Consider the following 43,060-nt stretch of genomic DNA (forward strand, 5'->3'; position numbering starts at 1 on the left):
CGCCCCCAGCGGCGCGCGGTGCTGGCCTATCTGCTCCTGAACGCGGGGCAGCCGGTCACCCTCGAACGGCTCATAGACGCCGTCTGGGCCGACGAGGCGCCGAGCAGCGCGCGGACCCAGGTCCACAGCGCGGTCTCCTCGCTGCGCCAGACCCTGCGCGGAACCGACCTGGCGGACCGGATCCAGACCACGGCCGACGGCTACATCTGCGCCGTCGACGACACGGAACTCGATCTGCTGGACTTTCGCGCCCGGGTCCGGCGGGCGGCCGAGGAGATGACGGGCCGGGAGGAGGAGCAGGCGTCGGAGACCCTGCGCGAGGCGCTCGCGATGTGGCGCGGTGCCCCGTTGGCCGGGGTCAGCGCCGCGTTCGTGGAGCCGGCGCGGGCGCGGCTGAACGAGGAGCGGCTGGACGCCTGCCAGCAGCTGGCGGCCTGTGAACTGGGCCTCGGGCGGGAAGCCGAGCTGGTGCCGACGCTGACGGAACTCGTCGAGGCCAACCCGCAGCGCGAGCAGCTCGTCGGGCAGCTGCTGATCGCCCTGTACCGCACCGGGAGGCAGGCCGAGGCGACACAGCGCTTCGCCGACACCCGGCGCTTCCTCGCCGAGGAACTCGGCCTCGACCCCGGGCCCGAGCTCTCCGCCATCCACGCGGCGATCCTGCGCGCGGACCCCGGACTGGCGACGGCCGCGCTGTCCTCGAGGACTCCCCGGACCAGCCCGGCCGTTGAAGCCGCCCCCGCATCGGAGGAGACGCCCGCACGTCTGCGGCGCGGCGAGCACCCCGCAGATGACGACCTTCCCGTGGTGTCCTCGGAGGGACCCGCTGCCGCGACGGGCGTGCGCGGGCCGTGGGGCCGCCGGATCCGGCTGGGGCTGGGGGCGGCAGCCGTCGTCGCCGGCGTGGCCGCCGCCATCGGGTTCGTGCTCCACGACAGCGGTGCCCCCCGTACCGGGGCGGCCGCCCCCGGCGCCACCGGTCGGGGCCCGTCCGCCTCGCTGTCCGGCCCGCCGTCCGGCCAGGCGCGGCCCGCGCCGACGGGCCCGGCCGGGAAGCTGGAGCCCATCCGGGTGTTCAACATCGACGGCGACTGCAAGACCCAGACCGAGCGCCTTCCCGCATGCCGACTCAGCCTGGCCCGGAACCCGTACGTCACCTACGACCTGAACAATGTCGTCTCGCACCGGGTCTGGCACGGCGACGTCCTGATGGCCGACTGCATGGTGGTCAACGGCATCCGCATCGAGGACGAGCACGGCGTGGGAACCCCCAACTGGTTCCGTGTGCACCTGACGGACATCCCCGAGGCCACCGCCTGGCTGCCGGCGGTACGCACCCACGACGACCCCGGACTGCCCGTCTGCGCCGCCGCCTGATGCGTGGACGGGCCCGACCAGGAAGCGGAACCGCTTCGTCAGGGCTGAACGCCACCGCCCACACCCGACCGGTGTGCCCGCGCAGGATGGTCCGCGTCACGCCGGTGGCCGTGTCCCACAGGCGCGACGTTCACCGCGTCGCAGGCGGCGACCCGGCTGACCGGATCGGTCATGGCCCCGGCCCCCGGGGTCGGCGTCACGAGAGGTGCCTCCCTGCCATCCACGAACGTAGCCACGTCCTCCGGGGCGACGAGAAGCTTCGGGTGAAACCGCAGGGCAAGCCGCCGTCCCTGGGTCGTCCGCGCCGGCAGGGGAACCATGGTGTCTCCCTGGGCGTTGCCACGACGCTGGGAGTGGGCCGGAGGCAGCGCGGCCGGCCCGGCGGATCCGAGATTTCGAAGTTTTTGAGGGGAGCGCCCATGAGTACGGCCAAGGACTTGTGCATCATCGCCATGGACGAACGGCCGGGGGCCGGTGTCGGGCAGGGCGACTTGTCGCTCGCGCTCGCGGGTGCCGAACTGATCGATCTCCTCGCCGTGGAGGCCGCTTCGCTGGACGGCGACTCCATCGTGCCGGGCGGCCCGTACGAGCCGCATGACGAACTCGTCGCGGAGGCCTTGGCGGCGCTCATCCGGGAGATCCCGTACGAGAGCGTCGAAGACTGGCTGTGGCGCCGCGGCCGGGACCTCTCCGATACCTACCAGGCAGCCCTGGAAGCCGCCGGTCAGTTGACGCGGGGACGGCGCGCCCTGCTGCCCTTCGGAAACGATCGCCTCGAAGTGGCCGAGACGCCCGTCCGGCGCCGGGCCCAAAGCCGCTGGGAGGCCGGCGAGCCCACGCTCCTCGCCCTCGCCAAAGCCGTGGGCATCGCGGACACCCGCTGCGAGGACTCGAGCGAGCACGCGAGCGAGCCGGTCCACGAGCACGAGGCGGTGACCACCGTGCTGGCGATCGTCAACGACGCGGTGATGGAGCTGGAAGCCGTAAGACAGCGGCGTTCCATCGAGAACGCGGCCTTCGCCAACGTCTGGCGCGTCCCTTAGGGCCAGTCGGTGGCCCGGTGCGCACCAGCCGACAGCCGGCCGAGGCGGTTGACCAGGGGCCCCATCGTCTGCGATCTCGGCCGCGATCGCGCGTGTGCCGGTCCGCTGGGGCAGGCCGGTCGCGCGCGGTATGGCCGGGGCCCGAGCCGTGCGGGCGGCGGTATCGGCACTCCTCCGGAACTCCTACTGGCGGGGTACGTGGTTCAGTCGCGGGGCGCGGGTGGGTTTATGTGCCGCCTGGCCCCGGCGTCGGCGGCCGGGGAAGGGGTTGCGTCGTGCGGGCACGCTTGGCGCCAGGACCAAGAGGGCGATGACCGCGAGGGTCGAGGCGATGATGATGACGGTACCGAGGACCATGGTCCTGCCTTCCGGTGCTTTCTGATGGCCTATAGCTACTTGGTGTTACCGAATCTCGGGCAATCAAACACGCTGGGTGACTTTTGTGTGGCGGCGGCCGAGCATCCGCCAGGAGGTATCCGGGGGAGCGGAGTGGCAGGCCTGTGCGTGACCGGGATCGCGTGGTGCGAGTTCGGCATGAAGAATTGGGGGTAGTCGGGTGGCACTGGAGATCCGTCCTATGTGAGGAGTTGCCGTGACCAGCTTTGTCATCACGGTCCCCGGCACGTTCGTGTCGGACGTTGCTGATTCCGTGCGCTTTGTCGTCGAACGGAAGTTGGCGTCCCGGCATACGGAGGTCAGCGAGAACGAAGGGCTGCGCCTTCTCAGCGTGAACGACGACGGCACCTTTTCCATCCGGCTCGAGGTTGAGGCCCCGGACAAGTACGAGGCGGAGCTCGACGCCATGCGGATCGTCACGGCGGCGCTGAAGGAGGCAGGCCTCTCACAGTCTGAAGCCCCGCTCGGCCCGCCGGCCGTGACCGGTATCGACAGCGGCTTGTGATTCCCTTGGGGCCGAGGGACGCGAACGCCTGGTCTCCGCCGAGAAGCCACGGACCGCCGGAGTGACGGCCTGGGACCGGCCGGAGCCGGCATGGCTGATACGGCGGTTGATGCAGCCGCCAGGGTCAGGAGCCCGCGGACGAACGCCCGTCGGTGGCGGGGCGCCCTCGTAGGATCGGTTCTCGCGTCCGGGTAGTCGGACGGCCGTGAACGTTCCCTGCGACCCGTCCTGACCCGGCCGTCGGGCACGACCCGCAGGGCTGAGCGGCGCGGAGGCTCTTGTCATGTGCCCGTGGACACAAATGCAGGACTTCAGGGGCCCGGACACGTGACACCGAGCACAGGATCGAAGGCCGCTTACGAAGCTGCCTGGCAGAGGGGTGAGCGAGCTCACCGGTGAGGCGCACCATCGGCTGCCGGCTGCGCCGTCATGTGCTGACCCGGCCGGACGGCGGATCGAGCACGCCGGCAGGAAGGAGGGCCGCAAGGTATTCGCCCTGCCGGGCCTGCCGGCCGCCTGAGCGCCCGCAAAGGGCGCAGTGTCCGGTTCCGGGCGGGTGACCTCGGGCCAAAGCCCGCCCGGCCCCCGGATCCCGCCGCGATACTGGCGGCCATGACGAACACCCCTGCCACACCCGCCCCGTTCTCAAAGATCAAGATCCGGACCGCGGCGCTGGTGTTCTGCGGAGACGATGTCGCCCTCATCCGCCGCGACCGCGCCGACTCCACCCACTACACCCCGCCCGGCGGCAACGTTGAACACGGCGAAGACCTCACCCGCGCACTTGCCCGTGAGCTCGCCGAGGAACTCGGCCTGGATACGTCGGCAGCCGTGGGCGGGGACCTGATGTGGGTCGTCGACCAGCGCGTGACCCGCCCGGGCCCGACCCGGCCGCCCCGCAAGCTCCACCTGATCTACCGCTTCCACATCACCCCCGACACCCGCGCGACCCTCGCCGAACAGGAGCTGGACGAGCTCCCCGACGGCAGCCACGAGGTCGGCGTCATCGAGTGGATCGACTACCGCAAGACCGCCGAGCTGCCCATCTTCCCGCCCATCGGCCCCGCCCTCGCCGCCCTGACCGATCCGCACGCTGCCGTCACCAACGCGGCACTGGACGCCGTCACCGACGCGAACTACACCTGGGTGTAACCCTCAGACGCCCCGGCTCGGCACGAGGTTCTCCCCGCAGCGATACGCAGGACGCCCAGGCCGACCGGGTCAGCGCCGGATCCGGTCGGTCTGGGCTTGTTGTACGGGACCGCGCCAGGACGGACATGTGGCGGTGTGGACCGCGGCGGCCCGGATATCTCCTCGCAGGTCTCGGCCGGCTGCGTGCTACCGGAGATGTTCCAACTCCGGGCAGACCTGCGCGAGCACCACCCGGCCCAGTGGCTGCCGCCGTCGCCCGACGCGTGGTGCCGGTACGGCGCGGAGCGAGCCGCAACCAAGCTCCGCTGGGGCCTGGCGGTGGACGAGGCGGAGCGGGACAGGCCGCAGGACGTCGCGGCCGGTTGCGGCGGTACCGAGGTGGAATTCACCCCGGCTGCGTAGCAGGACGGGCGTTGCTGCCCGACCTGCGGTGAGCGCATCGGCGGTGACCGGCGAGGGAGGTTCCCTCGCCGGTCCGTCGGAGTGTGCGGGCGCCAGTGTCGGTGACAGCGGCCCCCTTCTCCCGATGCTCAGCGACGTCGGCTACGGGTCGCCCAAGTGCCGCCGATGCCGGCCACGTGGAGAGCGAGCAGCATGAGGCCGAGGATCATGAAATTGCCGGACGAGAATACGTGGTTCGTCGAGATCTCCGCCACGTTGATCAAGAAACTGATGAAGAACAGCACGGCGGCCGCAATGCCAAGCATCATGACTCCTTCCAGAAGGTGTCATCCGTATGCCCGTCAGCTCCGACTGCATGCGGGCTCGTTGCGCTCTCGTCGCCCCACTGGTCCCTGCGCTCGCCAGACTGTGCCCGCTCCATGGGGACCGCGGTGTGCCGCGTGCCGGGCAGTCCGGCGATCCGTTGTCTGAATCCCTCGCTGAGGCCCCGCAGTCGGCCGCGGCCGCGACCGCGGCCGCGGTGCGCCTGTGCCTCACCGTCGCCGACCCGGTCCGCCGCGCTGCCCAGAAGGCCCGCCGGGGCGGGGAGGGGGCACTCGTTTGGTGTCCAAGGCGGGGTCAGGCTCGTGCATGCGTGCGTGCGCGAGTGGGTGGTGGTGAGGCCTCAGGTGAGCGGTTAGGCGGTGGTGTGGCGGGTTTGCTGGATGAGCACGGTGGTGGCCCTCTCCAGGAGTTCGCGCAGTGCGGCGTGTTCGGTGGGTGTGAAGGCATCGGTGAGTGCGCGTTCAAGGATGATCACCTCCTGGTAGGCGCGGTCCAGGAGGGCCCGGCCCTCGTCCGTGAGGGTGGCGATCTGCACCTTGGCGTGGACCGGTGAGGTCTCGCGGCGGATGAGTCCCTTGGTCTCCATGTTGGTGAGCACGCTGCTCATGCTCTGCTGGGTCACCCCGCAGGCGCGGGCCAGTTGGGCGCCGGACATGCCGCCCTCGCGCGCGAGGGTCAGCAGCACGGTGTACTGCGTCATCGTCAGCCCGTAGGTACGCAGTACCGCCTCGTGGTGCGCCATCAGGGCCTGCTCGGACCGCCTGATCCGGGTGCAGAGATCATCCTCGACCGGGTCTTCCATCATGACTCCCACTCCAACAACAGGTACATGCCTTGACTCAGGAACCTTATACACCTAGGGTCCTCGACTATAAGGATACTGAGTCAACACAGGGGGCTGTAAGAGTGAAGGCTGTGCTTTTCGACACCGAGGACCGCTACCGCATCGCCGAAACCGATGAGCCCGTCCCGGGTCCCGGGCAGGTGGCGATCCGCGTCGCCTACGCCGGGATCCAGTGGGGCGACACCATGGTCCGGGACGGCCACTTTCCCGTGCCGCGTCCCTTCGTGCCCGGCTTCGAGGCATCCGGGCACATCATCGCGGTCGGCGATGGCGTCGACCCGGGCCGCATCGGTGAGCCCGTGGCCGCGCTGACCACCGCGGGCGCCTACGCCGAGGTGGCCGTGGCACCCGCCGTGCTCACCTTGGAAATCGGCGCCATGCCGCTGCGGACCGCCGCAGGCCTTGGCTGGGGTGCGCCGACCGCATACGACCTGATCAACGCGGCCTCACGGGTACGCCCCGGCGAGAGCGTGCTGGTCCACGCTGCCGCCGGCTCGGTCGGCACCCTGGCCGCCCAGTTCGCCCGACTCGCCGGCGCCGGCCGCGTCGTGGGAGTGGCGGGCAGCACCGCCAGGGCCGCATACGCCGCCCAGTTCGGCTACGACCAGGTCCTGCTGCGCGAGGACCTCCCGGCCGAGCTCGGAGAGGAGAAGTTCGATGTGATCCTCGACCCGGTCGGGGGCTCGACCCGGCAAGCCGGCCTCGAGCGGCTCGCAGCGCACGGCCGACTGGTGGCCTACGGAAATCTCAGCACCTACGAACCCGTCCTGGCCAACACCAACGACCTCCTCATGCAGGGGAAATCCCTCCTGACCTACAACAGCAACCTCCTCGGCCAGACCCACCCGGAGCGACTCGCCGACAGCGCCCGCCGCGCGCTCGGCCTCGTCGCCGACGGGCACGTACGCGTGGACGTCACCGCCGAGTACGCCCTGACCGACGTGGCCCGTGCCGTACAGCGGCTCGCCGACGGCTCCACCCACGGCAAGAGCGTCCTCCGAGTCTCCTGACAAGCGGCGGCCGGTGCGTCGTCGCGGTGAACCCGGTGGAGATTTCGTGAAACGTCGGACGTGCGGTCCGCAGGGAGCGGAGCGTACCGGGCATGGCCTGGGCAAACCGGGTCAACGGCATCTGATCATCAGGAGATGCGAATGAAGTTGCCGAAGAAGCGATTACGCAAACCGCAGGTGCTGGGCGTCGGCGTCATGGCGCTGCTGCTCGGTCTCGTTGCCTCCCCCACCGCACAGGCGGCCCCCGCCGCCGAGCAGTGCAGCGGAAGCTGGGACGGCAAGACGTACTGGGCCAAGAATCCGGCGGGGCGCGACGGGGGTGGCTACGCGCGCACCTACTGGAACGGTTCGACCAAGAAGAACTGTGTGAAGTTCTGGTCCAGTCCCTACGACGGCCTCGCCTCGCACGTCACCGTGGCGATCTTCGACGAGGGCGGCGACTACTCCATCGATCCGCCCAAGGAGCATCCGGCCAACCTGCACTACTACGCCGGACCGTTGTACACCTGGTTCAACTCGACGGGGCAGTGCATCCGGGTGAGCGGCTCGCTGGTACGGGGCGGAGTGAAATACAACCTCAACACCGGACCGATCCGCTGCGGATGATCCGCCGCCGCCGGCCGTAGCGGTACCGGCGCCGCAGGGGGAGCGGTGACGGGGCGGGCCGCCGCCCGGTCACCCGGCATCGCCGGCCGCGGTCCGCTCCGCGGTCCTGCGCCGCAGTGCGTCTTCCACGCGGGCCCGCCACAGCCTCAGCGGCTCCGGCATGCCGATGCCCACGAGGGGTGTGCCGGCCGGGGCTCCCTCGTGCCCGCGGCCCGCCTTCTGGTTCCTCTCGTACAGGGTCACCAGGTGCGCCAGCTGCGGCGTGTCCCGGCGCAGCCGGTCGGCCCGTCCGGGCGTCAGGAAACCGTGGTTGACGACGAACCGGCCGTCGTCACGGGCCGTCGTCACGTACATGAGGTGGCCGTCCGGGGACCAGAAGTACCGGATGTGGGGGTCCCGGCTCCAGCCCGGCGACGGGTGCCGGGACAGGGCCTCGTGACGGGCCGCCGCCTGCTCGTGGGTCATCCACGACCGCACCCGCCCCGCGTCCTGGTACTCCTCCTCGGTGAGCGGGACTCCGAACTCCCAAAGTCTGGGCAGCAGCTCCAGCTGGGCGACCTCTTGGAGGTACTGGGCCTTGGCCCGGGCGTCGCCCCGGCGGCCGGCGGCCTCCGCGTCGTGCCGGCGGCCCTCCAGCCCCCGCTCCTGGTCGAACTGCAAGAGGGCTGCCCAGTTGAGCTCTTCCGCGGCGGTCATGCGAGCCTCCCCCGGCCCCCTCGTAGCGGGCCCTCGGCCGGGCCGCCGCCGGTCGGCGGCCCGTGCCCACAGGATGATCCTCCGCCTGGAGAGCCGGCGCCAGACGCCCCGGGGTGGGCCCCGCCAACCGCCCGGCCGGTTGACCGGGCCGTGCCGCGCTCTCCCGGTTCCGTGCCGGTGGGGTGAGCGCCGGTGGTGAGCCGGGGCAGCTCCCTCTGGTGTCAGGGCCTTGCCGTGGGGACCTCCGGTGCGAGCGAGTTGCCCGCGGGGATCCGGCCGCAGTCGGACGGGGGCGTCTTGCCCGCGAACCTGTCGTTCAGCCAGCCGAGGGCGGCGGGTGCCCACGGAACGGCGGCGCCGACATGGCTGAGCAGCTCGTACTGGCGGTACTTGATGGCGGTGTTGCCCTTGTCGCAGTACTGCCGGACCAGCGCGCGCACGTCGCCGGCGACCATGACCCCGTCACCCGTTCCGATGCCCGGGAGGTTGCTGAAGGTGCCCTCCAGGACGCCTCCGTTGCCCTGGACGATGAACCCGGGAGCGCTGGGTGTGGCGGCCGAGCCGAGGTTGAGCTTGTTGACCGCCTCGACGAAGGGGGGAACCGAATTCGGATTCGCGTACTCCGGCTTGACCATCTTCTTCCAGGTCAGTCCCGGGTACTGGCCCAGCGCGTTGACGATCGACCCGCGTTCGAGCTCCTTGAACACCTGTCGACCGTAGGCGTTGAGGTAGGGCTCGAAGTCGATGTCGTAGGAACGCGCGGCCCCGATGACGGCCATGGGCGCGACGCCGGCCCAGATGGAACTACCGCTGACGTACTTGAGGTTGTGTGCCGGATCGACGAGCAGACCCCCTTCCGCGTATCCGACCAGCCTCCTGTCGACGTCCGGCGCGTAGCCCGGCGCGAGCGCGGCCGCCCAGTGGGTGGCGATGGCTCCGCCCGAGTAACCGGCCAGGCCGATCCGGGTGTTGGAGTTCAGGCCGGTCTGCGGGGACTGGCTCGCGGCCCGGATCGAGTCCAGCGTGTTCGTTCCGTACTCCGGGCCGGCCGCGAAGTCGGCGTTCTGACCCTCGCTGTCCGGGATGATCACGTTGTAGCCCGAGAGCAGGAGCGGCACCAGGAGGAGGGACTCGCCGTTCGCGATCAGGCCGCCGAGCGAGACGTCGCCCGCGATGGCCCGGGAAGGGGAGTCCGCGGGGTTGAGGGAGTCGTAGAACGACTGGTACGAAACGGCCTTGCTGCCGTCTCCGTTGGGGCTGCGCACGATCGACGTGACCCCGGCGGACGGGCGGCCCTGCGCGTCGACGGTGCGGAACAGCAGCTGGATCGCGGTGACCGGTGTCGGTATGCCGAGGACGTGGTACTTCAGCGTCCGGGTCTTGAGGACGGCGCCCGGTGCGTACGAGGACAGGGGCGTGCTGCCGTCGTACACGTAGAACGAGTCGCCCGCCGTGACCGTCGACGAGGCGGACGGAGCGGCCGCGGCCGCCGGAGCGGCGGTGACGGCCAGAGCGGTGGCAACTGCGGCTGCCAGCTTCCCCATGGCGATGCGGTGCATGGTTCCCTCGGATTCGTCTCGTGGATCACCGGGACAGTCGTCGTGCGTTACCGGTGGTAACGGCGTCGTAAGTTACCAGCAGGTAAACGGCTTGAACAGGCCTGCGGCACGGCTCTGTGCCACCCGAGCCCGACAAGGCCGCGAGGTCTCCGTCCAGGCGATGCCGGTCACGTGAATCCGGGACCGTAAAGAGGCGACTTCACCCCAATCCGCACCGTTCCTAGGCTGAAAGGGCAATCAAGCGGAGCATGCGCCGCGTACCGGGCACCGGTGCGGCGTCGAGGGAGTTGTCTTGGCCAGTCACGTTCCGATCGAACGCCCTGTGGAGCCGTCGTTCAGCGCGTTCCGCGCATCGGCAGCCCAGCAGCGCATGTACTTCCTCCAGCAGATGGAGGAGGGCCGGCCGACCTACCACATGCCGGTCTTCTACGGCCTGGAAGGGCTCGTGGACGAGACCGCGGTCCGCGACTGCGCGCAGGAACTGATCGGCCGGCACGAGGCGCTGCGCACCCGCTTCGTCCTGCGGGACGGCGAGTTGTGGCAGCACATCGACACCGGGGCCGTGCTCGCCTGGTCCTCGGCCACCGCGGCCGGCGACCGGGACGTCGAGGAATGGATGGCCGCCGAACACCGGCGGCCCTTCGACTTGGAGGCCGGACCGCTCTTCCGCGCGGCCCTGCTGCACACTCCCGACGGCGCCGTCCTCGCCCTCGCCATGCACCACATCGTCGCCGACGGCTGGTCCGTCGGGATCCTCGCCCGTGAACTCCTCGCCGCGTACGCCCGGCGCGCCGACGGTCCGCTGTCGGAGCCGGCCGAGGAGGGCCCGGAGTACCAGTACGCCGATTTCTCCGAATGGCAGGAGGAATGGCTCGGCGGCGAGACCGCCCGGCGCCAGCTCGCCCACTGGGAGGCGCAGTTGGGTGGCGAGCTGCCCGACGCACCCCTGCCCCGGGACGGCCGACCCGGGGCAGGAGCGGCGCCCGGCGCGGCGGCGCTGCACTCCTTCGACGTGCCGGACCCGGTGCTCGCCCGAATGGAGCGCCTGTGCCGCGACACGCACAGCACTCCCTACATGCTGATGCTGGCGGCCTTCCAGATCGTGCTGGGCCGGTACACGGGCACCGACGACGTGCTCGTGGGGACGCCGGTGGCGGGCCGCAACCGCAAGGAGTTCCAGGACACGGTCGGCCTGTTCGTCAACACGCTGGTGATCCGCGCGGACCTGTCCGGCAACCCGGCGTTCCGGATCCACCTCGAACGCGTACGGGACACCGTGCTCGACGCCCAGGACCACCAGGACCTGCCCTTCGAGCGGGTCGTCGACCGGATCGCGCCGGGGCGTACGGGTGAGGACGCGCCGCTGTTCCACGTCATGTTCGGCTTGCACGACGAGGACGGCATGACCGACGGTCTGCCCGGACCGAAGGTCCGGATGCTCGAAGGGCCCGCCGGGACGGCCAAGTTCGACCTCACCTTCGACGTCGTCCGCAGCGGCGGGGCGACGAGCTGCCGGCTGGAGTACCGCGCCGACCTGTTCGAGGCGGATACGATCGAGCGGTTCGGCCGGCACTTCGCCCGCCTGCTCGACGCCGCCACTGCACACCCCGAACTGCCGATCGAATCCCTGTCGATGCTGTCGGGTGAGGAGCGCGCCGGCATCGGATCCCCGCTCACCGGCGATGCTCCGCGCCCGCCCCGCGGAATCCTCCCGCAGGCTCCGGGTGAACTCCGCTGTGTCCACGAGCTCTTCGCGGACCACGCCGCCCGCACCCCCGACGCCGTCGCCCTCGTCCACGAGGGCGCGTCCCTCACCTACCGTGAGCTCGACACCCGGGCCAACCGGCTCGCCCACCGGCTGCGCGCCCTCGGAGTGGGCCCCGACACCCTCGTCGGACTGTGCCTGCCCCGCTCCGCCGACCTCGTCGTCGGCCTGCTCGGCATCCTCAAGGCCGGCGGCGCCTACCTCCCGCTGGACCCCGACAACCCGCCCGAGCGGCTGCGCCACATCATCGGCGACGCCCGCCTCGCGCATGTCGTCGGAACCACCGCCACCCGGGATCTGTGGGACACCCCCGGCGCCGTCCCCGATCCCGCCGACCCGCACTCCGCCGCCGTGCCCGCCGCCCTGCACACCGTCGACCTGCTCGCCGACGCCCCGCTCCTGGCCGCCCAACCGGACACCGCCCCGCAGACCGGTGTGACCCCGGACCATCTGGCCTACGTCATCTACACCTCCGGCTCCACCGGCCTGCCCAAGGGCACCCTCGTGCCCCACTCCAACGTCACCCGGCTGTTCTCCGCCACCGACCACTGGTTCGGCTTCGGTCCCGAGGACGTGTGGACCCTCTTCCACTCCATCGCCTTCGACTTCTCCGTGTGGGAGCTCTGGGGAGCCCTCGCCCATGGCGGCCGCCTCGTCGTGGTCCCGTACGGGACGAGCCGCTCGCCCGAGGAGTTCCACCGGCTGCTGCGCGCGGAACGCGTCACCGTGCTCAACCAGACCCCCTCCGCCTTCTACCAGTTGGCCCGTGCCGACGAGGAACGCCACCGCACGGCCGGTGCGACCGGGTCCGGACTGAGCCTGCGGCACGTCGTCTTCGGCGGGGAGGCCCTCGACGTCGCGGCCCTCGCCGGCTGGTTCGCCCGGCACGGCGACAGCGCACCCCGCCTGGTCAACATGTACGGCATCACCGAGACCACGGTGCACGTCACCTACCGTCCGCTGACCGCCCGCGACGCCGAGGAGGGCCGCGGCAGCGTCATCGGCGTGCCCATCCCCGACCTGCGCCTGCACCTGCTCGACGCACGCGGCCGGACCGTCCCGCGCGGAGCCGTCGGGGAGCTGTACGTCGCCGGCGCGGGCCTGGCCCGCGGCTACCTGCGGCGGCCCGAACTCACCGCCGAGCGCTTCCCCACCGTGCCCGCCGACGGTACGGCCGGCCGCGTGGCCGACGCCCCCGCCGGGCTCTCGGCCGGCGAGCGGCTGTACCGCACCGGCGACCTGGCGCGCGCCCTGCCCGACGGGGACCTCGAGTACCTGGGCCGCATCGACCACCAGGTCAAACTGCGCGGCTTCCGGATAGAACTCGGCGAGGTGGAGGCGGCCCTGGCCGCCCACCCCCGCGTCGACGCCGCGGTCGCGCTCGTCGCACCGGATCCCGCGGGGACCGACGTCCTCGTCGGCTACCTCGCCGTGACCGGGGCCGAGGACGGCGCCGGTCCCACCGTGGAGGAGCTGCGCGCCCACCTCGAGCGGCGACTGCCCGGCTACATGATCCCCGGCGCGTTCGTCACCCTGCCCGCCTTCCCGCTGACCGCCAACGGCAAGACCGACCGCCGCCGCCTGCCCGCCCCCGGGACGGTCGCACGGACCCCCACGGCAGCCTACGAAGCACCCCGCGGGCCGGTCGAGACCGCGCTCACCGAGGTCTTCGCGCAGGTCCTCGGGCACGAACGGGTGGGCGCCCTCGACAACTGGTTCGCCCTCGGCGGGGACTCCATCCGCTCCCTCCAGGCGCTCGCCAGGATCCGGGAACGCGGCTTCGACCTCACCGTCGCCGACCTCATGCGCCGCCAGTCGGCCCGCGCGCTCGCCCCCGTGGTGACCCGGCCGGCGCCGGCGCCCGACGGCGCGGCCCCGTACGAGCCGTTCGCGCTGCTCACCCCCGAGGACCGCACCGCCCTGCCCGGGGGGCTGGAGGACGCCTACCCGATGACCCGGCTCCAGGCCGGCATGCTCTACCACAGCGACCTGCCGTCGGCCGGCGGGCGCGTCTACCACAACGTGGCCTCCTACCTGGTCGAGGCGGCCTTCTCCGAAGCCGCCTGGCGGACCACCATCGACGTCCTCGCCGCCCGGCACGAGATGCTGCGCACCTCCTTCGACCCGCACGGATTCACCGAACCCCTCCAGCTCGTGCACCGCGGCGCCCGTCCGGAGATCACCTTCGAAGACCTGTACGGCCTCGACCCCGAGGCGCAGGACACCGCCGTCGCCGCCCGCTACGCCGCGGAGCGCGACCGGCCCTTCGCCTGGGAGCGCCCCCCGCTCATCCGCTTCCACGTGCAGCGGCTCTCGGACACCCGGCTCCGCCTGTTCGTCGCCGAGCACCACGCCGTCCTGGACGGCTGGAGCGAACGCTCGCTCCTGACCGAACTGGCCTCCTGCTACACCGAGGCGCTCGCCGCCCGCACCCCCGGGCAGGGCCCTTCCCCGGATGCGGGCCCCCGCTCCCGGTTCGCCACCTTCGTCGCCCTCGAACGAGCGGCCCTGGCCGACCCCGGGCAGCGCGCGTTCTGGACCGGCAAGGCCGCCGACGCCCCCGAGACCCGGCTGGCGCGCCCGGCGGCCAACGGCGGACCCGCCCGCATGTCCTGGTACCTCGCGCCGCTCCCGCAGGGGCTGCACGCCCGGCTGACCACCCTGGCCGCCGAGTGCGGCGTACCGCTGCGCACGGTCCTGCTCGCCGCCCACCTGCGGGTCATGGCCCTGCTGGGCGGTGGCGACGCGGTCACCACCGGAGTGGTCCACAACGGGCGGGCCGAGGAGACCGACGGGGACAAGGTCGTCGGTGCCTTCCTGAACACCCTGCCGCTGAGCGTCGAGGTCACCGGGACGCACTGGCGCGGCCTCGTCGCGCACGTCGCCGAGCTGGAGGCCGAACTGCACGCGTACCGGCGCTTCCCGCTCGCCGAGATCCAGCGCCTGTCCGGGGGAGGCCCGCTCTTCGAGACCTTCTTCAACTACACCCACTTCCACGTGGAGCAGGACGGGCCCACCGGTGGGACCTTCACCGTGCTGGAGGAGACCGGGGAGGCCGGCACCGACTTCGCCTTCGGCGCCGAGTTCTCCCGCAGCCCCGACGGCTCCCTGCTCGAACTCGGCCTGCGCTTCGACGCCGCCCAGTTCTCCGAGGAACAGATGGAGAGCGCGCACGCCGCCTACCGGGCTGCCCTGTGCGACCTGTCCGAGGCCCCGGACCGCGACTGCACTGCCGCCGACCTGCTCCCGGAGGCCGAGCACCGCCGCTACGCCGAGTGGAACCGGACCGCCGTCCCCTACGCGCGGCCGCACGTCCTGACCCGGCTGATCGATGAGCAGCTGGACCGGACCCCCGACGCCCCCGCCGTCCGCTTCGAGGGCGCGGAACTGACCTACCGCGCCCTCGGCACCGAGGCCGACCGGCTGTGCGCGGTCCTGCGCGAACGGGGCGCCGGCCCCGGTACCTTCGTCGGCCTGCTGATGGAACGCTCCCTCGCCCTGCCCGTCGTCCTGCTCGCCGTCCTGAGGTCCGGCGCCGCCTACGTCCCGCTCGACCCGGAGCACCCGGCGCCGCGCGTGCGGTCCCTGCTCGCCGAAGCGGGCATCGGCCTGGTCGTCACCGACGGAGGGTGGGCGGACCGGCTGGAGGGCTCCGGGGTCACCGTCGTACGGCCTCAGGACGGCCCTCAGGACGGCCCTCAGGACGGCCCTCAGGGCGGCCCTCGGGACGCCCCTCAGGACGCCCCGGCCGCCCCGACGGCCACCCCGAGCGGCGCCGTGGACGCCTCCGGTCCCGGCACGGGCCCCGGCCCAGGCCCCGCCGACCCGGCGTACATGATCTTCACCTCGGGATCCACCGGCAAGCCCAAGGGCGTCGTGGTCTCCCACCGCGCCATCGCCAACCGGCTGCTGTGGATGCAGGACGAGTACGGCCTGACACCGGGGGAGCGGGTGCTCCACAAGACGCCGTACACCTTCGACGTCTCCGTGTGGGAGCTCTTCTGGCCGCTGCTCACCGGCGCCACCCTGGTCCTCGCCCGACCGGGCGGCCAGCGCGACCCCGCCTACCTCGCCGCTCTGATCCACGACGAGGGCGTCAGCACGGTGCACTTCGTCCCGTCGATGCTCAGCGTCTTCCTCGACGACCCCGCCGCCGTGACCGGTGCGGCGGGCCTCACCCGGGTGGTGTGCAGCGGCGAGGCCCTCCCGTACGAGGTGCAGCGCAGGTTCTTCGAGCGGCTGCCCGGAGTGGAACTGCACAACCTCTACGGGCCCACCGAGGCGGCCGTCGACGTCACGTACTGGCAGTGCCGGCCCGACGGCGGCGACACCGTGCCCATCGGCCGGCCCATCGCCAACATGCGCACCCACGTCCTGGACCGGCGCCTCGCCGAGGTCCCCCTCGGCGTCACCGGAGAACTCTTCCTCGAAGGCGTCGGCCTCGCCGACGGCTACCACGGCCGACCGGAACTGACGGCCGAGCGCTTCATCGAGCACACCGGCCCCGACGGCGTCACCCGCCGCCTCTACCGGACCGGCGACCTGGCCCGGCACCGCCCCGACGGCGCCCTGGAGTACGCGGGCCGCACCGACCACCAGCTCAAGATCCGCGGCTTCCGCGTCGAGCCGGGGGAGATCGAAGCGGTCCTCGCCGAACACCCCGGCGTCCGCGACTGCGCCGTCCTGCCCCGCGGCGAACGCCTCGTCGGCTACTTCGTCCCCGAGTCGGCCGGACCGGGCACCATCGCCGCACCCGACCCCGGTGACCTGGCCGCCCACGCCCGCGAACGGCTCCCCGCGTACATGGTCCCGTCCGCCTGGGTGTCCCTGGAGACCCTCCCGCTGACCGCCAACGGCAAACTGGACCGCGCCGCCCTGCCCGACCCGGACCCCGCCGACCTGCGCGGCGGCGTGGACCCGACCCCGCCCCGCGACGCACTCGAATCCCGCCTCGCCGAGATCTGGGAGCGGCTCCTGGCCGCCGGCCCGGTCGGCGTCCACGACGACTTCTTCGAGTCCGGCGGGCACTCCATCGACGCCCTGCGCCTGATCGGCCGGATCAACCAGGCCTTCGGCGAACGGCTCGGCGTCTCGGCCGTCATGGAACACCCGACCGTCGCCCGGCAGGCCGGCCTGCTGCGCGGCCGCCACGCCGGGGCGGCACCCGACCCGGTGGTCCGCATCCGGCCCGAGGGCACGCTCGACCCCCTCTTCCTCGTGCACCCGATCGGCGGAAACGTCTTCTGCTACCGGGCCCTGGCCGCCGAACTGGACCCCGGCCGACCGGTGTTCGGCCTGACGGCGCCCGGGCTCACCGCCCCCGACCCGGTGTCCGAGGCCACCGTCGAGGAGCTGGCCGCGGTCCACGTGGAAGCCCTGCGCCGGATCCGGCCCGAAGGCCCCTACCACCTGGCCGGCTGGTCCTTCGGCGGGCTCCTCGCCTACGAAATGGCCGTCCGGCTGAGCGCCGCCGGGCAGGAGGTGGCGACCCTCGCCCTGCTGGACACCGGCCACCCGGAGCCCGCCCACGTCCCCGCGGACGAGTGCGACCTGCTGGAGTGGTTCCACGAGGACCTGGCCCGCTCCGCCGGCTTCGACCCGTCCGACGAGGGCGTGTCGGCCCTGCGCGGCGAGCTGCGGGGCGTCACCGGCACCACGGCCCGCCTCGCCGTCCTCACCGAACAGGTGGAACGCGAGGGCTTCGCGCCCGGACTGGACCCGCGGGACCTCGCCCGGCACTACGCGGTGTTCCGTACGGGGATCCGCGCCGCCGCCGCGTACGAACCGCCGGCCGCCCCCTGCCCGGTCCTGTTCCTCCAGACCCGCACCGGGGGCCGCGAAAACGCCGCCGACCGGTGGGCCGGACGGGCCGCGGCCGGCTTCACCCGCCACGACATCGCCACCGACCACTACGGGCTGATGCGGCCGCCGCACAGCAGCCGGGCCGCCGCTCTGCTGAGCACCGCCCTCGCCACGGCCGACCACCGCTGAGCCGGGCCCGTAGGCCCACCCACTTCGCCCTCGCCCCGCCCCGCCCCGCCCCGTGCCACGCCCTCGTGCGCGGCGCGCCGACGAGGCATGCGCCGACGCACCTCGCGCCCCGCACCAGAACAAGAACGGAAACACCACGTGACGAGCGATACTCCGGGGCCCACCACCCCCGAACTGAGCGGCCGCATCCGCGGCGGCCCCGCGGAACTCCTCCACGACGAAGTGCTCGCACCGCAGTTCGCCTTCGAGTCCCGCCACCTGCTGCGCCACTACGTCGCCATCGAGAAGACCCTGGCCGCCGAGTACGTCCGCATGGACCTGATCACCGTCGAGGAGGCCCGCCGGATCGCGGCCCTGCTGGACTCCGTCGGCCCCGACACCCTCAGTGCGCAGCCCGGCGCCAACATGTCGGACATCGCCTTCGCCCTCGAACGGCACGTCGAGGCGGGCCTGCCCCACCCGGTCGTCGCCTGGCACGCCGACCGCAGCCGCAACGACCTCCAGGCCTGCGCCCAGGTGATGTACGGACGCGACCAGCTCACCCGGTTCGCCGCGTCCCTCCACGAACTCGGCTCCGTCGTAATCCGGTTGGCCGAGAAGACCTGTGACCTGCCCATGCCGGGCTACACCCACTTCCAGGCCGCCCAGATCATCACCCCCGGCTTCCACCTCGCCGCGCTCTCCGAGCACCTGCTGCACACCCACGCCCGGCTGCTGAACGCCTACGACGGCATCGACGCCTCTCCGCTGGGCGCCGGTGCCATGGCCGGCCAGGAACTGCCCTGGGACCGTGACCGGATGGCCCGGCTGCTCGGGTTCTCCCGGCCGCAGCCCCACGCCCTGACCGCCGTGGCCTCGCGCCGTTGGAGCGCCGAACTGACGGCGGAGCTCAGCCTCCTGGGCAGCGCCCTGAGCCGCTTCACCACCGACCTGCTCACCTGGGGCGGCAGCGAGTACGGCTTCATCGAACTGCCCGACGAACTGTCCGGCATCTCGTCCGCCATGCCGCAGAAGAAGAACTACCCCGTCCTGGAGCGGATCCGTGGACGCACGGCCCACCTGACCGCCTTCCACTTCGACGTGCTCCTGGGCCAGCGCAACACCCCCTTCTGCAACCTCGTCGAGGTCTCCAAGGAGGCCGGCACCCACGTGCTGAACGCCTTCGACTCGGCCCACGGCACCGTCCGCCTCCTCACCGAGGTGCTGCGCCGGCTCACCTTCCGCGCCGACCGCATGCGCCAGGTGTGCGCAGCCGAGTTCCTCGGCGGCTTCAGCCTCGCCAATGCCCTGTGCCTCACAGAAGGGGTGCCCTGGCGCACCGCGCAGGTCGTCGCCGGCAAGTACGTCGTGCTCGCCGCGACGGCCGGCGCCGCTCCCGCTCCGGGCGAGCCCGCCCTGCTGGCCGAGGCGGCCGCCGGACACGGCATCACCCTCACCGACCCCGCCCGGCTCCTCGCCGAGGCCTTCGACGTCGACCGGGGCCTGCAACGCATGGTGTCCGCCGGTTCGGCCCGCCCCGAGGCCGTACGCGCCGTCCTGCGCACCCAGCAGGAGACGTACGAAGGGCTCGCCGCCGAGTGGGAACGGCGCGCGGCCGCGATCCGCGCGGGCGCCGAGGAGGGCGACCTCGCCCTGTACGGCGCGGCCGGCACGGCCACTGACACCGGCACGGCCACTGACACCGGCACGGCCACCGACACCGGCAAGGTCACCGCCACCGAGACCGAGACCGATGAGCAGGAGGACGGCGATGACACCCGCGCCCGCGTACGGCACGCGCACTGACACCGCCGGGGCGCTCTCCACCGCCCCCGCCGGAACCGGCAGCGCCTTCGGCACCTTCGGCGAACTGCTCCAGGGCGCCCTGCCCCACCCGCAGGGCGACTTCCTGGTCACCTTCCCGCTGGCACGCTGGGCCACCGCCGTCTTCCGCCCCGTGCCAGGCCGGCGCGACGTCCAGGTGCGGCCCGCGCACAAGGCCAAGTCCCGCCGGGTCGCCGAAGCCGTCCTCGCCGCCCTCGGCAGCACGGACGGCGGCCTGCTGGAGGTGGCCGGCGACCTGCCCGAGGGCAAGGGCCTCGCCAGCTCCTCCGCCGACCTCGTCGCCACCGTACGGGCCGTCGGCGCGGCCCACGGCCGCGCCTTCACCCCGGCCGAGACGGAGGACTTCCTGCGCGGCATCGAACCGGCCGACGGGGTCATGTACGACGAGATCGTCGCCTTCCACCACCGCGAGGTGCGCCTCGGCCGCCGCCTCGGCGTGCTCCCCCCGCTCACCGTCGTCGCCCACGACGAGGGCGGGCAGGTGGACACCGTCGCGCACAACCGGGCCGCCCGGGCCATCGACTCCGCGGACCGCGCGGAGTACGCGTTCCTGCTGGACCGGCTCACATCGGCCGTGGCCCGCGCCGACCTCCAGGAGGTCGGCGCCGTCGCCACCCGCAGCGCGGAGATGAACGCCCACCGGCGCCGGCGCGCCGGGTTCGCGCACCTGCACGCCCTGTGCCGAGAGGTCGACGGCCTGGGCCTGGTGCTCGCCCACAGCGGCACCATGCTCGGCGTCCTCCTGGAGGCGGGCGACCCCGCCCTCGCCGGCAAGACCGAGCACATACGGGCCGGCTGCGCTGCCCTCGGAGGAGAGATGTCCGTCCACCGCTCCCTCGGCGGCGGCGACAGCTGGAGCCCGACGGCCGCGCCCGCCCACCCCACCGAGCTGGAGATCTGAGCATGCTGTTCGACACCGTGACGGACGCGATCGGGGCCACCCCTCTGGTCCGGCTCCGCCTGGGCGAGGCCCGCGGCGTGGAGGTCTACGCCAAGCTGGAACTGCAGAACCTCTTCGCGATGAAGGACCGCGTCGCCCGCAACATCCTGCTGGAGGCCCGGCGGCTGGGCACCCTGAAGCCGGGCGACCCCGTCATCGAGAGCTCCTCGGGCACCATGGCCCTCGGCGTCGCCCTCGTCGGCCGCTCCCTGGGCCACGAGGTCCACATCGTCACCGACCCGCGCATCGACCCCGTCACCCTCGCCAAACTCCGCGCCCTGGGCTGCCGGGTGCACATCGTCGGGGCCATGACCAGCCACGGCTGGCAGAGCGCCCGTCTGGAGCGGCTCGCGGAGCTGCTCGACGAACTGCCGGGCGCCTTCTGGCCGCAGCAGTACACCAACCCCGACAACCCCGGCGCCTACCGCACCCTCGCCGGTGAACTCCTCGAAGACCTCGGCCGGTTCGACACCCTCGTCGGCGCCGTCGGCAGCGGCGGCTCCCTCTGCGGAACCGCCCGCGCCCTGCGCGCCACGCTGCCCGGCCTGCACGTCGTCGGCGTCGACTGCGTGGGCAGCGCCCTCTTCGGCCAGCCCGACGTACCGCAGCGCCTACAGAGCGGCCTGGGCAACAGCCTGCTGCCCAAGAACCTGGACCGCACCCTCGTCGACGAGGTGCACTGGCTCAACGACCACGAGGCCTTCGCCGCCACCTGGGACCTCGCCCGTGAACAGCAGATCTTCGGCGGCAACACCTCGGGCTCCGTCTACCGGGTCCTCACCGGCCTCGCCGAGCGCGCCGAACCCGGCACCCGGATCGTCGGCATCCTGCCCGACCGCGGCGACCGCTACGCCGACACGGTCTACAGCGACGAGCACTGGGACGCGAACCGGCTGCGCGAGGTGCCCACCGCCACCGCACCGGCCGCCCTCGGCCCCGACGCGACCGCCCGCACCTGGTCCACGCTCGCCTACGCCCCGCCCGCCGGGATCCGCCGGCACCTGCTGTTCGTGGAGTCCAACACCACCGGCACCGGCATGCTGGCGCTGGAGCGGGCTCGCGAACTGGGCACCGTACCCGTCCTGCTGACCGGCGACCCCGACCGCTACCGGGGACTCGCGGACACCGGCGCCGAGGTGGTGCGCTGCGACACCAACTCCGACGCAGCCCTGCGCGCCGCCGTACAGGAACGCTTCCGCCGCGAGGAGATCGCCGGCGTCACCACCACCAGCGACTTCTACGTACCGGCCGCCGCCCGGATCGCACAGTGGCTCGGCCTGCCCGGCAACCCGCCCGAGGCGGTGGCCCTCTGCCGCGACAAGTCGGCCCTGCGCGAGAGGCTGCGGGCCGCGGGCGTCCGCCAGCCCCGCTACGCCCTGGTCCGCGAGCCGGAGGGGGCCGCGGCCGCCGTCGCGCTCACCGGACTGCCCTGCGTGGTCAAGCCGGCCGACGACTCGGGCTCCACGAACGTCCTGCTCTGCGCCGACGAGGACCAGGCCCGCGCCCAGATCGAGCGGATCCTCGCCATCGACACCAACGTACGGGGCATGCCCACCGCACGCACCGTCCTCGTCGAGGAGTACCTGGAGGCGCCCGAGTACAGCGTCGAGATGTTCAGCCGGGACGGGCGGGCCGAGTGCGTCGGCATCACCGCCAAGTCGGTGACAGCGACCCCGTACTTCGTCGAACACCGCCACCTCTTCCCCGCCCCGCTGCCCGCCACCACCGCGCAGCGGATCACCGAGACGGTGACGGCGGCCCTGGACGCGGCCGGGATCCGGCTGGGAGCCACCCACACCGAGGTCAAACTGACCGCCGACGGACCCGCCCTCATCGAGATCAACCCCCGCCCGGCCGGCGGCATGATCCCCGAACTGATCCGGCTCGCCACCGGGGTCGACCTCCTCGGCGAGCAGCTCCGCGCCGCACTCGGACTGCCCCCGCACCTGAAGGCCGAGGACGCCGGCCACGCCGGCATCCAGTTCCTCCTCGCCGACACCGACGGCACGCTCACCGCCGCCCACGGCACCCCGGCCGCCGAAGCCGTCGACGGGGTCGAGTCGGTGCTGGTCACCGCCGCCCCCGGCACGCCCGTGCGCAGCCCCCGCAGCGCCTCCGACCGGCTCGGCCACGTGATCGCCCGCCACGCGGAGCCCGAAGGCGTGCACGCGGCCCTCGACGCGGCACGCGCCCTGATCCGCCTCGACATCGAGGCCGCACCCCGCGCCTGATCCTCCACCCCCGCCCCTCCTACAAGGCGCCGGGCGCCCCGTACGCGCACACCCGAACCGAAAGGCGAACCGCCGTGAGCAACCCCTTCGAGAACGACAACGCCTGCTACCTCGTCGTCCGCAACGACGAGCTCCAGCACTCCCTGTGGCCCGCCGCCAACCCCGTCCCGGCCGGCTGGAACGTGGTGCACGGCCCCGACGGCCGTCAGGCCTGCCTGGACCACGTCGAGCGCGTCTGGACCGACATGCGCCCCGCCTCCCTGGTGGCCGCCCTCGCCGGAAACACGCCCCGTGGCTGAGCCCGCCCACCGCAACGGGCCGCCCGCCGGGACCGACCCCGTACGGACCCTGCGCACCCTCTTCGCCGACGTGCTCGGCCACGGCGAGGTCGACGCGGGCCACAGCTTCACCGGGCTGGGAGGGGACAGCATCCAGGCGATCCAGGTCGTCAGCCGCGCCCGCGCGGCCGGCCTCGTCCTCACCACCCGCGACGTGCTCCGCGCCGAGAGCGTGACCGCGCTCGCCGCCACCGCCCGCGTCCACGGCCGGGTACGGGCCGGCGCGGGCCCGGCCGTGCCCCTGCGCAGGCTGGGCCCGCTGACCCCCACCCCCATCATGGGCTGGCTCGCCGAACTCGGCGGTCCCGTCGACACGTACAACCAGTCGCTCGTGGTGCGCACCCCGCCGGGCTTCGGGGCGGCCGACGCCGAACGCACCGTACAGGCCCTCCTCGACACCCACGAGATGCTCCGGCTGAGGCTGCCCGACGGGATCGCCGCGACCGGCGCGACCGGCGGGACCGGCGCCGAGCCGGTCGTACCCCCCGCGGGCTCCGTCACCGCGGCGGACCTGCTCGACCACGTGGACGCCCGCGGCAGGGGCGACGCGGAACTGCCCGCCCTGACCCGGGAGCGGATGCGGGCGGCGCGGCGGCGGCTCTCGCCCCGCGACGGCCGGATGCTGCGCGCCGTCCTGATGGACCGGGGAGCCGGACAGCAAGGGCGCCTCGCGCTCGTCGTCCACCACCTGGTCGTCGACGGAGTCTCCTGGCGCATCCTCCAGGACGACCTGCGGACCTGCGCGGCGGCCCTCGCCGAGGGCCTCGAGCCGATCCTGGAACCGGCGCACACCCCCTTCGTGCACTGGGCCGACCTGCTGCGGGCGGAGGCCACCTCCGGCCGCCGGACCGCCGAGGCCGACCGCTGGGCAGCGGCCCTGCGCGAGGCCCCGCACGCCCTCGCCGGGGTCCGCGCGCCCGGCGGCCTCGACCCCGAGAGCCCCGAGCACACCCTCACCCTCACCCTCGGCCCGGACGTGACGGGTCCCCTGCTCACCACCGCGCCCGGCCTCGTCAACGGCACCGTCAACGATGTCCTGCTGACCGCCCTGGCCCTGGCCGTCCTCGGCCGGCGCGGCGCGGACGGACCGGACGGGCCGGACGGACCGGACGAGGAAGGAGCCGTCCTCGTCGACGTCGAGGGGCACGGCCGGGAGGACGTCGCCGACGGAACGGACCTGTCCCGCACCGTCGGCTGGTTCACCACCGTCTTCCCCGTCCGCCTCGCCCTCGGCAGCCCCGACCTCGAAGAGGCCCGGGCCGGCGGACCGGCGATCGGAGCCGCCCTGCGCCTCGTCAAGGAGGAGCTGCGCGCCGTACCGGACAAGGGCATCGGCTTCGGCCTGCTGCGCCACCTCAACTCCCGCACCGGAGCGGACCTCGCCGCGCGGGGCATTCCCCAGATCGGCTTCAACTACCTCGGCCGGTTCCCGATGGGCGGCGACGCGCCGTGGGACGCCGCCCCCGGGCACGCCTTCGCCCTGGACGACGCCGACGAGGGACTTCCGATGGCGCACGCCGTCGAGGTGAACGCGGCCGCCCACGAGGGCCCCGACGGCCTCACTCTCAGCGCCACCTGGACCTGGGCGGGCAACGCCCTCCCGGGCCCGTGGGTCCACGGCCTCGCCCAGGAGTGGTTCACCATGCTGCGCGCCGTCGTCACCCACGCCGCCCGCCCGGACTCCGGCGGACTGACCCCCTCCGACGTGTCCCTCACCCGGGTCAGCCAGGCCGACCTCGACACCTTCGAATCCCAGCTCGGAGCCCTGCTGTGATCCCTCTGTCCCACGCCCAGCATCGCTTGTGGTTCCACGCCCGCGACGGGGCCGACGGCGCGCTCTACCACATCCCCGTCGGGCTCCGGCTCAGCGGCGCCCTCGACCGCGCCGCCCTGCACGCCGCCCTCGCGGACGTCAGCGCCCGCCACGAAGCGCTGCGCACCGTCTTCCCGGACGAGGCGGGCCGACCGTACCAGCGAGTCCTGGCCCCGGCGGACGCCGCTCCGGCGCTCACCGTCACCGACTGCCCGGCCGCCGACCGCCCCGGGTGGGCCGCGCAGGCGTCGTCCCGCCCCTTCGACCTGCACACCGAACCACCGCTGCGCGCCGACCTCTTCACGGACGGGGACGAGGACCACTACCTGCTCCTGGTCCTGCACCACATCGCGGGCGACGGTCACTCCGTCAACATCCTCGTCCGCGACCTCGCCGCCGCCTACACCGCCCGGACCGCCGGCCGGCCGCCCGAGTGGCCCGAACTGCCCGTCCAGTACCCGGACTACGCACTGTGGCAGCGTGAACTCCTCGGCCCGGCCCAGGACCCCGACTCCCTGCACGCCCGGCTGCTCACCCACTGGGCGACGGCCCTCGAAGGCCTCCCCGACGAACTGGCGCTGCCCGCCGACCGCCCGCGCCCGGCCGTCGCGGGCCACCGGGGCGCGGTGGTGGAGGCACGCACCGACGCCGCCGCCCACGCGGGTCTGGCCGCACTCGCCCGCAGCGGCCGCGCCACGCCGTTCATGGCCGTCCAGGCTGCCTTCGCCGTCCTGCTCACCCGCCTCGGTGCCGGCACCGACCTGCCGCTCGGCTGCCCCGTCGACGGCCGGGACGACGAAGCCCTCACCGACCTCGTGGGGCTCTTCGTCAACACCCTGATCGTGCGCGCCGACACCTCCGGCGACCCCACCTTCGGGGAGGTGCTCGACCGGGTGCGCACCGCCGCCCTGGCGACGTACGCCCACCAGGAACTGCCCTTCGAATCGCTGGTCGAACGACTCAACCCGGCCCGTTCGGCGGCCCGGCACCCACTCTTCCAGGTCGCCGTCGCCGCCCAGCGCACCGAGCCGCAGATCCCCGCCTTCGCGGGCCTGACCGTGCGGGCGGAGGCGCTGCGCACCGACACGGCCAAGTTCGACCTCACCCTGGAGGTCGAGGAACTCCACGACCCGGCCACCGGAGCACCCGGGGGCCTGGCCCTCGGACTGGAGTACGCGAGCGACCTGTTCGACGAGGGAACGGCCCGGCGCCTGCTGGACCGGCTCGTCCAGCTGATCGGCGCCGTCGTCCGCGAGCCCGGGACCCCGGTCTCCGCACTCGACGTACTGCTGCCGGGGGAGCGGGCCGACCTCCTCGAGCACTGGCAGGGCGCGCCCGTCGCCGCCGACGCCCGCACCGTCCACGAGGTCTTCGCGGAGCGGGCCGCCGCCCACCCGGACCGGCCCGCCGTGCTCTGCGCGGGCCGTGGGACCACGTACGCCGAACTCGACGCGGCGGCCGAGCTGTTCGCCGGCCGGCTGCGCACCCTCGGCGTCCGCCCCGGCGAGGCCGTCGCCGTCCTGATGGACCGATCGGCCGACCTGGTGGCCGCCTGCCTGGGCATCCTCAAGGCCGGAGCCGCCTACCTGCCGCTGGACGCCCGGGCCCCCGTCGCCCGTACCGAGGCCGTGATCGCCGCGTCCGGGGCCGCGGTCCTCGTCACCGACGTCCCGGAGGGCGAGCCCGTTCCGGCGGGGGTGCGCCACGTACTGCGCCCGGGGCGGCCCCCTGCCGAAGGCGACGCCGAAAGTGCCGCGACGGCCGGCCATCCCGACGCGCTCGCCTACCTGATGTACACCTCCGGCTCCACCGGCGCCCCCAAGGGCGTGGCCGTCTCCCACCGCGAGGTCGTCGCCCTGGCCACCGACCGGCGCTGGCGCGGTGGCGCGCACGAGCGGGTCCTCTTCCGCTCCCCGCACGCCTTCGACGCCTCCACCTACGAGCTGTGGGTGCCGCTGCTGAACGGCGGGCTCGTCGTCGTGGCGCCCCCCGGCGACCTCGACGTCGACGCGCTGGCCCGGCTGATGACCGAGGAGCAGGTCACCGGGACCTTCCTCACCGCCACCCTCTTCAACGTCCTCGCCGACCGCTGCCTGCCCGCGCTCGGTTCCCTGCACGAGGTGATGACCGGCGGCGAGGCCGCCTCCCCGTCCATGGTCCGCCGGGTCCGCGAGGCCTGTCCCCGCACCACCGTCACCAACGCCTACGGCCCCACCGAGACCACCACCTTCGCCGCGACCTTCGCCGTGGGACCCGGCCAGGACGCCCCCGACGGGTCGGTGCCCATCGGCCGCCCGCTCGACGGCACGCGGCTCCACGTCCTCGACGAACGGCTCGGCCTCGCCGCGCCCGGCGTCACCGGCGAGCTCTACATCGCCGGCGCCGGACTCGCGCAGGGCTACCTCGGCCGGGCCGCGCTCACCGCCGAACGCTTCGTCGCCTGCCCGTACGGCCCCCCGGGCGCCCGCATGTACCGCACCGGCGACCTCGCCCGCTGGAACGCCGACGGCCAGGTCGAGTACCTGGGCCGCGCCGACCGGCAGGTCAAGATCCGGGGGCTGCGCATCGAACCGGGGGAGATCGAGCACGCCCTGGCCGGCCACCCGGCGGTGGGCCAGGCCGCCGTCACCGTCGTGGACACGCCCGCCGGCGCCGCGCTCGCGGGCTACGCGGTCCCGGCCGGGGGAGCCACCGCACCCACCCCGGCGGAACTGCGCGAACACCTGCGTGCCCGGCTGCCCGACTACATGGTGCCCACCACCCTGACCCTGCTCGACGCCTTCCCGGTGACGGCCAACGGCAAGACCGACCTGGCCGCCCTGCCCGCGCCGGACCCGACGGCCGGCGCCGCCAGGGTCCACCAGGAGCCGCGCACCGATGAGGAGCGCGCCCTGTGCGCGATCTGGGAGCAGGTCCTCGGCCTGCCGCGGATCGGCGTCCACGACAGCTTCTTCGACCTGGGCGGGCACTCCCTGCTCGCCACCCAGCTGCTCGCCGAGGTCCGGACGCGATGCGGAGCCGCCATCGGCATCCGCCAGTTCTTCAGCGGCCCCACCGTCGCCGAACTCGCCGCCGCCCTGCCCGCGGCGGCCGCGGGCGCCGCGCAGGACCCGCCGATCGTCCGCCGGGCCCGCCGCACCCAGACCGCCTGACCCCAGAAGGAACACCACGATGAACCACCCGCCGTCCACCCCCGCTCCCACCGCCGCGCCCGCCTCGGCTCCCACCCCGCCTCCCGCCGCCCGCTCGCTGGTCGAGGACGTCCTGCCGCTGTCCCCGCTCCAGGACGGCATCCTCTTCCACGCCCTCTTCGACGAGGACGAACGCGACGTCTACGTCGCCCAGTTGCTCCTCGACCTCGACGGCCCCCTCGACCCGGACCGGCTGCGCGCCGCCGCCGACACCGTCCTGGAACGGCACGCCAACCTGCGCGCCGGCTTCCTGCGCCGCGCCACCGGCGAACCCGCCCAGGTCGTCCGGCGCGGCGTACGGACCCCCTGGCAGGAGGTGGACCTGACCGGGCTCGACGAGACCGGGCGCGCAGCCGCCGTCGACACCCTCCTCGCCGAGGACCGGGCCACCCGCTTCGACCTCGCCCGGCCGCCGCTGCTCCGCTTCACCCTCATCCGCACCGGCCCGCTCTCCCACCGGCTGCTGCTGACCTACCACCACATCCTGATGGACGGCTGGTCCTGGCCGGTCCTCGTGCGCGAACTCCTCGCCCTGCACCACGCCGACGACGCGCCCCTGGGCCCGGTCACCCCGTACTCCGCGTTCCTCGGCCGTCTCCACGGCCGCGACACCCTCGCCGCCCAGGACGCCTGGACCCGCGCGCTCGACGGCCTCGCGGGCGGCACCCGCACCGCGCCCGTGTCCCCGCCGCCCGGCACGGTCCTGCCCGACCGCGTCGAGACGTACCTCCCCGCATCCCTGACCGAACGGCTGGGCACCCTCGCGCGCGGCCACCGGATCACCTCCGGAACCCTCCTCCAGGGCGCCTGGGCGCTGCTGCTCGGCCGCCAGATCCGCTCGGAGGACGTGGTGTTCGGCGCCATCGTCAGTGGCCGCGACCCCGAACTGCCCGGCGTCGCCGACATCGTGGGCCTGTGCATCAACACCGTGCCGGTCCGGGTCCGCATCGACCCCGCGGAGCCGCTCGTCGCGCTGTTCGAGCGGCTCCAGGACGAGCAGGCACGGCTGATCGACCACCACCACCTGGGTCTGGTCGAGATCCAGCGGCTCGCCGGAGCCGGAGAGCTCTTCGACTCCTGCGTCGCCTTCCAGAACTACCCGGTCGACGCGGCCGGCCTCGCCGCCCTCGGCGCGGGCGGGCTGGAGGTCACCGGAGTCGACCCCCACGACGCCGCCCATTACCCGCTCTCGCTGACCGCCATCCCCGGCGACCGGCTCCGTCTGCAGATCGACTACCGGCCCGACGTCTTCGAACGGGACACCGCCCAGGCCCTGCTGGAACGCCTCGCCCGACTCCTGCAGGCCGTCGCGGACGACCCGTCGTGCCCGGTGGGCACCGTGGACCTGCTCTCCCCGGCCGAACGCCACCGCGTCCTGGTCGAATGGAACGACACCGCGCGCGACGAGCGGTACGCAGAGGTCGTCGAGCGGGTACGTCAGCAGGCGCGGCGCCGCCCCGAGGCCGTCGCCACCACCGACGACACCGGCCGCGAGCTGAGCTACGCGGCCCTGGTCGCCCGCGCCGACGCCCTCACCCTCGCCCTGCTCGCCGACGGGGTGCGCCCCGGCGACCTGGTCGCCGTACTCAGCGAGCCCACCACCCGCGTCCCCGTCGCGATGCTCGCGATCCTCGGCGCCGGAGCGGCGTACGTCCCCCTGGACCCCGAGGGCCCCGTCACCCGTACCGCCGACCTCCTCGCGAGCGGCGGGATCAGCCGGCTGCTGGCCGCACCCGAACAGCGGGCCCGCGCCGAGGAGATCGCCGCGGCCGTCCCGGGCGGCCTTCCCGTCCTCGTGATCGACTCCATCGACCACACCGACGGCACAGCCGGGTCCGGCGAACGCCCGGCGCCGGCCGGCGGCCCCGACGCCCTCGCCTACGTCTGCTTCACCTCCGGCTCCACCGGCAAGCCCAAGGGCGCCATGGTCCACCGCCGGGGCATGAACAACCACCTCTTGGCCAAGGTCGAGGACCTCGCCCTCGGCGAGGGCGACCGCGTGGTGATGAACGCACCGCTGACCTTCGACATCTCCGTGTGGCAGATGCTCGCGCCGCTGATCACCGGCGGACAGGTCCACCTCGTCTCCCGGGACACCGCCCGCGACCCCGCCGCCCTCTTCGGCGACGCCGCCCGCCGGGGGATCACCGTCATGGAGACCGTGCCGTCCTTCGTCCGCGCCGCCGTCGACCTGTGGGACACCGGGGTGCAGCCGCCGGCCCTGCCCGCGCTGCGCTGGTTCGTCGTCAACGGCGAAGTGCTGCCTCCCGAACTGTGCACCCGCTGGTACGCGCGCCACCCGCGCGCCGCGATCGTCAACGCCTACGGCCTCACCGAGTGCTCCGACGACAACACCCACGCCTTCATCGGGCCCGACGTGCACGCCCAGCTGGAACACGGCCGGCTGCCCGTCGGCCGCCCGCTGCGCAACAACACCCTCTACCTGCTGGACGCCGCTCTCGCTCCCGTACCGCCCGGCGTGCCCGGCGAGCTCTTCATCGGCGGCACCGGCGTCGGCCCCGGCTACCTGCGCGACCCCCGCCGCAGCAGCGAGCGCTACGTCCCCGACCCCTTCAGCGCCGTGCCGGGCAGCCGCATGTACCGCACCGGCGACCTCGCCCGGATGCGGGCCGACGGCCAGCTCGACTTCCTCGGCCGGCAGGACCACCAGGTCAAGATCCGCGGCAATCGCATCGAGCTCGGCGAGGTGGAGACCGCGTTGCGCGCCGTGCCCGGTGTGGGCGAGGCCGTCGTCGCCGTCGACCGGGACCACGCGGGCCAGCAGCGGCTCGTCTGCTACTTCACCGGAACGCCCACCGCCGAGCGGGTCCGCACGGAACTGGGCCGCAGCCTGCCCAACTACATGGTCCCGTCGCTCTTCCTGCACCTGCCGCACTTCCCCCTGACCGTCAACGGCAAGCTCGACCGCAAGGCGCTTCCCGATCCGGCCACCGTGCACCGCCCGGCCGGCCGGCTGCCCTCGACGCCCGAGGAGAAGGCGGTCTGCGAGATCTTCGCGTCCGTCCTCGGCCTCCAGGAGGCGGGCATGGACGACGACTTCTTCGCCCACGGCGGCCACTCCCTCCTCGCCACCCGGCTGACCGGCCGCATCGGCACCGAGCTCGGGGTACGGCTGGGCATCCGCGACCTCTTCGAGACGCCCACCCCGGCGGGCGTCTCCGCCCGTCTGGCCGAAGCCGCCGAAGCCCCCGCCGCCCCCGCCCGCCCCGCCCTGCGCCCCCGCTCGCGCGACGGGGCCTGACCGCGCCCGACCGGCCCCGGCCGTGCCGCGCCCCCGGGAAGAGCTGCCCGCATCCCGCCCGTACCCCCAGGAGACACCACCACCATGAGCCCCACCGAGACCACCCCCGTGCCCCTGCGCATCGCGCACCGGGCCGGGATCACACCCGAGGCCACCGCGGTCCGAGCGGCCGAGGGGGAGCTGACCTACCGCCAGTTCGACCGGCGGGCCCGGGCGGTGGCCGAGGAGCTGCGCGCCGCCGGCGCCGGACCGGAGGACACCGTGCTCCTGGGGGTGCGCCGGGGCCTCCACTGGGCGGTGGGGCTGCTGGGCATCTGGTACGCGGGCGCGGCCGCCCTCCTCGTGGACCTCGACGCCCCCGACGAGCGGCTGCGCACCCTGCTGGACGCCGCCGGCACCCGGCACGCGGTCGCCCCGGACACGTACGCGGCCGCGATGCTGCAACGCCGCACCGGGCGCGAGCTGTTCTGGGCCGCCACGAGCACCGCAGCCCCCACGGCGGCGGCCGAGCCGCCCGCCGGCATCGACCCGGGCTCGCTCGCCTACGTGCTCTTCACCTCCGGCTCCACCGGGCTGCCCAAGCCCGTGGCGGTCGGCCACGCCGGACTCGCCGCGCAGGTCCGCACCCTGGCCGAACGCTACGGGCTGACCGCCGGGGACGCGGTGCTGCAGTTCGCGGCCCCCGCCTTCGACGTCAGCCTGGAGGAGGCACTGCCCACCTGGTGCACGGGCGGCACGGCCGTCTTCGTCACCGACAACGTCCTCTCGCCCGCCGAACTGGAGCCGTTCCTCGCGGAGCAGCGGATCAGCGTCGTCAACCTGCCCACCCCGTACTGGACGCAGTGGGCCAAGGACCTGGAGCGCGCCCCGCGGGCGCTGCCGGGTGCGCTGCGCCGCGTGGTGATCGGCAGCGACGCGGGCCGGACCGCGGACCTGGTGCACTGGGCGGCCGCCGGGCTCCCCCCGGTGGTCAGCTGTTACGGCCTCACCGAGTCCACGATCACCGCCACCTCCTACGAGCCCGGAGCGGCGGAACTGGCCGGCTTCGCGGGCGACGAACTGATCCCGCTCGGCGAACCGCTGGCGGGCGTACGCGCCTACGTCCTCGACGAGGAGCTGCGCGAGGCGCCCCCCGGCACCCCGGGCGAGCTCTACCTGGCGGGCTCCTGCCTGGCCCGCGGCTACCACGGCCGGCCGGCGCTGACCTCCGAGCGCTTCGTCGCCGACCCGTTCGCCGAGGTCCCGGGCGAGCGCATGTACCGCACGGGCGACCGGGTCACGCGGGCACCCGGCGGCCCGCTCGTCTTCCTCGGGCGCGCAGACGACCAGGTCAAGATCCGCGGCCACCGCGTCGAACTCAAGGAGGTGGAGGCGTCCGTAGCCGCCCACCCGGACGTGGTCGACGTGGTCGCCCGCGCCGTCGCGGCGGCCGGCGGACCGCAGCTGGCCGCCTGGGCCGCCCTCACTCCCGGCAGCGCCCTGACCCCGGACGCCCTGCGCCGTCACCTTTTGGCCAAAATGCCCGGGTACCTCGTACCGGCCACCGTGATCCTGATGGAGCGGCTGCCGCGGACCCCCGGCGGCAAGCTCGACCCCCGGGCGCTTCCCGCGCCCGCCCCCCGATGAACCAGCGACCCGCGGACCCCGTCCGCACCCAGACAAGGAACGCACCCGTGTCCGTCACCACCGACGAGTCCACCGATTCCGTGCACCGCGCGGAGCACCGGCAGCGCAGGGACTTCCGTCTCTTCATGTCCTCGCACATCTGCAACGAGCTGGGCAGCAGCATCACCTACGTCGCCCTCCCGCTGATGGCGGTGCTCACCCTGGACGCCTCGGCGATGCAGGCGGGCCTGCTGGCCGCCGCGGAACACGCGGCCTTCCTGGTACTGGGCCTGCCGGCCGGGGCCTGGGTCGACCGGATGCGCAGGCGCCGCGTGATGATGGCCGCCGACCTGGCGCGCACCGTCCTGCTGACGGCGCTGCCGGTGGCCTACCTGCTCGACCTGCACTCGATGCCGCTGCTGTACGCGGTCGCCCTGCTGCTGGGCTGCGCCCGGCTGTTCGGAGACGTGGCCGACCAGAGCTACCTGCCGACGCTCATCGGCAAGGACACCCTGACCGCGGGCAACTCGAAGCTGGAGACGGTCCGGTCGGGCGCGGAGTTCGCCGGCCCCGGCATCGCCGGCTTCCTGGTGCAACTGCTCGGCGCCGCAGGGACGCTGGCCGGCCAGGCCGTGACCTCGCTGGTTTCCGCGGTGCTGCTGGGGCGGATCGGCGTCCGCGAGGAGAAGCCGGAGCCCGCCCCCCGCCGCCACCTGCTGCGGGACATCCGTGAGGGCCTGGACTACGTCCTGAGCCACCGCATCCTGCGGGTCATCGCCCTCAACACCGCTGCCGTCAACCTGTTCCTCAGTGCGGTGATGGCCATCGAGGTGCTCTTCCTGACCCGGACCGTAGGGCTGCCGCCCGCGGCCGTCGGCTGGGTGCTGACGACGGCCACGATCGGCTCGGTGCTCGCGGCGACCGTCGCGGACCGGGTGACCAGGGCCGTCGGCGCGGCCCGGCTCACGTGGCTGTCCCTACTGGTGACCATGCCCTTCGGGCTGCTGCTCCCGCTCGCGGACAAGGACTGGAGGATCGGCCTGTTCGTCCTGGGCTCGTTCGTCCAGTCGGCCGGTGTCACCCTCTACAACATCTGCCAGGTCACCTACCGGCAGACCGTCTGCCCGCCGCACCTGCTCGGCCGGATGACCGCCACGATGCGCTTCCTCGTGTGGGGCGTCCTGCCGGTGAGCGGCCTGCTGGCGGGGTTCCTCGGTGAACTGCTGGGCGTACGGGACGCGCTGTGGCTGTGCGCCGCCGCCCTGTCGGTGGCCCCGCTGGTCCTGCTGTGCTCCCCACTGCGCCGGATGCGCGAGTTCGAGGACGAGGCCCCGGGTACGGGGGCCCCGGATACTGGGTCTACGGATACCGGGTCTACGGATACCGGGTCCACGGATACCGGGTCCACGGCCGGGCGCGAGGCTCAGTAGCCCAGCCGGAAGGCGATGTGGGTGAGCTGGGTCCGGTTGGCCGAACCGGTCTTGCTGCGCAGCCGCCGCAGGTAGGTGTCGACCGTGTGCGGGCTCAACCCCATCTGGCAGGCGATCATCCGGTACGTGTGCCCCTGTGCGAGGTAGGCGAGCACCTCGTGCTCGCGGGGGGTCAGGGCGGGCAGTTCCGGTGCGGGGGCGGTGAGTGTGCTGTCCAGCATGTGGGGCTCCGGATTCCGGATCGATGGTGAAGGTGAAGGGGAGCGGCAGGGGTGCCCCCGGGCGACGGTGCGATCACGCTGTGCGTGATCGCACCGTTTCGGTCGTCCCGGGCCCTGAAGTGGCCTGATCGCCGCTGCTGTTCGTCTCGTACAGCCTTGCCCGCTGCATATCCTGGCGCCAGGGGGCGGGTACCTCACCAAGGTGCCTGGCAGCAAAGCGACCCGGGGTGAAAAGTGCAAAGTAGGGCAATGCAAAAATCTGACGCGGAGCCGGATTCGAAGAGCACCGATGCTGACATCGATGTCTACGGCTGGGTGCTCGAACACCGCACGGTGGACGAGGCCGCGGTGGCCGCCGGAACGGGCCTCGACCGGGCCGACGTCTGCCGCAGCGTGGAGCGTCTACGCGCGTCACGGCTGCTGCACGTGAGCCCGGTGGACCCGTCGGTCGCCTTCGCGGTGGCCCCGGACACCGCCGCCGAGCAGCTCGTCGCGCCCTTGGAGGCGCGGATCCGAGACCAGCAGCGGGAGATCAGCGGGATCCGTGAGGACTTGGAGCGCTTCCTGCCGCACTATCTGGGCCGGCGTTCCACGGGGGAGTCCTTGGAGGTCCTGGAGAGCCTGGAGGACGTGCGCGGGGCGCTGAACCGGGCCTCGCTCAACTGCGCCACCGAGATGCTCAGTTCGCAGCCGGGGGGCGGCAGCAGGGTGCCGGAGGCGATGCAGGAGGCACTGCGGCGGGACGAGACGATGCTCCAGCGGGGCATCTCGATCCGCACCCTCTATCACCACACGGCCCGGTTCAACGGGCCGAGCCAGGCCTACGTCGCGGCCACCTCCCCCCTGGGGGCGCAGTACCGCACGGCGCACGAACTGTTCGGCCGGCTCATCGTCTTCGACCGGGAGCTGGCCTTCATCCCGGTCGCCGACGGAAGCTGGGGCGCCGTGGTGATCCGTGAGCCGTCGACCGTCACTTACCTGTGCAACATCTTCGACCAGACCTGGGACCTGGCCTCGCCGTTCTCGGCCGCGGCGGGCCAGGGGCTGGAGGAGGTGGCCCGGGAGATCCATGAAACGATCATCCGGCTGCTGGGGGCCGGGCTGAAGGACGAGGCCATCGCCAGGCGCCTGGGCATGTCGCTGCGCACGGCCCGGCGCCACATCGCCGACATCATGCAGGAGCTCGGTGCGGGCAGCCGCTTCCAGGCGGGCGTGGCGGCTTCCGCACGCGGCCTGCTGGACCGGGGCCCCGACGCCGAACAGGCGTCCGAGGCGGAGTCGGAGGGCGCGTAGCACCCGGCCCACCCGGATGTCACGCGTTCTCGTGTCTGTCGCAGGTGGCGGGCGTGTCGCATGCTGCTGGGATGAGAGCTGCCGAGTCGCCGAAGCAAGAGGGACGTGCCATGGACGTGACGGACGCGGGCCGCGGTCGGGAGACCCCGCACCTGCGGGAGATCGTCCTGTTCCTCTCGGTCCACCTGGACCGGGCGCCGGGTGTGCTGTGGCCCGAGTACGACAACCCGGCGTTCGGTGACGCCGACGACGCGGGCGCCCTCCCGGCGCAAGGCGGTGTGCGGCCGGCCCAGGCGGACCGCTTCACCGCCGAACTGGGCGCCCTGACCGGCCTGTCCGTCCGGCTCGACCGGGTGGAGACCCCCGGATCCACCCCGGGCGGGGGTACGGACGCCGTCTGGACCGCGCAGCACGGGGGCCGGGAGCACCTCCTGCTCCACCAGATCGCCGGCGCCGTGACCTGGCAGCTGACGGGTACCGGCGAGAGCGGCCGGCCGGAGTCCTTCCAGTGCCGGCTGCTGCCGGGCGAACTGCTCTACGTACCGGCCGGGTGGTCGCGCCGGTACATCGAGGCGCAGGGAGCCCAGTACGCCGTCGTCTGTCTCGGGCCCCAGGGCGGCTGAAAGGGGAGGGGGAGGAAGCATCGCGACGCGATGCTTCCTCCCCCTCCCCTTTCAGCCGCCCTGACGGGCCGGCCGGGTCAGCCGCCCCAGGAGCTGTCGGCCGTGTCGCGGTTGCGGTTGCCGAGCGAGCCGGTGCCGACCGTGAACGCCCGGCCGTCGGCCGTCACGATCTGGCGCGTCGTCGGGGTCGCAGTGCTGCTCTCCCCTCCGGTCGCGGTCGTCGCGGTCGCGGCCGAGGTGTCGTCGGCGGCCTGCGCGACGCCGGCCGCGGGCAGCAGCAGGGCAGAGGCGGCCACGGACAGGGCGATGACAAAACGCTTGAGCATGGGATCCCCAGGAAGGCGAGCGGTCTGGTGTGCGTGCGGACCGCTTCGTGGGCCGTCCGCACCGGTCGGTGCAGGACCAACCTTGCAGTGCCCGGGGCGCTTTGGCGGTCGGCCGGACAGCTCATCAAGCTGCCTGGCCCGATGGTGAGGGGCCGCAAACGCGGACCAACTATGTCCATTCGGTCAGAATTCCGCCACCCGACGGGTCCGCCGAGCCGCCCCGACACCCGGCCGGCCCCTCCGAACACCGAGACGGCGACCCCCACCACGACGGCCGTCATCGCAGCGCTGTGCACAGCCGCGCGGCAGGGGCGCGCCGCGGAACTCCCGGCAGCCTAGGACAGGCCCGCGAGCGGCCGGAGGAAGCGGCGCTCGTACCGCTTGATGCAGCGGGTGTCACGAGCCAGTTCGAACGCTTCCTGGCACTCCGCGTCGGACATGCTGTCCGTGCGGTACTGCTCGTACGCGGCCAGGCTGGGAAAGGAGAAGAGGGCGTAGGCGATGTCGCTGTCGCCCTCGCTCGGCAGGAAGTAGCCGTGGTGCGTCCCGCCGAAACGGTTGACGAGCCGGACCCAGCGGCGGCCGTACTCCTCGAAATCCTCAAGCTTGTCAGCGTCGATCTCGTACTTCAGATGAATAGTGATCATGCCTGAATGATGCCGTGTGACGGTTCGGAGTTCGTGATCAGAACCAGGGGGGTACCCGCTGCTCACGTAGTGCCCGGCGGGGAACCACGTGCCCGGACACAGAAGCCCCGCGCGTCACAGATCAGCCACAGCCCGTCCGCACCGGTCCCGGCGCCGACACCATGACGCCATGCGAACACACCACACCATCACCCTCCTCGCCGCCGGCCTCCTCGCCCTCACCGGCTGCTCCGAGGCCGTCACCAGCGAGCCCAAGCCTGACGACAAGGTTGCCGCCTCGCCATCCGCATCGCAGTCGAGCCTCGCCCCCGACGCGCTCAGTTCAGCAGCCGCAGCCGCCGGGATCCCGCCCAGTCCCGCCCCCGAGCAGCGCGCCATCTACCTCGCCGTGCTCAACAAGATCGACCCCGAAATCATCAACGGCAAGGACGACAAGGCCATCAGCCGCGGACTGAGTCAGTGCCAGTCCATGAAGGACGAGAAGGACCCGACCAAGCGCGTCGAGTCCACGAACCGGCGCTTCATCAGCCCAGATCATCCGGACGGCTTCGGCCCCACCAAAGCCGCCTTCATCCTCGCCGCCGTACAGACCAACCTCTGCCCCTCGTACTGACGGGGCCACAGACCACCAGACCGGCTGTACCGGATCGGCCTGTAGAGCCGTGGTTCCCAGGGGGAGGGCAACGCTCCCCGACGATCCGGGAGATCGGGGTGATGGCCGGCCTTTCGGGCATCTCGTCCGTCGAGAATTCTGCCGCGTGTCTTCGGCGGCGGGTCACCGGCCGTAGGTCTGCCGGCACAGTGCCGTGATGGCGGGGCTGTTCACGCCGTGCGCGGAGCGGCACAGCTCGGCCATTCCCCCGGCCCGCACTCCAGGGGCGGTGTGGCCGTGTGGGCCCCTGGTGCGTTCGGCGGGGGATCGCTGCGCTCTGTCGGCTCGGAGTGGCTGCGGGGGGGTGGCGGGCGGGGCGACCTGGGAGGGGGACCGCGAGGGAGGCCCGGGGTGGTGCTCTCACCTGACGAAACGGCACACCGAGTGAACGTCAGGACTGTGCTGGTTTCGTCATTCGAAGCCCCGCTGTCGGTGGGATGCATGAGACTGCCCCCGTGTTCACGATGGGTCTTGTCGTTGCGCTTTCCCCATGGCTGTTCTTGGTCGGGATGCTTCTGCTCGCCATTCCCGGACCGGTTCAGCGCTGGGGGTCAGCAGCTTGGGAGCGCTTCGAGCGTCGGCGCGCCGACTCGGGGGTGCGCCGCGCTGCTCCACTGCTGACCCAGATGCTGCTGCCGCCTCGAATCCTCGATCGCGTCGGCGGCAACGGATTGACACCTTCGTACGTCGTGCGGTGGTGGCGCGCTCGGCCTGTAGCCGGGCCGATCAAGACACTGCGGTTTGCCGTACTGCTATTCATCCTGCTGCACGTCGAGGATATGGCCGACTGGGGGCATCTGCGGTGGAGCGCCGATCCAGGACCGCAGTCCGGCTCGGTACAGGAGCTGCTCAGCGGTTTCGTGGCTCTGCCTGCGACGGTACTTCCCTGGGACTCTTCCGCGATCGGCAGAGTCACAAAACTTCTGTTCTGGGCCTTGATCCTGGCCGCTGAAGTACGGCTCATCAAGCGTACGAACCTCACCAGCTCCGGCAGGGGTGCGACGCTTTCCGCCTACGACCTGGACGGCCTCACCAGGTACGCGGCCGGGGAGAGCGCCCGCGCGGAGGATCGGCGCTGCTGGCCGGTCGTTGCTCTGCTGACGGTCGCAGCCCAGTGCGTGGTCGTGCTTCGCCGGTGGGAGGAAACCCAGCCGGACTGCCAGATCCCGCGAGTCTCCGTGCAACCGGTCGAGCGCGCCGTCTGGAGGGCCCATCGCACCCGTCGCGCCAGAGCCAGACGCCACAACGAGCGTCAGTTCAAGGCACACGCCGCACTGGTAGTGGGCGCGCTACGAAAGGCCGAAGCCCGGCAGGACTCCGATCCAGGCCGCGCCCTTGAAGACCTCACCGTGATGCTGCTGACAATCGCCGAACGCTACGCCGAGGGTCGCATCGACGACCTCCTCGACGCGGATCAACTCGCTGATGTGGTTCCAGCCGCACCGAGAGAGCGGATCCGTGCGGTAGTGGTGGGTCTTACGGTCGTAATGGTGATGGCTGGTGCGGCCGTCCTCGGATTGCCCGAGGCTGCGCTCATCCCTCTGTTGCCACTGGTGGCCGTGTTCGTCGCTGTCGTCTTCAACCGTGGTCGAGTCCCCACCGCGGGGCAGTTCACCGATCTGATCATTCCTCGGTGAAGGTCGTGTTCGGCGACCGCAGCCCGTTCCAGAAATGCGGAACGCGCGGCCCCACTGCCGGCCCTCGTTCGGGGTCCCACCCGGACCTGCCGCCCACGAGCCCGACCTCGCCAAGGCGCTGAACAACCTCGGCGTTCATCTGGCGGCGGCCGGACGGCGCCACAGCCGAAACCGGAGAAGCCAAACGAAGGGCGATGGGTGCGGGCTGCGACCAAGTGCCTTTCGCGATGAGTTCAGGCGTCACCAGCAGATGAGTGGGGCATCCCTCGGCCCTCTTGTTGAGCGACGTTCTGCATGAGCAGGAACGACGCCTTGGTGACGGTCGTGGTGGCGACGTTCATCCGGGGCGGATAGCGGGCCGGCCGGATGCGGGGCGGTTGGCACCCACACGGAAAACGCTTGGACGGCGCGGACGGCATCGCGGGAGACTGTGATTTCCGTAAGCAAGTGACTACGTAGGGTGGCCATGAAAGCGTCTCCAGCACGAGGGGGTCCGCCAGGCAGGGGGCCGGTGGTCCTCGCACTCCGCTACTACGGGCGGGAGTTGGCGCGGCTGCGGTGGCTGACCGCGCCCGCCATGCTGATGCCCGCCCTCGGCAACATCGGCATCAACTACATCGCCCCGTTGGTCGTCGCGAAGCTGGTCGGGCGCATCGCGGGTGGCGCCGAGCTCGGCCTCGGCGCCTGCCTCCCGTACGTCCTGGGCTTCGCCGGTGTCCTGCTGCTCTCGGAAGCGGCGTGGCGCCTCGGCCTGCACTGCCTGAACCGGCTCGACGCCCTCGGCATCGAGCGGCTGTACATCGTCGGCATGGACGAGCTGTTCGCGAAGGACGCCGCGTTCTTCCACGACAACTTCGCCGGGTCACTGACCAAGCGGGTACTGAGCTTCGCCTCCCGCTTCGAGGAGTTCGTCGACGCGCTGACCTTCTCGGTCGTGGGCCGGTTCGTACCGCTGCTGTTCGGGTCGGTGGTGCTCTGGCACTACGAACCGCTGCTCGTCGTGGCGCTCCTGGCGATGATCGTGGTGACGGGGGTGTGCGTACTGCCCCTCATCCGGCGCCGCCAGGCGCTCGTCGCCCGGCGAGAGGAGGCGATCGCCCGGGTGTCGGGGCACGTCTCCGACAGTCTGATGAACATGGACACGGTCCGCGCGTTCGCCGCGGAGGAGCGCGAGGCGGCCGAGCACCGGTCCCGGGTCGCGCAGTCGCGCGCGCTCACGCTGCGGTCGTGGGACTACGGCAACCTGCGCATCGACACTCTGGTCGCACCCATGTCCGTCGTGACCAACGCGCTGGGCCTGCTGATCGCCGTCACGATCGCCGGGAGCGGCGGCGGGGGCGTGGGGGGAAGCGGGCACGGAGTGGAGGCGGTCGTGGTCGCGTTCACCTACTTCTCCAACGCCACCCGGATCATGTTCGAGTTCAACCAGATCTACCGCCGCCTGGAGAGCTCGATGACGGAGGCCGCGCAGTTCACGCAGCTGCTGCTGACGCCGGCGACCGTACTCGACCCGCACACCCCCGAGCCGGTGCCCGAGCCGGACCGGGCCGGCGAGGTGCGCTTCGAGAAGGTGGGCTTCGCCCACGCGGGCGCGGAGCCGCTGTTCGAGGGGCTCGACCTGGACGTGCCCAGCGGGGCGAAGATCGGGCTGGTGGGCCGCTCCGGTGGCGGCAAGACCACACTCACCCGGCTGCTGCTGCGGATGACGGACATCGACGCGGGCCGGATCCTGATCGGAGGCCGGGACATCAGCAGGCTGCGCCAGCGCGATCTGCGCGACCTGATGGCGTACGTCCCTCAGGACCCCGCGATGTTCCACCGCACCCTGCGGGAGAACATCGCGTTCGCCCGGCCCGGTGCCACAGAGGCCGAGATCCGGCGCGCGGCCGAGGCCGCGCACGTCACGGAGTTCGCCGACTCGCTGCCCGACGGCCTCGACACGATGGTCGGCGAGCGCGGGGTCAAGCTGTCGGGCGGACAGCGCCAGCGCGTCGCACTGGCACGGGCGATCCTGCGCGACGCGCCGATCCTGCTGCTGGACGAGGCGACCAGCGCCCTGGACTCCGAGAGTGAGGTCCTCGTACAGGAGGCTCTGTGGCGTCTCATGGAGGGGCGCACCGCCCTCGTGGTCGCGCACCGGCTGAGCACGGTGGCCCACATGGACCGGCTCATCGTCCTCGACCGCGGCCGCATCGTCGAACAGGGCACGCATCACGACCTGCTGGCCTGCGATGGCACGTACGCGAAGCTGTGGCAGCACCAGTCGGGCGGATTCCTCGACGAGAGCCCCGCACCCCCCGCACCGCGGCAGGGGGATTCCCGGCGGTAGGCGGCGATCAGGTCGAGGACGACGTCGGGCGGACAGTCGGGCCGGGTGATCAGGGGGCGCCGGGCCACCGCCGGGTGAGGCCCGTGGACGTCGTCCCAAGCGCCGTTCCGAAGCTGCGTCGGCGCCCCTGACGCTCTCCCCGCCTAGGCCCTGCGTCTCCTGGACTGGCGCGGTCGAAGAGGGCGTGACAGCAGGGCGGGGGCGACAGCTTCAGCTGTCGCCCCCGCCCTGGGGTACCCGTGTCGGTGCCACACCCTGTTACAGGTGGTGCGGGGCGTCGTAGTAGCCGCCGACCTGGCGGTGGTAGTCGTTGTCGTGGAGGTGCTTGTCCTTGTCGAACTCGGGAGCGTTCTTGATCTGCTCCTTGGTCCGGTCGACGTAGATCTTCTCGTCGTTCGCGTCGATCCGGCTGATCGTGCCGGCCGGCAGGAGGACTTCCTTGCCGAAGATCCACGGCCCGGTGTCGACCACGATGTAGGAGGAGCCGACCTCGTCCGAGTGCTTGTCGACCTTGCCGATGGAACCGTCGCTCGCCTCGACCTTGTATCCCGTCAGATCCGCACCGGCCAGACGGCCGGCGGTCTCGCGGTAACCCCAAAAGTTCTCAGTCATGCGAAAAACAACTCCTTCGGTCAATGGGAGACGGGGGAAATAGTCCCCACCGACTCCTCTTTTTCCGTACTGCGTTCACGGAACCGCGTTCACGGCGGAACTCGCGTTCCGTCATGGCCTCCGCCTGCCCCGCATTTTTTCCCGTACACATTTTGATTCACATCCGGGACCGGGGCGGTCGTCGATCATTGGAGGTGAGCAGGTCCCCTGCTGCGTCACGGCGACCGTCCCGGCACGGTACCCATTACCCCTGATATCCGTTTTCACCCGGTAGTCGATCGATGGAGCCCGGACATGGCGACATGGCGGTGGGGGGGGGGGGCCCCCCCCCGGGGGCCCGCCCCCCCCCCCCCCCCCCCCAAACACCCGCGGTGAGGGAGAGAGAAACCCCAAAAAACAACCCCCCCCCCCCCCAA

General features: G+C 72.6%; 30 protein-coding genes (1 of these 30 only partly in view). 22 read left to right on the forward strand and 8 right to left on the reverse strand.

The features are described 5' to 3' along the window. The 5 genes from ACFYYB_RS40050 to ACFYYB_RS40070 form a co-directional block, all read left to right on the forward strand. Positions 1–1,377 carry the 3' portion of a BTAD domain-containing putative transcriptional regulator gene (locus ACFYYB_RS40050; protein ID WP_389443266.1) on the forward strand. Its footprint begins 63 nt before the window's first position, so only the last 1,377 of its 1,440 coding nucleotides appear in the window; the start codon falls outside the window, past its left edge; the stop codon is at positions 1,375–1,377. 419 nt (positions 1,378–1,796) lie between these two features. Next, positions 1,797–2,420, forward strand: a complete 624-nt coding sequence (locus tag ACFYYB_RS40055) for a GPP34 family phosphoprotein (protein WP_389443268.1) — start codon at positions 1,797–1,799, stop codon at positions 2,418–2,420. 592 nt (positions 2,421–3,012) lie between these two features. Next, entirely contained in the window at positions 3,013–3,321 is a 309-nt protein-coding gene (locus ACFYYB_RS40060; RefSeq protein ID WP_389443270.1) for a hypothetical protein, read from the forward strand. A gap of 612 nt (positions 3,322–3,933) precedes the next feature. Beyond that, positions 3,934–4,473, forward strand: a complete 540-nt coding sequence (locus ACFYYB_RS40065) for an NUDIX domain-containing protein (protein ID WP_389443272.1) — start codon at positions 3,934–3,936, stop codon at positions 4,471–4,473. 195 nt (positions 4,474–4,668) lie between these two features. Beyond that, complete coding sequence (locus tag ACFYYB_RS40070; RefSeq protein ID WP_389443274.1) at positions 4,669–4,875, forward strand: hypothetical protein; 207 nt, start codon at positions 4,669–4,671, stop codon at positions 4,873–4,875. Positions 4,876–5,003: 128 nt separating this feature from the next. On the opposite strand, the gene ACFYYB_RS40075 is transcribed toward ACFYYB_RS40070, so the two are convergent. After that, positions 5,004–5,183 carry a hypothetical protein gene (locus ACFYYB_RS40075; RefSeq protein ID WP_389443327.1) on the reverse strand — a complete coding sequence of 60 codons (180 nt, stop codon included), beginning with the start codon at positions 5,181–5,183 and terminating at the stop codon, positions 5,004–5,006. A gap of 368 nt (positions 5,184–5,551) precedes the next feature. After that, entirely contained in the window at positions 5,552–6,004 is a 453-nt protein-coding gene (locus ACFYYB_RS40080; RefSeq protein ID WP_389443276.1) for a MarR family winged helix-turn-helix transcriptional regulator, read from the reverse strand. A gap of 101 nt (positions 6,005–6,105) precedes the next feature. Here ACFYYB_RS40080 and ACFYYB_RS40085 point away from each other — a divergent pair, with 101 nt between their 5' ends. After that, positions 6,106–7,053 (forward strand): zinc-binding alcohol dehydrogenase family protein, encoded by a 948-nt coding sequence (locus ACFYYB_RS40085; RefSeq protein ID WP_389443278.1) that lies wholly within the window; start codon positions 6,106–6,108, stop codon positions 7,051–7,053. A 141-nt stretch (positions 7,054–7,194) separates the two neighbouring features. Then, the gene (locus ACFYYB_RS40090) at positions 7,195–7,659 is read left to right on the forward strand and encodes a hypothetical protein (protein WP_389443280.1); all 465 of its coding nucleotides are present in this window, start codon (positions 7,195–7,197) and stop codon (positions 7,657–7,659) included. Positions 7,660–7,728: 69 nt separating this feature from the next. Here ACFYYB_RS40090 and ACFYYB_RS40095 read toward each other — a convergent pair whose 3' ends face one another. After that, positions 7,729–8,355 (reverse strand): hypothetical protein, encoded by a 627-nt coding sequence (locus ACFYYB_RS40095; protein WP_389443282.1) that lies wholly within the window; start codon positions 8,353–8,355, stop codon positions 7,729–7,731. Positions 8,356–8,576: 221 nt separating this feature from the next. Further along, positions 8,577–9,914 carry a lipase family protein gene (locus tag ACFYYB_RS40100; RefSeq protein ID WP_389443284.1) on the reverse strand — a complete coding sequence of 446 codons (1,338 nt, stop codon included), beginning with the start codon at positions 9,912–9,914 and terminating at the stop codon, positions 8,577–8,579. Positions 9,915–10,206: 292 nt separating this feature from the next. Here ACFYYB_RS40100 and ACFYYB_RS40105 point away from each other — a divergent pair, with 292 nt between their 5' ends. The 10 genes from ACFYYB_RS40105 to ACFYYB_RS40150 all read left to right on the forward strand — a co-directional run bounded on the left by ACFYYB_RS40105 (position 10,207) and on the right by ACFYYB_RS40150 (position 34,304). After that, complete coding sequence (locus tag ACFYYB_RS40105) at positions 10,207–17,670, forward strand: amino acid adenylation domain-containing protein (protein ID WP_389443286.1); 7,464 nt, start codon at positions 10,207–10,209, stop codon at positions 17,668–17,670. A gap of 138 nt (positions 17,671–17,808) precedes the next feature. Continuing rightward, complete coding sequence (locus ACFYYB_RS40110; protein ID WP_389443288.1) at positions 17,809–19,455, forward strand: argininosuccinate lyase; 1,647 nt, start codon at positions 17,809–17,811, stop codon at positions 19,453–19,455. Then, positions 19,421–20,395 carry a kinase gene (locus ACFYYB_RS40115; RefSeq protein WP_389443290.1) on the forward strand — a complete coding sequence of 325 codons (975 nt, stop codon included), beginning with the start codon at positions 19,421–19,423 and terminating at the stop codon, positions 20,393–20,395. The genes ACFYYB_RS40110 and ACFYYB_RS40115 overlap by 35 nt, the downstream gene beginning before the upstream one ends. A 2-nt stretch (positions 20,396–20,397) precedes the next feature. Further along, positions 20,398–22,665: a pyridoxal-phosphate dependent enzyme gene (locus ACFYYB_RS40120; protein WP_389443292.1), complete on the forward strand. Its 2,268-nt coding sequence runs from the start codon at positions 20,398–20,400 to the stop codon at positions 22,663–22,665. Between the two features lie 74 nt (positions 22,666–22,739). Continuing rightward, entirely contained in the window at positions 22,740–22,964 is a 225-nt protein-coding gene (locus ACFYYB_RS40125; RefSeq protein ID WP_389443294.1) for an MbtH family protein, read from the forward strand. Further along, positions 22,957–24,777, forward strand: coding sequence for a condensation domain-containing protein (locus ACFYYB_RS40130; protein ID WP_389443296.1), 1,821 nt, complete (start codon positions 22,957–22,959; stop codon positions 24,775–24,777). The genes ACFYYB_RS40125 and ACFYYB_RS40130 overlap by 8 nt, the downstream gene beginning before the upstream one ends. Continuing rightward, the gene (locus ACFYYB_RS40135) at positions 24,774–27,968 is read left to right on the forward strand and encodes an amino acid adenylation domain-containing protein (protein ID WP_389443298.1); all 3,195 of its coding nucleotides are present in this window, start codon (positions 24,774–24,776) and stop codon (positions 27,966–27,968) included. The genes ACFYYB_RS40130 and ACFYYB_RS40135 overlap by 4 nt, the downstream gene beginning before the upstream one ends. 19 nt (positions 27,969–27,987) lie before the next feature. Further along, a complete protein-coding gene (locus tag ACFYYB_RS40140) occupies positions 27,988–31,269 on the forward strand; it encodes an amino acid adenylation domain-containing protein (protein WP_389443300.1) in 3,282 nt (1,093 codons plus the stop codon). An 84-nt stretch (positions 31,270–31,353) separates the two neighbouring features. After that, positions 31,354–32,895: an amino acid adenylation domain-containing protein gene (locus ACFYYB_RS40145; RefSeq protein WP_389443302.1), complete on the forward strand. Its 1,542-nt coding sequence runs from the start codon at positions 31,354–31,356 to the stop codon at positions 32,893–32,895. Positions 32,896–32,942: 47 nt separating this feature from the next. Continuing rightward, a complete protein-coding gene (locus ACFYYB_RS40150) occupies positions 32,943–34,304 on the forward strand; it encodes an MFS transporter (protein ID WP_389443304.1) in 1,362 nt (453 codons plus the stop codon). Here the strand turns inward: ACFYYB_RS40150 and ACFYYB_RS40155 are convergent. Beyond that, complete coding sequence (locus ACFYYB_RS40155; RefSeq protein WP_389443306.1) at positions 34,298–34,525, reverse strand: response regulator transcription factor; 228 nt, start codon at positions 34,523–34,525, stop codon at positions 34,298–34,300. The two genes, ACFYYB_RS40150 and ACFYYB_RS40155, sit on opposite strands and share 7 nt — an antisense overlap. Positions 34,526–34,774: 249 nt before the next feature. On the opposite strand from ACFYYB_RS40155, the gene ACFYYB_RS40160 reads away from it, so the two are divergent. Both ACFYYB_RS40160 and ACFYYB_RS40165 read left to right on the forward strand, forming a co-directional pair. Next, positions 34,775–35,818 carry a LuxR C-terminal-related transcriptional regulator gene (locus ACFYYB_RS40160; RefSeq protein ID WP_389443308.1) on the forward strand — a complete coding sequence of 348 codons (1,044 nt, stop codon included), beginning with the start codon at positions 34,775–34,777 and terminating at the stop codon, positions 35,816–35,818. 71 nt (positions 35,819–35,889) lie between these two features. Next, entirely contained in the window at positions 35,890–36,441 is a 552-nt protein-coding gene (locus ACFYYB_RS40165; protein WP_389443310.1) for a hypothetical protein, read from the forward strand. A 77-nt stretch (positions 36,442–36,518) separates the two neighbouring features. Here the strand turns inward: ACFYYB_RS40165 and ACFYYB_RS40170 are convergent, their stop codons facing one another. Next, positions 36,519–36,767, reverse strand: a complete 249-nt coding sequence (locus ACFYYB_RS40170) for a hypothetical protein (RefSeq protein WP_389443312.1) — start codon at positions 36,765–36,767, stop codon at positions 36,519–36,521. Positions 36,768–37,102: 335 nt separating this feature from the next. Then, complete coding sequence (locus ACFYYB_RS40175) at positions 37,103–37,414, reverse strand: NIPSNAP family protein (RefSeq protein WP_389443314.1); 312 nt, start codon at positions 37,412–37,414, stop codon at positions 37,103–37,105. Positions 37,415–37,583: 169 nt separating this feature from the next. Between ACFYYB_RS40175 and ACFYYB_RS40180 the strand changes: the two genes are divergently transcribed. From ACFYYB_RS40180 to ACFYYB_RS40190, 3 genes are all read left to right on the forward strand, one after another. Beyond that, positions 37,584–38,027, forward strand: coding sequence for a DUF732 domain-containing protein (locus tag ACFYYB_RS40180; protein WP_389443316.1), 444 nt, complete (start codon positions 37,584–37,586; stop codon positions 38,025–38,027). A gap of 503 nt (positions 38,028–38,530) precedes the next feature. Beyond that, on the forward strand, positions 38,531–39,703 hold the full coding sequence (locus tag ACFYYB_RS40185; protein WP_389443325.1) for a hypothetical protein: 1,173 nt from the start codon (positions 38,531–38,533) through the stop codon (positions 39,701–39,703). Between the two features lie 466 nt (positions 39,704–40,169). Then, positions 40,170–42,032: an ABC transporter ATP-binding protein gene (locus ACFYYB_RS40190; RefSeq protein WP_389443319.1), complete on the forward strand. Its 1,863-nt coding sequence runs from the start codon at positions 40,170–40,172 to the stop codon at positions 42,030–42,032. 258 nt (positions 42,033–42,290) lie between these two features. Here ACFYYB_RS40190 and ACFYYB_RS40195 read toward each other — a convergent pair whose 3' ends face one another. Then, positions 42,291–42,644 (reverse strand): PRC-barrel domain-containing protein, encoded by a 354-nt coding sequence (locus ACFYYB_RS40195; protein ID WP_389443321.1) that lies wholly within the window; start codon positions 42,642–42,644, stop codon positions 42,291–42,293. Positions 42,645–43,060: the final 416 nt, after the last annotated feature.

The sequence above is a fragment of the Streptomyces sp. NPDC002886 genome (assembly GCF_042888445.1).
GTDB lineage: Bacteria > Actinomycetota > Actinomycetes > Streptomycetales > Streptomycetaceae > Streptomyces.

Excerpts from the sequence above, each read along its gene's own strand:
- ACFYYB_RS40055 (WP_389443268.1), top strand. The coding sequence starts at position 1,797 with ATGAGTACGGCCAAGGACTTGTGCATCATCGCCATGGACGAACGGCCG.
- ACFYYB_RS40065 (WP_389443272.1), top strand. The coding sequence starts at position 3,934 with ATGACGAACACCCCTGCCACACCCGCCCCGTTCTCAAAGATCAAGATC.
- ACFYYB_RS40070 (WP_389443274.1), top strand. The coding sequence starts at position 4,669 with ATGTTCCAACTCCGGGCAGACCTGCGCGAGCACCACCCGGCCCAGTGG.
- ACFYYB_RS40075 (WP_389443327.1), bottom strand. The coding sequence starts at position 5,183 with ATGATGCTTGGCATTGCGGCCGCCGTGCTGTTCTTCATCAGTTTCTTG.
- ACFYYB_RS40080 (WP_389443276.1), bottom strand. The coding sequence starts at position 6,004 with ATGATGGAAGACCCGGTCGAGGATGATCTCTGCACCCGGATCAGGCGG.
- ACFYYB_RS40090 (WP_389443280.1), top strand. The coding sequence starts at position 7,195 with ATGAAGTTGCCGAAGAAGCGATTACGCAAACCGCAGGTGCTGGGCGTC.
- ACFYYB_RS40095 (WP_389443282.1), bottom strand. The coding sequence starts at position 8,355 with ATGACCGCCGCGGAAGAGCTCAACTGGGCAGCCCTCTTGCAGTTCGAC.
- ACFYYB_RS40100 (WP_389443284.1), bottom strand. The coding sequence starts at position 9,914 with ATGCACCGCATCGCCATGGGGAAGCTGGCAGCCGCAGTTGCCACCGCT.
- ACFYYB_RS40115 (WP_389443290.1), top strand. The coding sequence starts at position 19,421 with ATGACACCCGCGCCCGCGTACGGCACGCGCACTGACACCGCCGGGGCG.
- ACFYYB_RS40120 (WP_389443292.1), top strand. The coding sequence starts at position 20,398 with ATGCTGTTCGACACCGTGACGGACGCGATCGGGGCCACCCCTCTGGTC.
- ACFYYB_RS40140 (WP_389443300.1), top strand. The coding sequence starts at position 27,988 with ATGAACCACCCGCCGTCCACCCCCGCTCCCACCGCCGCGCCCGCCTCG.
- ACFYYB_RS40145 (WP_389443302.1), top strand. The coding sequence starts at position 31,354 with ATGAGCCCCACCGAGACCACCCCCGTGCCCCTGCGCATCGCGCACCGG.
- ACFYYB_RS40155 (WP_389443306.1), bottom strand. The coding sequence starts at position 34,525 with ATGCTGGACAGCACACTCACCGCCCCCGCACCGGAACTGCCCGCCCTG.
- ACFYYB_RS40160 (WP_389443308.1), top strand. The coding sequence starts at position 34,775 with ATGCAAAAATCTGACGCGGAGCCGGATTCGAAGAGCACCGATGCTGAC.
- ACFYYB_RS40165 (WP_389443310.1), top strand. The coding sequence starts at position 35,890 with ATGAGAGCTGCCGAGTCGCCGAAGCAAGAGGGACGTGCCATGGACGTG.
- ACFYYB_RS40170 (WP_389443312.1), bottom strand. The coding sequence starts at position 36,767 with ATGCTCAAGCGTTTTGTCATCGCCCTGTCCGTGGCCGCCTCTGCCCTG.
- ACFYYB_RS40175 (WP_389443314.1), bottom strand. The coding sequence starts at position 37,414 with ATGATCACTATTCATCTGAAGTACGAGATCGACGCTGACAAGCTTGAG.
- ACFYYB_RS40180 (WP_389443316.1), top strand. The coding sequence starts at position 37,584 with ATGCGAACACACCACACCATCACCCTCCTCGCCGCCGGCCTCCTCGCC.
- ACFYYB_RS40185 (WP_389443325.1), top strand. The coding sequence starts at position 38,531 with ATGGGTCTTGTCGTTGCGCTTTCCCCATGGCTGTTCTTGGTCGGGATG.
- ACFYYB_RS40190 (WP_389443319.1), top strand. The coding sequence starts at position 40,170 with ATGAAAGCGTCTCCAGCACGAGGGGGTCCGCCAGGCAGGGGGCCGGTG.
- ACFYYB_RS40195 (WP_389443321.1), bottom strand. The coding sequence starts at position 42,644 with ATGACTGAGAACTTTTGGGGTTACCGCGAGACCGCCGGCCGTCTGGCC.